Annotated in this window: 55 protein-coding genes, 2 tRNA genes, 1 pseudogene and 2 other annotated features (2 of these 60 running past the window's edge); of the genes and pseudogenes, 4 read left to right on the top strand and 54 right to left on the bottom strand. The window is 46.6% G+C overall.

The window, feature by feature from the left end; translation table 11 throughout:
* From BR63_RS02400 to BR63_RS02240, 33 genes are all read right to left on the bottom strand, one after another.
* Positions 1–381, bottom strand: the 5' portion of a protein-coding gene (locus tag BR63_RS02400) for a potassium channel family protein (RefSeq protein ID WP_034422757.1). 273 nt of this gene lie to the left of the window's left edge; the window shows 381 of its 654 coding nt (coding positions 1–381); its start codon is at positions 379–381; its stop codon lies beyond the left edge, outside the window.
* A 9-nt stretch (positions 382–390) separates the two neighbouring features.
* On the bottom strand, positions 391–1,722 hold the full coding sequence (locus tag BR63_RS02395; RefSeq protein ID WP_034422756.1) for a TrkH family potassium uptake protein: 1,332 nt from the start codon (positions 1,720–1,722) through the stop codon (positions 391–393).
* 125 nt (positions 1,723–1,847) lie between these two features.
* The gene (gene rplT, locus BR63_RS02390) at positions 1,848–2,201 is read right to left on the bottom strand and encodes a 50S ribosomal protein L20 (RefSeq protein WP_034422754.1); all 354 of its coding nucleotides are present in this window, start codon (positions 2,199–2,201) and stop codon (positions 1,848–1,850) included.
* Positions 2,202–2,231: 30 nt separating this feature from the next.
* Positions 2,232–2,429 (bottom strand): 50S ribosomal protein L35, encoded by a 198-nt coding sequence (rpmI, locus tag BR63_RS02385; RefSeq protein ID WP_034422753.1) that lies wholly within the window; start codon positions 2,427–2,429, stop codon positions 2,232–2,234.
* Between the two features lie 21 nt (positions 2,430–2,450).
* Positions 2,451–2,984, bottom strand: coding sequence for a translation initiation factor IF-3 (gene infC, locus BR63_RS02380; protein ID WP_051965812.1), 534 nt, complete (start codon positions 2,982–2,984; stop codon positions 2,451–2,453).
* Positions 2,985–2,988: 4 nt separating this feature from the next.
* Positions 2,989–3,111: a sequence feature (ribosomal protein L20 leader region), on the bottom strand.
* Positions 3,112–3,162: 51 nt separating this feature from the next.
* Entirely contained in the window at positions 3,163–5,067 is a 1,905-nt protein-coding gene (gene thrS, locus BR63_RS02375) for a threonine--tRNA ligase (protein WP_034422750.1), read from the bottom strand.
* Positions 5,068–5,303: 236 nt separating this feature from the next.
* Positions 5,304–5,521, bottom strand: a binding site (T-box leader).
* 73 nt (positions 5,522–5,594) lie between these two features.
* The gene (locus BR63_RS02370; protein WP_051965810.1) at positions 5,595–6,287 is read right to left on the bottom strand and encodes a DUF445 domain-containing protein; all 693 of its coding nucleotides are present in this window, start codon (positions 6,285–6,287) and stop codon (positions 5,595–5,597) included.
* Positions 6,288–6,554: 267 nt separating this feature from the next.
* Positions 6,555–7,595, bottom strand: a complete 1,041-nt coding sequence (gene ftsZ / locus BR63_RS02365; RefSeq protein WP_034422748.1) for a cell division protein FtsZ — start codon at positions 7,593–7,595, stop codon at positions 6,555–6,557.
* 117 nt (positions 7,596–7,712) lie between these two features.
* Positions 7,713–8,489: a cell division protein FtsQ/DivIB gene (locus BR63_RS02360; protein ID WP_034422746.1), complete on the bottom strand. Its 777-nt coding sequence runs from the start codon at positions 8,487–8,489 to the stop codon at positions 7,713–7,715.
* Between the two features lie 106 nt (positions 8,490–8,595).
* A complete protein-coding gene (murA, locus tag BR63_RS02355) occupies positions 8,596–9,882 on the bottom strand; it encodes a UDP-N-acetylglucosamine 1-carboxyvinyltransferase (protein ID WP_034422744.1) in 1,287 nt (428 codons plus the stop codon).
* 20 nt (positions 9,883–9,902) lie between these two features.
* A complete protein-coding gene (gene murB, locus BR63_RS02350) occupies positions 9,903–10,808 on the bottom strand; it encodes a UDP-N-acetylmuramate dehydrogenase (RefSeq protein ID WP_034422742.1) in 906 nt (301 codons plus the stop codon).
* 10 nt (positions 10,809–10,818) lie between these two features.
* Positions 10,819–12,213, bottom strand: coding sequence for a UDP-N-acetylmuramate--L-alanine ligase (gene murC, locus BR63_RS02345; RefSeq protein WP_153802094.1), 1,395 nt, complete (start codon positions 12,211–12,213; stop codon positions 10,819–10,821).
* Between the two features lie 454 nt (positions 12,214–12,667).
* Positions 12,668–13,780: an undecaprenyldiphospho-muramoylpentapeptide beta-N-acetylglucosaminyltransferase gene (gene murG, locus BR63_RS02340; RefSeq protein WP_034422741.1), complete on the bottom strand. Its 1,113-nt coding sequence runs from the start codon at positions 13,778–13,780 to the stop codon at positions 12,668–12,670.
* Positions 13,781–13,899: 119 nt separating this feature from the next.
* Positions 13,900–14,997, bottom strand: coding sequence for a putative lipid II flippase FtsW (gene ftsW, locus BR63_RS02335; RefSeq protein WP_034422739.1), 1,098 nt, complete (start codon positions 14,995–14,997; stop codon positions 13,900–13,902).
* 192 nt (positions 14,998–15,189) lie between these two features.
* Positions 15,190–16,557, bottom strand: coding sequence for a UDP-N-acetylmuramoyl-L-alanine--D-glutamate ligase (murD, locus tag BR63_RS02330; protein ID WP_034422738.1), 1,368 nt, complete (start codon positions 16,555–16,557; stop codon positions 15,190–15,192).
* 126 nt (positions 16,558–16,683) lie between these two features.
* The gene (gene mraY, locus BR63_RS02325; protein WP_207724791.1) at positions 16,684–17,622 is read right to left on the bottom strand and encodes a phospho-N-acetylmuramoyl-pentapeptide-transferase; all 939 of its coding nucleotides are present in this window, start codon (positions 17,620–17,622) and stop codon (positions 16,684–16,686) included.
* A gap of 67 nt (positions 17,623–17,689) precedes the next feature.
* Complete coding sequence (locus tag BR63_RS02320) at positions 17,690–19,096, bottom strand: UDP-N-acetylmuramoyl-tripeptide--D-alanyl-D-alanine ligase (RefSeq protein WP_034422734.1); 1,407 nt, start codon at positions 19,094–19,096, stop codon at positions 17,690–17,692.
* Positions 19,097–19,111: 15 nt separating this feature from the next.
* Positions 19,112–20,608 (bottom strand): UDP-N-acetylmuramoyl-L-alanyl-D-glutamate--2,6-diaminopimelate ligase, encoded by a 1,497-nt coding sequence (locus BR63_RS02315; RefSeq protein ID WP_034422733.1) that lies wholly within the window; start codon positions 20,606–20,608, stop codon positions 19,112–19,114.
* Between the two features lie 386 nt (positions 20,609–20,994).
* Positions 20,995–23,139, bottom strand: coding sequence for a stage V sporulation protein D (locus tag BR63_RS02310; RefSeq protein WP_476718255.1), 2,145 nt, complete (start codon positions 23,137–23,139; stop codon positions 20,995–20,997).
* A 13-nt stretch (positions 23,140–23,152) separates the two neighbouring features.
* Positions 23,153–23,674, bottom strand: coding sequence for a septum formation initiator family protein (locus BR63_RS02305; RefSeq protein WP_034422730.1), 522 nt, complete (start codon positions 23,672–23,674; stop codon positions 23,153–23,155).
* 29 nt (positions 23,675–23,703) lie between these two features.
* Positions 23,704–24,645, bottom strand: coding sequence for a 16S rRNA (cytosine(1402)-N(4))-methyltransferase RsmH (rsmH, locus tag BR63_RS02300; protein ID WP_034422729.1), 942 nt, complete (start codon positions 24,643–24,645; stop codon positions 23,704–23,706).
* A 10-nt stretch (positions 24,646–24,655) separates the two neighbouring features.
* Positions 24,656–25,093 carry a division/cell wall cluster transcriptional repressor MraZ gene (mraZ, locus tag BR63_RS02295; protein WP_034422727.1) on the bottom strand — a complete coding sequence of 146 codons (438 nt, stop codon included), beginning with the start codon at positions 25,091–25,093 and terminating at the stop codon, positions 24,656–24,658.
* Positions 25,094–25,604: 511 nt separating this feature from the next.
* A complete protein-coding gene (gene lpdA, locus BR63_RS02290; RefSeq protein WP_034422725.1) occupies positions 25,605–26,984 on the bottom strand; it encodes a dihydrolipoyl dehydrogenase in 1,380 nt (459 codons plus the stop codon).
* 51 nt (positions 26,985–27,035) lie between these two features.
* A complete protein-coding gene (locus tag BR63_RS02285) occupies positions 27,036–27,578 on the bottom strand; it encodes a COG2426 family protein (protein ID WP_081908177.1) in 543 nt (180 codons plus the stop codon).
* Positions 27,579–27,652: 74 nt separating this feature from the next.
* A complete protein-coding gene (locus BR63_RS02280) occupies positions 27,653–28,582 on the bottom strand; it encodes a M28 family metallopeptidase (RefSeq protein ID WP_051965808.1) in 930 nt (309 codons plus the stop codon).
* 292 nt (positions 28,583–28,874) lie between these two features.
* A complete protein-coding gene (locus tag BR63_RS02275; RefSeq protein WP_034422723.1) occupies positions 28,875–30,110 on the bottom strand; it encodes an electron transfer flavoprotein subunit alpha in 1,236 nt (411 codons plus the stop codon).
* Positions 30,111–30,121: 11 nt separating this feature from the next.
* The gene (locus BR63_RS02270; RefSeq protein ID WP_034422721.1) at positions 30,122–30,910 is read right to left on the bottom strand and encodes an electron transfer flavoprotein subunit beta/FixA family protein; all 789 of its coding nucleotides are present in this window, start codon (positions 30,908–30,910) and stop codon (positions 30,122–30,124) included.
* Positions 30,911–30,924: 14 nt separating this feature from the next.
* On the bottom strand, positions 30,925–32,064 hold the full coding sequence (locus BR63_RS02265; RefSeq protein WP_034422720.1) for an acyl-CoA dehydrogenase: 1,140 nt from the start codon (positions 32,062–32,064) through the stop codon (positions 30,925–30,927).
* Positions 32,065–32,346: 282 nt separating this feature from the next.
* On the bottom strand, positions 32,347–33,306 hold the full coding sequence (locus tag BR63_RS02260) for an ATP-binding protein (RefSeq protein WP_034422719.1): 960 nt from the start codon (positions 33,304–33,306) through the stop codon (positions 32,347–32,349).
* A gap of 13 nt (positions 33,307–33,319) precedes the next feature.
* Positions 33,320–34,258, bottom strand: a complete 939-nt coding sequence (locus BR63_RS02255) for a DnaD domain-containing protein (RefSeq protein ID WP_034422717.1) — start codon at positions 34,256–34,258, stop codon at positions 33,320–33,322.
* Positions 34,259–34,518: 260 nt separating this feature from the next.
* Positions 34,519–35,331 (bottom strand): Asp23/Gls24 family envelope stress response protein, encoded by an 813-nt coding sequence (locus BR63_RS02250; RefSeq protein WP_034422715.1) that lies wholly within the window; start codon positions 35,329–35,331, stop codon positions 34,519–34,521.
* 60 nt (positions 35,332–35,391) lie between these two features.
* Positions 35,392–36,090, bottom strand: a complete 699-nt coding sequence (gene sfsA / locus BR63_RS02245) for a DNA/RNA nuclease SfsA (RefSeq protein WP_034422713.1) — start codon at positions 36,088–36,090, stop codon at positions 35,392–35,394.
* Positions 36,091–36,200: 110 nt separating this feature from the next.
* Positions 36,201–36,602: a Fur family transcriptional regulator gene (locus BR63_RS02240; protein WP_034422711.1), complete on the bottom strand. Its 402-nt coding sequence runs from the start codon at positions 36,600–36,602 to the stop codon at positions 36,201–36,203.
* A 160-nt stretch (positions 36,603–36,762) separates the two neighbouring features.
* Between BR63_RS02240 and BR63_RS02235 the strand changes: the two genes are divergently transcribed.
* Positions 36,763–37,839 (top strand): M42 family metallopeptidase, encoded by a 1,077-nt coding sequence (locus BR63_RS02235; RefSeq protein ID WP_034422709.1) that lies wholly within the window; start codon positions 36,763–36,765, stop codon positions 37,837–37,839.
* 113 nt (positions 37,840–37,952) lie between these two features.
* On the opposite strand, the gene BR63_RS02230 is transcribed toward BR63_RS02235, so the two are convergent.
* The 8 genes from BR63_RS02230 to BR63_RS02190 all read right to left on the bottom strand — a co-directional run bounded on the left by BR63_RS02230 (position 37,953) and on the right by BR63_RS02190 (position 44,899).
* Complete coding sequence (locus BR63_RS02230; protein WP_153802093.1) at positions 37,953–38,102, bottom strand: hypothetical protein; 150 nt, start codon at positions 38,100–38,102, stop codon at positions 37,953–37,955.
* A 15-nt stretch (positions 38,103–38,117) separates the two neighbouring features.
* The gene (locus tag BR63_RS02225) at positions 38,118–39,188 is read right to left on the bottom strand and encodes a sodium ion-translocating decarboxylase subunit beta (protein WP_051965818.1); all 1,071 of its coding nucleotides are present in this window, start codon (positions 39,186–39,188) and stop codon (positions 38,118–38,120) included.
* 938 nt (positions 39,189–40,126) lie between these two features.
* Positions 40,127–41,584, bottom strand: a complete 1,458-nt coding sequence (locus tag BR63_RS02215; RefSeq protein WP_243269974.1) for a transposase — start codon at positions 41,582–41,584, stop codon at positions 40,127–40,129.
* Between the two features lie 690 nt (positions 41,585–42,274).
* The gene (locus BR63_RS02210; RefSeq protein ID WP_153802118.1) at positions 42,275–42,499 is read right to left on the bottom strand and encodes a hypothetical protein; all 225 of its coding nucleotides are present in this window, start codon (positions 42,497–42,499) and stop codon (positions 42,275–42,277) included.
* A 73-nt stretch (positions 42,500–42,572) separates the two neighbouring features.
* A complete protein-coding gene (locus BR63_RS02205; protein ID WP_034423426.1) occupies positions 42,573–42,776 on the bottom strand; it encodes a hypothetical protein in 204 nt (67 codons plus the stop codon).
* A gap of 157 nt (positions 42,777–42,933) precedes the next feature.
* Positions 42,934–43,533 carry a tryptophan transporter gene (locus BR63_RS02200; RefSeq protein ID WP_034423424.1) on the bottom strand — a complete coding sequence of 200 codons (600 nt, stop codon included), beginning with the start codon at positions 43,531–43,533 and terminating at the stop codon, positions 42,934–42,936.
* A gap of 161 nt (positions 43,534–43,694) precedes the next feature.
* Positions 43,695–44,036 (bottom strand): YlbF/YmcA family competence regulator, encoded by a 342-nt coding sequence (locus tag BR63_RS02195; RefSeq protein ID WP_034423422.1) that lies wholly within the window; start codon positions 44,034–44,036, stop codon positions 43,695–43,697.
* 218 nt (positions 44,037–44,254) lie between these two features.
* Complete coding sequence (locus BR63_RS02190) at positions 44,255–44,899, bottom strand: LysE family transporter (RefSeq protein ID WP_034423420.1); 645 nt, start codon at positions 44,897–44,899, stop codon at positions 44,255–44,257.
* Between the two features lie 174 nt (positions 44,900–45,073).
* On the opposite strand from BR63_RS02190, the gene BR63_RS19710 reads away from it, so the two are divergent.
* Positions 45,074–45,205, top strand: a complete 132-nt coding sequence (locus BR63_RS19710; RefSeq protein ID WP_276568945.1) for a hypothetical protein — start codon at positions 45,074–45,076, stop codon at positions 45,203–45,205.
* Between the two features lie 43 nt (positions 45,206–45,248).
* Here BR63_RS19710 and kamB read toward each other — a convergent pair whose 3' ends face one another.
* The 11 genes and pseudogenes from kamB to BR63_RS02135 all read right to left on the bottom strand — a co-directional run bounded on the left by kamB (position 45,249) and on the right by BR63_RS02135 (position 54,834).
* Positions 45,249–46,265 (bottom strand): lysine 5,6-aminomutase reactivase subunit KamB, encoded by a 1,017-nt coding sequence (gene kamB / locus BR63_RS02185; protein ID WP_051965929.1) that lies wholly within the window; start codon positions 46,263–46,265, stop codon positions 45,249–45,251.
* 182 nt (positions 46,266–46,447) lie between these two features.
* Positions 46,448–48,277, bottom strand: a complete 1,830-nt coding sequence (locus BR63_RS02180) for a cobalamin B12-binding domain-containing protein (protein WP_034423418.1) — start codon at positions 48,275–48,277, stop codon at positions 46,448–46,450.
* On the bottom strand, positions 48,261–48,518 hold the full coding sequence (locus BR63_RS02175) for a hypothetical protein (protein WP_034423416.1): 258 nt from the start codon (positions 48,516–48,518) through the stop codon (positions 48,261–48,263). Before BR63_RS02175 ends, BR63_RS02180 begins: the two co-directional genes overlap by 17 nt.
* Positions 48,519–48,833: 315 nt before the next feature.
* The gene (locus BR63_RS02170; protein WP_153802117.1) at positions 48,834–50,129 is read right to left on the bottom strand and encodes an FAD-dependent oxidoreductase; all 1,296 of its coding nucleotides are present in this window, start codon (positions 50,127–50,129) and stop codon (positions 48,834–48,836) included.
* A gap of 16 nt (positions 50,130–50,145) precedes the next feature.
* On the bottom strand, positions 50,146–51,609 hold the full coding sequence (locus tag BR63_RS02165) for a hypothetical protein (protein ID WP_034423412.1): 1,464 nt from the start codon (positions 51,607–51,609) through the stop codon (positions 50,146–50,148).
* Positions 51,610–51,624: 15 nt separating this feature from the next.
* The gene (locus BR63_RS02160; RefSeq protein WP_034423410.1) at positions 51,625–52,083 is read right to left on the bottom strand and encodes a RidA family protein; all 459 of its coding nucleotides are present in this window, start codon (positions 52,081–52,083) and stop codon (positions 51,625–51,627) included.
* Between the two features lie 160 nt (positions 52,084–52,243).
* Positions 52,244–52,690 carry a DUF6917 domain-containing protein gene (locus tag BR63_RS02155; RefSeq protein ID WP_243270053.1) on the bottom strand — a complete coding sequence of 149 codons (447 nt, stop codon included), beginning with the start codon at positions 52,688–52,690 and terminating at the stop codon, positions 52,244–52,246.
* An 89-nt stretch (positions 52,691–52,779) separates the two neighbouring features.
* On the bottom strand, positions 52,780–52,908 hold the full coding sequence (locus BR63_RS19430) for a group II intron maturase-specific domain-containing protein (protein ID WP_243270098.1): 129 nt from the start codon (positions 52,906–52,908) through the stop codon (positions 52,780–52,782).
* 327 nt (positions 52,909–53,235) lie between these two features.
* On the bottom strand, positions 53,236–54,123 hold the full coding sequence (gene ytxC, locus BR63_RS02145) for a putative sporulation protein YtxC (RefSeq protein WP_051965928.1): 888 nt from the start codon (positions 54,121–54,123) through the stop codon (positions 53,236–53,238).
* Between the two features lie 164 nt (positions 54,124–54,287).
* Positions 54,288–54,455 (bottom strand): annotated as a pseudogene (locus BR63_RS02140) (DDE-type integrase/transposase/recombinase); the annotation flags it as partial.
* Positions 54,456–54,757: 302 nt separating this feature from the next.
* Positions 54,758–54,834: transfer RNA gene (locus BR63_RS02135), tRNA-Val, on the bottom strand.
* 232 nt (positions 54,835–55,066) lie between these two features.
* Between BR63_RS02135 and BR63_RS02130 the strand changes: the two genes are divergently transcribed.
* Both BR63_RS02130 and BR63_RS02125 read left to right on the top strand, forming a co-directional pair.
* A tRNA-His gene (locus BR63_RS02130) sits at positions 55,067–55,140 on the top strand.
* A 148-nt stretch (positions 55,141–55,288) separates the two neighbouring features.
* A complete protein-coding gene (locus tag BR63_RS02125) occupies positions 55,289–56,521 on the top strand; it encodes a hypothetical protein (RefSeq protein WP_034423408.1) in 1,233 nt (410 codons plus the stop codon).
* Between the two features lie 366 nt (positions 56,522–56,887).
* Here BR63_RS02125 and BR63_RS02120 read toward each other — a convergent pair whose 3' ends face one another.
* Both BR63_RS02120 and BR63_RS02115 read right to left on the bottom strand, forming a co-directional pair.
* Positions 56,888–57,118, bottom strand: coding sequence for a MerR family transcriptional regulator (locus tag BR63_RS02120; protein WP_034423406.1), 231 nt, complete (start codon positions 57,116–57,118; stop codon positions 56,888–56,890).
* 324 nt (positions 57,119–57,442) lie between these two features.
* Positions 57,443–57,671: the final stretch of a PhoH family protein gene (locus tag BR63_RS02115; protein WP_051965925.1), read on the bottom strand. The gene runs 608 nt beyond the window's last position; 229 of the gene's 837 nt are visible here — the last part of the coding sequence; its start codon lies off the right edge, out of view; the stop codon is at positions 57,443–57,445.

Here is a 57,671-nt window from a genome sequence, read left to right as displayed (position 1 = left end):
CCTGACCCCCATATCCTCTTCGGGATAAATAATCTTATCCGCCCCGATTTTCAAAAGCACTTTACCATGGAGACTGCTTTGGGCCCTGGCAATCACCTGTTTTACGCCCATTTCCTTCAACATCACCGTCACCAGTATATTGGCCTGTATATCGTGTTCGCCTATAGCCACTATTACTGTATCAAAATTTCGTAAGCCCAGGGCTTTCAGGGCTTCTTCCTCCATGGCATCAATCTGTACCGCGTGGGTTACGAAGCTGGCTATAGCATTTACTCTTTCTTCATTATAATCGATGGCTAATACCTCATATCCCCTTTCAGCCAAGCCCTTAGCCACATTGGCGCCGAAACGGCCTAAACCGATTACTGCGAACTGCTTCATACAAACCTCCTAACCCACAATGATTTTTTCCTCAGGCATCCGGATGGTCGTCTTCGTTTTCCTCAGGACAATAGCATAAGCTACAGTCATCGGACCTACCCTGCCCGTAAACATCATCAAAGTAAGCAGCAGTTTACCGGCGGGCGTTAATTGTGAAGTAATACCTGTTGATAAACCTACGGTAGCAAAAGCTGATACCGTTTCGAAGAGGACTGGTTCCAACGGTTTGTTTTCTATGGCTAAGAGCATAATAGCCACAACAATCACTAACAACACTCCCACCACCATCACAGACAAAGATTTGAAAATCGTATCGGTGGGCAGTCGCCTGTTAAAGACGGGGGTATCTTCCCGTCCTAAAATCCTGTAATACACGGTTAAAACAATGGTAATAAATGTAGTGGTTTTAATACCGCCTCCTGTTGATCCTGGTGAAGCACCGATAAACATGAGAATCATCATGAGAAATAAAGTAGGGGATCTTAGTTGGCCAATCATCACACTGTTAAAACCGGCTGTCCGGGGTACTACCCCTTGAAACAAAGACGCCAACAGCCGTTCGTGGAAAGGAAGATTTTTTAGCGTATCAGGATTCTCCTTTTCCAGCACGTACACACCAGCGGCCCCCACTACCAGTAAACATGCAGTTACGACCAGGACCAGTTTGGTGTGCAGGGAATACTCCCGCCATTTAAAGCCGTTATTGTAAATATCGGCAATAACAGTGAAGCCTAACCCCCCTGTAATAATCAAAAACATAATGACCAGATTAACCAACCAGTCTCCTCTAAACCTGACCATACTGGTGGTAAACAAATCAAAACCTGCATTGTTAAAGGCGGAGATAGCATGAAACAAACCGTAATAAAGTGCTTGACCCCAACCGTAAAGGGGCGCCCAGTACAGGGTCAGGACAAGGGCGGCCAGGCCTTCGGTCAAAAAGGTAAAAATGATGATGTATTTTGTTAGCTTAACCACACCTTCCAGGTCTACTTTGTTTAAGGCTTCCTGCATAATCAATCGCTCCCGCAGATTGATTCTTTTTCCCAGAGCCAAAGCAAAAAGGGTAGTTATGGTCATAAACCCCAGTCCGCCGATTTGTATCATAAATAAGATAACCAGCTGTCCAAAAAGGTTAAAATATGTACCCGTATCCACAACCACCAGCCCTGTAACAGCTGTAGCGGACGTCGCAGTAAAAAGTGCATCGATCAGGGATAAACCGATACCACTCCGGCTGGCTAAAGGCAGTGCCAGCAGTATTGTGCCTGTACCAATAATGAAAATAAAACCCAGTGAAATAATTTGCGGCGGCGTCAATTCCAGTGTCTTGTTTTTCATAACATCAACCTTTTCTGTGGTGCTTCTCTATGGTTTATTCAATAGTTTATCTAAATTGGTCAGGAAGTATTAAACAAATAAAGCTCCTGTCCTAATGGATGGACAGAAGCCTTATTTGTTTATTTTTATAAATTTTCCTTAGCTACGGCTACCAGCTTGTTGAAAGCATTCAGGTCATTGACAGCCATATCGGCCAGGATTTTTCTGTTAATTTCTATTCCGGCTTTTTTCAAACCGTTGATAAACCGGCTGTAAGACATGCCGCTCATACGGGTAGCTGCATTAATCCTGGCGATCCACAGTTTGCGGAAATCGCCTTTACGCTTCCTGCGGTGGGCATAAGCATAGGCCAGAGCTTTCATGACCTGTTCATGGGCTGGCCTGTACAGCTTAGACTTGGCCCCACGGTAACCTTTAGCCAATTTTAAAATCTTTTTATGTCTACGACGGGTGGTAAAACCACCTTTTACCCTTGGCATATTCTAAACCTCCTTGTGTTTGCGCAATTTTTACTTGTAAGGGATTAGTTTTATCACTCTCTGGGCGTCGGCAGCGCTCATAATGGCTGCTTTTCTCAGATTGCGCTTTCTTTTTGCACTCTTTTTGGTCAGGATATGACTTTTAAAAGCATGATTTCTTTTAATTTTACCTGTACCAGTAACTTTAAAACGCTTGGCTGCCCCACGATGGGTTTTCATTTTTGGCATGGATCAAGGTCCTCCTCTCTGTTAGTTCTGTTTCGGCGACAAGATCATTGTCATGTTTTTGCCTTCTAGTTTGGGGTCCTTTTCTACATTAGCCAGATCTTTGACATAAGCTGCCACACGTAAGAGCAATTCTCTGCCCAGCTCTGGATGAGAGAGTTCTCTGCCCCTAAACATAATGGTAACCTTTACTTTATCTCCATCTTCAAGGAAGCGTACCGCATTTCTCGCTTTTACCTCAAAGTCATGGTCTTCAATATTAGGACGAAGTTTGACTTCTTTCACATTGATGACATGCTGTTTTTTGCGGGCTTCTCGCTCACGCTTACTCTGTTCATACTTGTATTTACCATAGTCCATGATTTTGCAGACCGGTGGCTTGGCATTAGGCGCCACCTCCACCAGGTCCAAACCGCTTTCAGCCGCAATCCGGAGAGCTTCTCTGGGGGACATGATGCCCAATTGTTCGCCGGTGTCGCTTACTAAGCGAACTTCTTTCGTTCTTATCTCCTCATTAACCCGCAGTTCTTCTTTACTAATAATTCTCCACCTCCAAATTTAATTAACACAAAAAAGGCGAATGCATACACATCCGCCTCAATAAAATCAATACCCAAAGACTCTATTGGTAACCTTACGTACACCTGGTAGTAAGGTGAGAAGCGGACGGCCTCTGCTTAAAGATATATTGTAATTCTTAAACATTATATCAGCTCTTGGTGGGTAATGTCAAGAGTTAGACTCTGGTGGCAATTTCCTGAATAAGGTCTTTCTTAAATGTTTCATAATCCACGGTCCCCTGGTCACCCTGACCTCTTTTCCGGACGGCCACCGTGTTATTTTCCATCTCCTTATCTCCCACTACCAGCATATACGGTACTTTTTCCAGTTGGGCTTCTCTAATCTTGTAACCGATTTTCTCGTTACGGTCATCCAGTTCAACCCGGACATTAGCCTTAAAGAGATCGTCCGCCAATTTTTTGGCATAAAGGGCATGACGTTCCGTAATGGGTAAGACCTTGACCTGGACAGGCGCCAGCCACGTTGGGAAAGCGCCGGCATAATGCTCCGTTAAAATACCGATAAACCGTTCAATACTGCCAAAAGCGGTGCGGTGAACCATAACAGGGCGGTGTTTTTGTCCATCCTCACCTACATAAGTGAGAGCAAACTTTTCCGGGAGCTGGAAGTCCAACTGGATGGTGCCGCACTGCCAGGTGCGACCGATGGAGTCCCGCAAATGGAAATCGATCTTAGGACCATAAAAGGCCCCGTCACCGGGATTTATTTTATAAGACATCCCCTTTTCTTTTAAGGCCTGTTCTAAAGCATGAGTGGCGATCTCCCACATTTCATCAGAGCCCATGGCCTTTTCAGGCTTGGTCGATAACTCAACATGATACTGGAAGCCAAAAAGCCGGTAAATGGTATCAACCAGATCAATAACCCCTTTTACTTCACTGGTAATCTGGCTGGGGAGCATGAAGATATGGGCATCATCCTGGGTAAAGCTGCGCACCCTCATGAGGCCATGTAAAGCGCCGGACAATTCATGACGATGCACTAAACCCAATTCTCCCATACGGATGGGAAAATCCCGGTAACTGTGCAAATCGGAATTATAGATGAGCATGGCCCCGGGACAGTTCATAGGCTTAATGGCAAAATCCTCTTCATCAATCACTGTTGTATACATATTTTCTTTATAGTGATACCAGTGCCCCGAACGTTCCCACAACTGGCGGGTTAAAATGATGGGTGTCTTTACCTCTTGATAACCCCACTTGCGGTGTAATTCCCGCCAGTAGTTTTCCAGTTCATTACGGATAACCATTCCTTTGGGGAAGAAGAAGGGAAACCCGGGTCCCTCATCCATGATGGCAAAGAGTTTTAATTCCTGGCCCAGTTTACGGTGGTCGCGCTTTTTAGCCTCTTCGATTCTGAAGAGATATTCGTCGAGCTCGGCCTTTTTGGCAAAAGAAGTACCGTAAATCCTCTGCAGCATCTTATTCTTTTCACTACCCCGCCAGTAAGCTCCGGCCAGGCTTAATAGTTTAAGAGCCTTGATTTTACCGGTACTGGATACGTGGGGACCGGCACAAAGGTCCACAAAATCTCCCTGTTTATACAGGGTAATAGGGGTGTCCTCCGGTAAATCCTGAATCAATTCAACCTTATATTTTTCACCTTTATCCTCAAACAACTTGATGGCTTCTTCCCTGCTGATCTCCTGTCTTTCCAGAGGTAAATCTTCTTTGACGATGTTCTCCATTTCTTTCTCAATCTTGGCCAGGTCATCGGGCGTAAAGGTATGCTCCGAGTCAAAATCGTAATAAAAACCATCGGCAATGGCGGGACCAATACCCAGCTTGGTTCCGGGGAAAAGTCGCTGTACGGCCTGGGCTAAGATGTGCGATGAGGTATGACGGAAAGCGTTCTTAGCTTCCACATCTTCAAAGGTCAATATCTCCAGTGTCCCATCTTCTTCTACTTTGTAAGACAGGTCAACGACACTGTTGTTAAATTTCCCTACCAGGGCATTCCTGGCCAACCCTTTACTGATGTCCTCGGCAATTTCACCGATGCTTATTCCCGCCTGGTATTCCCGGACTGAACCGTCTTTTAGTGTAACTTTTACCATTTTATCTTCCCTCCCAAGATATATTTGTGGACATTCCTGTCCTCAGAGAACTACCTTCACTTCAGCAGGTGTGTCCCCTTTCCTTTTAAAAAATCGAGTAAAGTAAAGCCGAAGTAATTTGCTTCGGCTTTATCCTTCTCACAGAATCGTACGTACGGGCCTCGTATACGGCTCCTGGGTTCTTTCAACCCATCGGCTCAGTAAACATGCCGGACGAACAATAAAACCCCGTCCCATACAGGGACGAGGTTAACCCGCGGTTCCACCCTTTTAGAAGAAGGTCTTCTTCCACTCTTTACCCGTTAACGCCGGACTACGTTTTCTCCTACTGCATAGTTTCGGAGAAAAAGCTCACAGGTGGTCTTTCGAAAACCTTCCTGGCGGTACTTGCAGCCTGGGGTACCACCTCTCTGGAGGAGACATTGCCGAAAGTTGTCCTGTTCACAGCTGTTATCATGATATTATTAAATTGTCACTGTAATAATGGTAATTATAATTTAGCTATTTAACCATGTCAATATTTATAGTTAGCGGATAAAGACGGCCAGCAGCCCTTGAGCAATGCCGATAATAAAACCTAAAATCCCACCAATTATCTCAATGTGTTTTAATTCTTCTTTAGCCAGCCTGGTAACCATCTCTTCCAGCTTGTTTAAATCCAGGGCCAAAATTTTATCTTCCACAATCTGCTTGATTTCTCTGGCAATATCCGACTCATCCTTAATAATATTCTGCAAGTTATCAAAAAAACTTATTACCTCCGCCCGGAAAGATTTACCGATGTATTCCAGGGTAGCAATCTTGATGTTTCTGGGTATAAAAGGAGGGATTTTCATCAGTACCCTTTCCTGGACATGACTGGCTACTTTACCGGCAATCCGCTCTTTAATTTCCGGGCGGGCAAGGCTTAAAGCAATATCGTTTCCCGTAAGTAAATCGGTACTGACAACATCACCGATAGCTACGGCAATATCCCTTTGTCGTTTGGGAATAAGTCCCTGGATTTTCCAGCCTATCAGAGGAACAACATAAGCCCGCCGAGGGCGAAAAAGCAGTTTAAGGGCTGCCACATTGGTCAGCCAGCCAATTAAAGCGCCAACCATTCCCATCAATAATATGAAGGCTATCTCTTTCATTTTTTCACCCGTGAAAAAAGTTTTCCCTGACAAAATAACAGAGATTCGGAAAATAAGCAAGTCTACAAATAATAGTAAAGACATGGAGCCCTCCGGTACTGCCCTTTACACTAAAATTGGTAAGCATCAAAATTAAAATCGAGTAAGGTAAAGCCGAAGTAATTTGCTTCGGCTTTATCCTTCTCACAGAACCGTACGTACGGGCCTCGTATACAGCTCCTGGGTTTCGTTCAACCCATCGGCTCAGTAAACATGCCGGACGAACAATAAATCTCCAGGCTGTTCCTGGAGATTCTATCCATATATATTGGCAACTGGACACTGATCAAAGGTCACAGGCGCAACGCACCTCTATTTTCTTCTCAAGAAAGGCGGGATATAGAGTTCATCGGGGAATGGTTTTACATCCATACCCATGAGAGGCTCCTGCTGTTTATGCTTTTGGTCAAAGCCCGTGGCAATAACGGTGACCCTTACTTCTTCCTTCATATTCTCATCAATAACGGCTCCGAAGATGATGTTAGCCTCAGGGTCAGCCGCCTGGGCAATAATTTCCGCGGCTTCATTAACTTCAAATAAACCTAAGCCGGGTCCACCTGTGATATTTAAGAGCACGCCCCGGGCACCCTCAATGGAAGTTTCCAAAAGGGGACTGGATATGGCGGCCCTGGCCGCAACAGCAGCACGGTTCTCGCCGGAAGAACTCCCGATACCCATAAGCGCGGTACCTGTCTCCTGCATGATGGTTTTCACATCGGCAAAGTCCAAGTTGATCAATCCTGGAACGGCAATAAGGTCAGAGATACCCTGCACACCCTGCCGCAGGACGTCATCGGCAATACGGAAGGCATCATTAATCGAGGTGTTCTTGTCCACCACCTGGAGCAGCTTTTCGTTGGGGATGACAATTAAGGTATCCACTTTGGCCTTGAGATTAGCAGTGCCTGTCTCTGCCTGACTGGAACGTTTACGTCCCTCAAAGGCAAAGGGCTTTGTTACTACGCCTACCGTTAAGGCTCCCATCTCTTTGGCGATTTGGGCCACAATGGGAGCCGCCCCCGTACCGGTGCCCCCTCCCATTCCAGCCGTAACAAAAACCATATCGGCACCTTTTAAGGCTGCCACTATCTCATCACGGCTTTCCTCGGCCGCTTTTTGTCCAATTTCCGGGTTTGCACCAGCCCCCAGCCCTCTGGTAAGCTTGGTACCGATTTGGATTTTATGTTCTGCTTTAGACAGATACAAGGCCTGGGCGTCAGTGTTGACAGCAATAAATTCTACACCTTTTAGGCCGCTTTCAATCATGCGGTTAACGGCATTGCTTCCTCCTCCACCCACACCGATTACTTTTATTTGCGCAAACTGGTGAATATCCATCTCGAACTCTAGCATCAGACCTTTTCCCCTTTCTTATATCTGCAACTCTCGTTAGTTTAACACATAATCATGAGTATCTTAATGTTTATTCCACAAGTAAAGGAATTTTCCCTTTTTTTAGGACATGATTTTTTATTTTTTTCTTTTGATTACGGGTGCAGTGTTATAACGTAAATCAATGTATTCTACTGTCTGGTTGTTAATAATGGCTCCGTTCTGTAAGAGCAGTTCCTCGATGATTTTTACCTTTCTTTCCATCTCTTCGGGTTCGCCGAAACGAATTTCCACACCCTGCAAGGTTTTAAGGGTAATGGTCTGGGGGGATGGAGCAATAATTTCCGTAACGTTTTCCTTTAATACTTTGTCCATCATTTGGATGAGACGGAGGGCTGCACTTAATCCTGGCTTCGAAAGCCGTGATCCGGGTCCTAAGTTGTTTTCCAAGGGAACACCGCTCACCACCGGCAGGTGCAGGTCCTTAAAATCCTGTACCTTTTTTATGTAAACACCTTCATCATCTATCTGGAGAAAGCCATCGGGACTGACCACAAGGGCAATAGGTGTCCTTTCTGTTATCTGAAGCAGCAAAGTACTGGGAAGCCGTCGCTTGACCTCAACTTTCTTAACACTGGGAAGCATCTGAATCTTATTGCTAACTGCCTTGGTATCTATCTTAAAAAGGTTGACACCTGGGGCCAACCCACTTTGCTCTACGATTGTCTCTTTAGAAACAGCATTGTTCCCTCTTACCTCTATTTGCTGCAAAGCATAAAAAGCTGAATTCAAAAAGTAATAGCCAGATAAAATGGCCAAAAATAATAAAAAAAGCCACAAACCTAAAACGGGCGCGGCGTTTCTTTTTTTCCTACGCGGATGACCTTGGTTGTGAGGATGTAAAACTTGTCTCACTTTGTCCTCTCCTACCTCTGGATGATTCGACATTATTATAGCAAAAAGTCCCTACTTGTCCAAGGTATGGTTAAAAGAGAAAAGGCAAAGCCTTTATCCCTCTTCTTCACTTTTCTTTCCGGTTGTGGGGTCCCTTGCTGTCACCGTTTACTCTCAGGATTTGAGCCCCTAACCCCCTTAGTTTGAATTCAAACCTTTCATATCCCCTGTCTATATGGTAAACCTTTTCCAAAACTGTGGCACCATGGGCAGCCAGACCGGCAATCACCAGGGCAGCCCCTGCACGCAGGTCTGATGCTTCCACATGGGCTCCTGTCAACCGTTGCACACCTTTGACAATGGCAATCCTGCTTTCCACGTGGATGTCAGCACCCATACGACGCAGTTCATCAACATGTTTAAAACGGTTTTCAAAAATGGTTTCGGAAACGATACTGGTGCCTTCCGAAATGGCCATCAAAGCCATGATCTGCGCCTGCATATCGGTGGGAAAACCGGGATAGGGCATTGTTTTATAATCCACACCCCTGGTAGGACCTTGATAAAAGACCCGGACGCAATCGCCCTTTTCTTCTATCCCCACACCTGCTTCTTTCAGCTTGGCAATGACAGCTTCAATATGCTCGGGAATTACGTTTTCAAGGCAAACATCTCCGCGGCTGATGGCTGCGGCTACCATAAAAGTTCCCGCTTCGATACGGTCCGGTATAATGGTATGTTCGGTAGAACCTAATTCTCGAACTCCTTGAATCTTGATGATGTCTGTGCCGGCACCTCTGATTTTAGCTCCCATACCGTTTAGAAAATTTTGCAGGTCCACAATTTCCGGTTCCCTGGCAGCGTTTCTTATGATCGTGACACCATCAGCTAAAACTGCAGCCATCATGAGATTCTCCGTAGCCCCTACGCTGGGAAAATCCAAGTAGATCTCGCTTCCCGTGAGTTTAGTGACCTGGGCCTCGATATAGCCATACTTTTCGGTTACTTTAGCGCCCATGATTTTCATTCCCCGCAAATGCTGGTCCATGGGTCGGGAACCTATGGAGCAGCCGCCCGGATAAGCTAACTTCACCTGCTTAAAACGGGAAAGCAGAGGCCCCATAACCAGATTAGATGCCCGCATCATCCGCGTTAATTTTTCGGGAACTTCCAATGTGCTTATCCGCGAAGCATTCACCACCATAGTATTACCCGTAAATTCTACGTGGGCGCCCAGGCACTCCAGAACCTCTTTCATGACAAAGACATCACTCAGCCTGGGAACTTCATGAATGGTACAAACCCCCTTAGACAGGAGACAGGCGGGTAAGATGGTCAAGACTGCATTTTTGGCACCGCTTACACGCACAGTTCCTGACAACCTGTTCCCGCCGACAATTACATACTTTTCCATTATCTTTCACCCCCAGATGCCTAAATTCCTAAGAAGATCACTTCAGTTTCCAGGGTTATCGAAAATTTTTCCTGAACTGTTCTTTGCACCTCCTCAATTAACTGGATAATATCCGCGGCTTTGGCTTTGCCTAAATTCACAATAAAATTAGCATGTTTTTCCGAAATTTGGGCATCCCCTACGCGCCAGCCCTTAGCCCCCGCAGCCTCAATCAAGCGCCCCGCCGAGTCCCCCGGAGGATTTTTAAACACGCTTCCCGCATTGGGAAGGTGGAGAGGCTGTTTGGCCTCACGTTCCCGCAAATATTTCTCCATAGAGTTTTTCATCTGCCCAGGGTCACCGGGCTGTAAAGTTAAATTCACTTCCACCACAAGTTCTTTTTTATTTTTTAAAATACTGCTCCGGTAATTAAACTTTAGTGCGTCTTTAGCATATATTTTAAACCTTCCCTCTTCAGTGAGCGTGGTTACCCGGGAAACCACCTGACTCAAGGAGGAGCCGTGGGCTCCTGCATTCATGATGACCGCTCCTCCTAAAGTTCCCGGGATACCTGCGGCAAACTCCAGTCCAGCCAGGCTTTTTTTATAAGCCTCCTGAGACAAAAAAGGCAAGGATACACCTGCCCCTGCGGTGACCCGCATCCCATCCCAGACTATTGTTTTTAGCTTTTTTGTTTTGATAACTACACCCTTGAGTCCCCGGTCGGACACCAGCACATTGGAACCGGAACCAAGAAGCGTAACAGGAATCTGGTATGTAGAACTTATTCTCAAAATTACAGCACAGTCCTCCGGTGATTCCGGCAGGCACATGATTTCCGCCGGACCGCCTACACGCCAGGTCGTATGTTTACTTAGGGGTTCATTCATGCGAATCTCAAAATGGCCTGCTTCTTTTAGCTTTTGGTAAAGCTCTCCTGTATCCATCGTTATCTCCTCAAGCTTTTGCTGTCTCTTTTTCCTTCAAGGCCCGGACCAGTTCCTGGCCCACGGTCCAGATGTTCCCCGCTCCCAGGGTTAAGACCAGGTCACCTGGCTGTACAATCTCTAGCAGTCTTTTCGTAATATCATTTTTATCCGCTATGTATTCCAAGGTCTGGTAGGTCTGCGCCCTGATCTGCTCGGCGATAAGCTGAGCGCTGACGCCTGGAATAGGCTTTTCCCCGGCGGGATAGATTTCGTTAAGAATCAGTATATCGGAATCTGTGAAAGCCGTACCGAACTCATGGGCCAAAAGCTGGGTCCGGGTAAAACGATGGGGCTGGAAGACAGCCACCACACGCTTAGGTCTGGTGGTCCTGGCCGCCGCCAAGGTTGCTTTTATTTCCGTGGGATGATGGGCATAGTCATCTACTACCTGAATGTCGTTGACCCGGCCAACATGTTGAAACCGTCTCTGTACCCCGTGGAAAGACTGGAGACCATTCACGATCTCTTGAAAGGTAAGCCCGCAGTTAATACCCACGGCTACTGTCGCTAAGGCATTCAAGACATTATGTTTCCCGGGTACGTTGAGGAATATTTCTCCCAGGGCCTTTCCCTGCTGCAGCACTGTGGCGCTGGTAGTTATCCCATCCAAATTAATATTTACGGCGGTAAAGTGAGCCTCTGGAGTAAACCCGTAGGTAATGATTTGGGTTTCTCCCTTAAGCTGGGGAATCATTTTGGAGAGCACTGGGTCATCGAGGCAAAGTACGGAAAAGCCCTCTTTGGGTGTCCGGATGATAAATTCCCGGAAGGCTTTTTGAATGTTTTCCCGTGTACCGTAGTAATCCAAATGGTCATCTTCCACATTGGTAACCACGGTAATGGTTGGTTTCAGTTTTAAAAAAGAACCATCGGACTCATCCGCTTCGGCCACCAGGTATTTTCCGGTGCCTAATTTGGCATTTCCACCTATATCGTTCAGTTCACCCCCCACCACCACGGTGGGGTCATAACCATTTTTCTCAAATATGAGGGAGATCATGGAAGTCGTTGTTGTTTTTCCATGGGCTCCCGCTACGGCTATGCCTTTTTGCAAATCCATCAGATGTCCCAGCATTTCCGCCCTCTGTATGACTGGGATCCCTAATCGTTGTGCTTTCACCACCTCTGGATTATCTTTGGGTACGGCGGAAGATACCACAACTGTGTCTACTCTTTTGTCTAAATTATTCTCCTGGTGTCCCCGGTAAATAGAGGCACCCATGCTTTCTAACCTTTTAGTGACCTCTGAACTGCTTAAATCAGAACCTGAAACTTTATATCCTAGTTCCAACAAGACCTTAGCTATACCACTCATTCCGGCGCCACCGATGCCAATAAAGTGCATCCATTGCTTATCCGTCACTGGTTTTCATCCCCTTCCGTGTTTCCTTGTGCTGTCTGATAAAAAAGCCGCTTCACGGCTTTCGCTCTCCGCTACCCGCTTCCCGCTACCCGGAAAAATATTTCCCGTACGGGAATTGGGGATAGGGAAAAAGAATAAAAAACGCTTGTGCGGCTTCGTGAACCGTTAACTGTTAACCGTTAAAAAAATAAAACGCCCTACCCACTCGTAGTTTACTATATATGCAGGATCCTAATAAGGTGTTACAGAGGCAGACATTCTTATACCTTAAGCTTGTCCCCCCCTGGAAGTTACTCGCTGCCCGTTACCCGGGCCAGTTACTAGTTACTAGTTATTAGTTACTAGTGGTTTTTCAGGTGTCGGAAATCGGATAGCGGAAATCGTTAACCGGTCACCGGGTACTGGTCACTGAATTCGGGCGTCAGGAGACTGGGAGCGGGGATCGCACCCAAGATTATACTAAGCTTCTAATTACCTGTAATATCTTCTCGGTTGCGTCAGGTTTTCCTGCGTTTTTGCTGGCCACGGCCATTTGCTTTCTCCTGTTTTCAGCAAAAAGAATTCCTTGAACAGATTTTAGGAGTATTTGTCCCGTGAGAGCCTTATCTAAAATCATTTCCGCAGCACCTGCATGGACCAGGGCCCTGGCATTGTATTCCTGGTGGTTTTCCGCAGCAAAAGGGTAAGGTATTAAAACGGCCGGTACTCCTTTGGCCGTCATCTCCGCCAGGAAAGTAGCCCCCGCCCTGGTGACACACAAGTCGGCACAGGCCAGGGCATACTCCATTTGGGAAAGATAGGGTCTTATAGTAATATTTCCACAATTCGCCAGGTCTATACCTGCCGCGGCCAGGTCTCTCTTGAATTCCTCGTAACCGCTTTGGCCGGTGATATGGATAACCTGAACCCTGGAGTCGGAGGCTAACCTCTTTAACACATACACAAAAGCCTGATTAATACTTTTGGCCCCCCTGGACCCTCCTACTCCCAGGAGCGTCAGCTTATGGGGGGAAAAGTTAAAATACTTCAAGCCTTCTTCCCGTGTAGTCTGTAAAATCACGGGCCTCACGGGCAGCCCCGTGAGATTTAGTTTGCTCTTCACCTTGGGCGGAAAAGCTTTCTCCGATTCGGGAAAGGTGAGAAGAATTCTTTCCACCCAGCGGGACAAAAATTTATTGGTTAACCCCGGCAGGGCATTCTGCTCATGGATGACAGTGGGGATACCTTGCCTGGCGGCAGACCATACTACGGGGAGGCAAACATACCCTCCCGTCCCTATCACTATCTGCGGCGAAAACTCACGAATGATGCGGGCGGCCTGGCGTGTCCCCAGTAACGCTTTCCAGCCTGCTTTGAAGACTTGAAACGACAGCTGGCGCCGCCAGCCTTCCACATCCACTGTTTTAAAAGCCAGTCCTGTTTCCGGGACGATCTTGCTTTCTAAACCTTCTTTCGTCCCCACAAAAAGGATTTCCGTTTTGGGCCATTCTTTTAAAATGGCCTGACCGATGGCAATAGCCGGATAAATATGACCACCCGTACCCCCGCCCGTTAAAATGACACGCATGTAGCTCACTCCGTTCGAGTTGGTAGTTGTTAGTCACTATACCACCTAATATAATATGCTAACAACTACCAACTATCAACTAACAACTAAATTAAAAAGCCCAGGGCCTAAGCCCTGGTTCATGGACTGTTGCTGTAGCGTGAGATATTTAAGAGAATACCGATCCCCACCATGGAGAATAAGAGTGAGGAACCACCGTAACTGATAAAGGGTAAACTGATCCCTGTTACGGGCAAAAGCCCTGTGACTACGCCCATATTCATAAAGGCCTGGGACACAATCATCGTCGTGATCCCCACCGCTAAGAAACTGCCAAAAGCATCGGGGCAGGTCAGGGCAATCCTGTATCCCCGCCAGGCCAGGAGGAAAAAGAGCAGGATAACAAAAAAGGCACCGACAAAGCCCAGTTCTTCTCCCAGAATAGCAAAAATGAAGTCTGTGTGCTGCTCAGGCAAAAAATCCAGTTTTTGCCTGCTGTTACCTAAGCCCATACCAAATAAACCACCGGAACCCAGGGCATAAAGAGAGTTGACGGTTTGATACCCTTCCTTGGAGGCGTGAGCCCAGGGATCTAAATAGCCTATAATACGGTTTAAACGGTAAGGTTCCTGGATAATCAGGGCGGCTACCCCCACTACACCGCAGAAACCTAAGAATAACAAATGAGCCCAGCGTGTCCCGGCAGCAAAAAGCATGACTACTGTGGTTCCGGCGATGGCCACGGTGGTGCCCAGGTCAGGCTCCAGCATAATCAAACCACCTACCAGGCCGATTAATAAAAGGTAGGGACCAAGCCCCAGCATGAAGTTTTTAATCCGAGGCCCAATTCTGCTCAATCCTTTGGCCACGAACATAACCATACAGAGTTTCATAATTTCCGAGGGCTGAAGGTTGGTAAAGCCCAAGTTAATCCAGCGCCGGGAACCTTTGACCTCTACGCCCACGTGGGGAATGAGTACAAGAACCAGCAGAATAAGTGTCACGACAAAAGCCAGATTGATCAATGGTTTTAAGCGAAAATAATCGATTTTCATCATAATAATCATGGCGATAACACCGATAATTCCCCAGGTCATCTGCTTCCGCACATAAAAATAGGGATCCTTTTCCAGCGTATCGTAATAACTGGCACTGAAAACCATGATAATCCCCAGGGCCAAAAGCAGCATAACGGTAAAAAATATGATGATGTCCGGCGAGCCCTTCTTAAAACCCATAGCAATCCTCCCACTCCTGTCTTCGGAGCATTACTTTCAGACGCTTACCGTTTACCGATATCCGCTATCGGATAGTGCTTAATTAGTAATAGGCTTTTCAGTTAGCGCTTACCCGGTTTCCTTCACTGGTCACCGGACTTTGATCGCCAATGTTTAGCTAAGCGGAGGTCGGAAAGCGGATGTCGGAAGTCGTTAGTCGTTTTTCGCCAGCTCATGCACTAATTCTTTAAACACTTCTCCCCGGTGTTCATAACTTCTAAACATGTCAAAACTGGCACAAGCCGGTGAAAGTAAAACGATATCGCCTTGATTTGCCAAATCCCGGGCTTTATATACTGCATCTTTAAAAGTTTCCACCCGGTAATAGTTGTAGTAACCGGTTTTCTTCACGGCTTCCTCAATCTCGCCCGCAGCCTGGCCCACCAGGACAAGGGCTTTGACTCTATCTTTGATCATTTCCGCAAAGGAGGTAAAATCACTGCCCTTGCTTTTTCCCCCCGCTATCAAAATGATAGGGTCGGGATAGGCCTCCAGCGCTTTAATAGAGGCATCGGGATTTGTCCCCTTGGAGTCATTGATGTATCTCACGCCATCAATGTTTAAAACCGGTTCTAGCCTGTGAGGCACCCCCGGGAAGGTACGCAGGCTCCTCTCCAGGCTTTCCGCGGAAACTCCCATGAGCCACCCTGCCCCCACTGCTGCCAGAGCATTTTCCAGGTTGTGACTGCCTTTGATGAAGATTTCTTCCGGTTTGATTACCGGTACAGTCTTACCCTCAAGTTTTACCACCAGGTAGCCGTTTTCCACACAGATACCCTCTTCTAAGATATGCTTGCGGCTGAAGAATAGAACTTTCGCCTTGGCTAGACCCGCCAAAGCCCGGGTCTCCCGGTCATCCCCGTTAAGAATGAGCCAGTCCTTTTCATCCTGGCGGGCAAATATCTTGGCCTTAGCTTTGATGTAGCCTTCTAAGGAGCCGTGCCAGTCGATGTGGTCGGGTGTGATGTTTAAAATCAGGGAGATAAAAGGTTTAAAGGATTCTGTGGTTTCCAATTGAAAACTGGAGGCTTCCAGGATTGCCACATCCTGAGGTTGAAGCTGTTCGGCTTCGCTGATAAAAGGAACGCCGATGTTTCCCCCCACAAAAGTCTTAAAACCGGCATCTTCCATGATCTGCCCAATGAGAGCAGTAGTGGTAGTTTTCCCGTTGGTCCCTGTCACCACAACCATTGGCGCTTTAGTAAAGCGGGAGGCCAGTTCCATTTCACTCCATACCGGGATGTTCCTCTCCCTGGCTTCAGCCACAGGGGGAATGGTCAGGGGTACACCGGGGCTCACGATCACCAAATCCGGCTGCAATCCGGCAATATCCCCATGGGCTCCCAATAAGAGTGTTATACCCATCTTCTCCAGGTTATGTAAACTTCTTTCCTCTAAATTTTCCCGGGTCTTAATATCATTTAAATAGACACGGGACCCGTGGGATGCCAGAAACTGGGCGGCAGCCATACCGCTCTTACCGGCCCCGATGACCACAACGACTTTTCCTTTTACTTCCATACCACAATCTCCTTTTTTAATACTCGCGATCAGAGTCCAGTGTCCAGTGTCCGGTTAATTCACTGGTCACAGGTCACGGGTCACTGGTCACTGATTTCGGTCACTGGTCACTCAATGAATCCTGCTTTAAAGCACCATGGCTACTGCTATACTTGCAAAAAGCGCCGCTCCTGTCCAGAAGACCAGGACAACGCTCTGTTCAGACCAGCCCGATAGTTCAAAGTGATGATGTAAGGGACTCATACGAAAGACCCTCTTACCCGTAAGCCTAAAGGATATGACCTGGATAATCACGGAGAGGGTTTCTAAAACGTAAATCCCTCCCAGTAAGGGGAGAAGAAGCTCTGTCTTCGTAACCACCGCCAAAGCGCCAATGGCTCCGCCTAAAGCCAGGGATCCCGTGTCGCCCATGAACACCCGGGCCGGGTGGATATTAAAAAAGAGAAATCCCAGACACGTTCCTACCAGGGCTCCGCTAAATACGCTCAAATCTACTAAACCCCAGGCTTCTGTAATCAACAGGTAAGCCAGGGCGGAAAACAGTGTAACACCCGCCGCCAGGCCGTCCAATCCATCGGTCAGGTTTACGGCATTACTGGCGCTTACCACCACAAAGATGGCAAAAGGGATATATAACCAGCTCAGAGAGAAGCTTAAAGCAGTGCCGGGAATGAGGACTTCTGTTCCTCTCCCCAGGTTCACCATGGCTGCATAAGCCAGAAGACCGGCTAAAATGATTTGCCCTAAAAGCTTTTCCCTGGCTTTTAATCCCAGGGGCCTTTTCATTACAACCTTAATAAAATCATCTAAAAAACCGATGATACCAAAACCTAAGGTTACCAAAAGCATAATGGCGATCTCTGTGGTAAGGCCGCGGACCAGGAGGGTTCCCAGGGTTAAACTCAGAAAAAACATGATACCGCCCATGGTTGGGGTACCGGCTTTTTGTAAGTGCCCTTTAGGTCCATCCGTACGTATATGCTGTCCAAATTTAAGCCGTCGTAAAAAAGGAATTAAGAGAGGGCCACTTACCAGACAGGTGGCACTCGCAATGATACCTGCCATCAAAACGTCCTGCACAAAAATAACCTCCTCGAGATCTAACCCCCATCGCCCACACAGAGCGCTTACATTACTGAAGGGCCTGGCCTTCCAGGATACCTGCCACTATTTCCTCCATTCTGACAGCCCGGGAGCCTTTGATTAAAACAACATCACCTGTTTTTAATATATCCCTTAAGTAGGATAATGCTTCGGCGTTATTCTGGCAAGTCTTTATTTTATCCGGGTTCATCCCCGCCTCTTGAGCCCCCCGGGCGATCATGGAACCCAGGGAACCTACGGTAATAAGATATGCAACGTCCAACTCATTTGCCCTATGGCCTACCCGGAGATGTCCTTCTTCCGCATAATCACCTAATTCATACATATCCCCCAGTACGGCGATGGCCCGGCCATTTCCCGCGGCAGATTTTAATACTTCTAAAGCGGCTGCCATAGAACTGGGATTGGCATTATAAGCGTCGTTAATTACCTGTATGCCTTTTTCTGGAATATTGATAAATTCTAAACGCATATGGCTTAACCTGGTATTTTCCAGGCCCTCTTTAATTTCCTGCCAGGAAAGACCTAACTGCCGGGCAATGCCCGCGGCAGCCAGGGAATTAAGTACATTGTGCTTGCCGGGAACAGGCAGAGTCACATCTACGCCGGGCCCTTCCTGGGTATGAATCGTAAACTTAATACCGTCTTTACCCAGGTTCTCCATACTATCCCCCCAGATATGACAGGCAGGATCAAGCCCGTACCATAAGAGCGGGCTCCTGACATTGGTTAGCCACGGCTTAAGAATCTCTTTATCATCAATGTTCAGCATCATTCCCCCCTGGGCGGGAATGTGGGATATGAGCTCCGCTTTGGCCTGGGCAATTTTCTCCTGGGTACCCAAAAGTTCCTGATGGGTATGACCGATATTTGTAATAATACCGTGGGTAGGCTCACTGATGCAGCAAAGAAAATCTATCTCCCCCAAACCACGCATGCCCATTTCAATCACCATAGCCCAGTGGGACGGCTCAAGGGATAAAATGGTAAGGGGTAAACCTAATTCATTATTATAATTTCCTGCTGTTTTCAGCACTTCCCCCTTTTGTGCCAGGACAGAAGCCACCATATCTTTGGTGGTTGTCTTACCTGTGCTTCCGGTAACGCCCACAACCGGCCCGTCAAAAGCCTTGCGCACATGTACGGCTAACTGCTGCAGTGCTTTTACCGTATTTTCCACCTGGATCAGGGGAAATTCAGGATCGTTGAAATCTCTCGGCCGGTAATTCACAACGGCACCTGCCGCACCTTGCTCCCTGGCCTGGGCAAGAAAGTTGTGTCCGTCCACCTTTTCCCCTTTCAGGGCAAAAAACAACTCACCTTGCTTTAATTTTCGTGTATCAATACTGGCTCCCCTGGGTTCTACGGACTGGTTACCGCCCAGGGGCACCCCCTTTACTATCTTAGCGATTTTCGCCAAGGATAATCCATACATCCCTCAAGCCTCCCTTTATTTCTTTGCGCCCCATCCTTTAGCCCTTAATGCCTCTCGTGCCACCTCACGATCATCAAAAGGAAATACTTCCTTACCAATAATCTGGTAATCTTCATGGCCTTTGCCGGCAATGACGATTACATCTTTGGTCCGGGCTTCACCAATGGCCTGGTAGATGGCTTCTCTACGGTCAGGGATTTCCAGGAATTCACCGGGTTGCACCACTTTTAAAATCCCGGGCACGATATCATCAATAATGGCCTGGGGATCTTCCGTGCGGGGATTGTCGGAGGTAACAATACATAAATCTGAAAGCCTGGCGGCTACCTCACCCATAATGGGTCGTTTCGTCCTGTCCCTGTCTCCACCGCAGCCAAAAACAGTTAATATACGTCCTTCCGCAAATTCCCGGGCCGTCTGCAGGCAGTTTTCCAGGCTGTCAGGTGTATGGGAATAATCAACAATAACTGTGAAATTTTGTCCCTCATCCACAGTCTCAAAACGCCCGGGAATACCCGGTATTCTCTCTAAACTGGCGATAATCTGTGTGATGGGAATCCCCTCCACCAAACCTACGGCAATGGCGGCCAAAGAGTTATACACATTAAAGATTCCTGTCAGCCTTAATTTTACCGGAAGCCGCTGGTCGGTATAACGTAGGAAATAACTTACCCCCTGGGCAGTTACTTTAACCTCCTCAGCCGTCACATCGGCCGGTGTTTTGACACCGTAGGTAATGACCGGCGATCTGGACATTTCCATCAAAAAACCTGCCTGGGGGTCATCATGGTTAATGATCGCAAACTTTCGTCTCTCCTTCTGGGATTTAACCCCCAAACCACTAAAAAGTTTACCTTTGGCTTCCAGGTATTTTTCCATGGAACCGTGAAAATCCAAATGATCCTGGGTAAGATTGGTAAAGACAGCCACATCATACTCGGTACCACGGACCCGGTGAAGTTCCAGGGCATGGGAACTGACTTCCATCACCACATAACTTACGCCTTTATTCAGCATCTCCCTGAATAACTTTTGTAAATCCGGTGCTTCCGGCGTGGTGTGATGAACAGGTATGATTTCCTCGCCGATCCGGTTATGGATGGTACCGATTAAACCTACCTTTTCCCCGGCATCCGATAAAACAGCCCTGATTAAATTGGTGGTGGTGGTTTTCCCGTTTGTCCCGGTGACACCGATGACGTTCATACTTCTGCTGGGGAAACCATAGAGAGCGCTGCTTAAATCGGCCATGGCTTTACGGGTATCCGCCACCAACACCCAGGGATACTCGTCGGACCGGTATGCCTCATCCTGTATCATCACGGACGCTGCTCCCTTTTTAAGAGCATCGCCGATAAATTTGTGCCCATCGACTTTAAAACCGGGAACGGCCACAAAGAGAGAGCCGGGTCCGGCCTCCCGGGAGTCGTAGCTAATATCTGTAATTTCACCTTTGCTTTCTCCCCCCTGGGCTAAAACCTCTGTATATTTGATAAGATCCGTTAACTTCACAGTTCAACACCCCTCTCTGGTAAATTATTCCTACAAGTCTAGTATTACCCGCCGTGCCGTAACGTAAGCAGCAACTGATCTACGCTTCCCGCTTCCCGATATTCGACGTCTTTTTTTGCGAATACGGCTTCGCCTCCCGATATCCGATATCCGATTTCCGTGTTTAGTTGCTTCCTAGTCCACATTCTAGTACAGCATTGTCGGAATTCGGCAGTCGGAGAACGGAAGTCGGTAATCGGTAGTCGGATAACAGAAGTCGTTAGCAGTGACGGTTCGGAGTGGATGTTTTTCGCTAAAAGAAAGACCGCTCTTAGCGGCAAGTTTTCTACTAAGTTGAATATCATAAAAATCGGAAGTCGGAAAACGGTAAGCGGAAAGCGTACAGGTTACGGTCCCGCAGGTACAATGGTTGTTTGAGATTGGGGCTCCATCACCACAGTGATGGTGCTGCCTATGGCAATTTGCATTCCCGGTTCAGGTTCCTGGCGAATCACGACCCCGCTCCCTTGAACTTCCAGGTTAAAGTTTAACAGCTTAACAATTTCTTTGGCCTCCGCCAGATTCTTCCCCGTTAAATCGGGCACCGCCACGGTTTCCGGCTGGCCTTGGTGCGCCGGCACACTGGTATAGAGAATTACCTTCCCGCCCTCCGGTAGCTCGCTGCCTGGCAGCGGAAGCTGGGCCTTGACCTTGGTCCCATCGCCGTAGATATCAAGTTTTAACTTTAATTTTTCCAGGGAGTTGCGGGCCTCCTTGATCTCCATCCCCGTCAAATTGGGAACACGTACTGTTTTCTGGTTATTTTGGGTTAATTTTTCCGGTTCCACCTGGACGGGAACTTGCAGGTAACGCAACGTATCCCGCACAATATTCTTGAAGACAGGGGCAGCCACCTGACCACCGTAATAGATACCTTGCGGAGAATCCACAATGACTAAAACCACTACACGGGGGTCATTTACCGGGGCCACGCCCATAAAAGAACCGATAAACTCGGTGCTGGAATACCCGCCTCCGGGGATAATCTTTTGCGCTGTTCCTGTTTTACCGCCGGCTCTATACCCTTCGATATAAGCGTTTTTGCCGGTACCCTGGCTCACCACTGTTTCCAGTATTTCCAGGAGCATACGGGAAGTTTCCGGGGAAATAACCTGCCTGACTTTTTCAGGTTCAATGGTCTTAACCAGGTTGCCATCTTTATCTCGAATCTCTTTAACAAGCTGAGGTTTCATAAGCCAGCCGTCATTGGAGATAGCGGCAAAGGCTGTAATTAACTGAATAGGTGTTACGGCATTGGCCTGCCCTATGGACATGGTAGCCAGGTCTATATCCTTGGCCCGTTCTTTGGGAACAAGAATACCTGTAGCCTCTCCGGGCAGCTCAATATTGGTCTTCTTCCCAAACCCAAAGCCATACAGGTAACGATAAAAAACATCTTTACCTTCTCTTAGTCCTACTGTAACAAAGACTGGGTTACAGGAATTCTGTACCCCTTCCACAAAACTCTGACTGCCGTGGGGGCGTCCCCTCCGCCAGCAGTTGACCGTTTCTTTTCCCACTTTAATAAATCCCGGGTCATAAAACCTGTCCGTCGGTTTTACCACACCTTCGTCCAAGGCCCCGGCGGCTGTAACTGTCTTAAAGGTTGAACCCGGTTCATAGGCATCGGAAATAAGAAAATTTCGCCAGACAGAGGCATCGTATTCTTTGTATTTATTAGGTTCAAAAGCAGGCCGCGCCGCCATGGCCAGGATGCGCCCGGTTTTGGGGTCCATGACAATAGCCCCTGCCCTCTTCGGATTTCTCAATTTCATAGTGGCATCCAGTTCCCGCTCCACGATGTACTGGATGGTTTCATCAATAGTCAGGTAGATACTGTTACCGTCCTGGGGCGGGACATATTTGTGCAGGGCATCGGGGATCTCCTGGCCTTTGGCATCGTATTCCACCATAATCGTGCCCGGCATACCGCTCAAAATTTTGTCGTAAGTGATTTCGATACCGTTCAGCCCCTGATTGTCAATACCGGCAAATCCCAGGACATGGGCGGCCAGCGGTCCCTTAGGGTAAAACCTTTCAGGCTCTTCCACAAAGTTGATTCCTTCCAAATTCAAAGCTTTTAAGGCCTTGGCCTTCTCATCGGGAACATGACGCTGGATCCAGACAAAAGCCTGGCGCTTGGTAATCAATTCTTTGACCTTGGCCTGGTCCATGCCCAGTATCTGGGATATCTTGGCAGCTGTTTCGTCGACTTTGTTGGCTTTTCTCACCTGGGCAGGTATGGCATAAAAAGAATCTGTACTAACACTAATAGCTAAGGGTTTTCCCTTAGCATCATAAATAACCCCTCTTTTCGCTTTAACCTCCACATTGCGGAAACGCGCATCAAAGGCTTTTTGCTGTAATTCTTGCCCCATGATAAACTGCACCCAAATCAGGCGTAAGGACAAGATAAACAGAAGGCTCATGGAACCCAAGAATATAATGCCAATCCTTTTACGGATGGTGACTGTACTGGACAACTTCCTCACTCCATATGCTGTCTTACCCTTTTCCTATTCCAGCCTTCTCTGATATGACCTTTGTAATGGCCGTAATGATACCGTCCTGAGAAGTATTTGCGGGATTTTGAGCGGGCATTTCTCTTACTGTCTGGGAAGCCGGTACTGACGTATTGGTGGTAGTGGCTTTGATGGCCAGATACTCTACTCCGGGATTCTTAATCATACCCATCTGAGTAGTAGCTACTTTCTCAATACGATCCAGAGACTTAAGCCTTGCTATCTCTAATTTTAACTTTTCATTCTGCACTTGCATAGCCGCAATATCCTTTTTACCCTGACTTATTTGCCAGTTGAGATGGGCTATCCGTGCTTTCAGATAGGTGTAGGACAGACCGGTGAAAAACATGATACCAATAAGAGAAATCCCCAAAACTACAACTAAGAGGGGAGAAGGACGTTTTTTAATCCTGACTTTTGTTTGTTTCTGTTGCTCAAATTTTTCCCGGTAATAAGGCTGGTAAGCATAATCAGATCCGACAGCCCGTTTGGTCGCTAGTATCAAGGGTATTCACCTTCTCTCTCCTTTAGAACTTATGAAAGCTTCTCCACCACCCGTAATTTTGCACTGCGTGCCCGGGGGTTGTCTCTTAGTTCTCTTTCACCGGGTAAAACCGGTTTGCCGGTAAGAATTTTCACTTTAGGTTTGTTATTACACACACAGACAGGCAGCTCTTTGGGACAGATACAACCCCTGGCCAATTCTTTGAAAGTATCTTTGGTAATCCTATCCTCCAGGGAATGAAAAGTGATGACGGCCATTCTTCCCCCAGGCTTAAGCCGCTCTATTCCCCCGGCAAAAGCCCCGGGGAGGATGTCCAGTTCCCTGTTGACAGCTATCCGTAAAGCCTGAAAAGTACGTTTAGCGGGATGAGGCCCTTCACGCCTGGCCCCACTGGGTATGGCCTTTTTGATAACCTCTACCAGCTCCCCGGTGGTTTCTAGCGGCTTTATCTCCCGTTCCTTGACAATGAATTGCGCGATCCGTCTAGCCCAGCGTTCTTCCCCGTACTCTTTAATAATTTCACTTAACTCCTCCAGGGAAGCCTTATTCACCAGGTCATAGGCACTGCCCGGTTTCGTTCTGTCCATCCGCATATCCAGAGGGGCATCATGTTGATAACTGAAGCCCCGTTCTGCTTCGTCCAACTGGTACGAGGACACGCCCAGGTCATAGAGAATACCATCTACGCCGTCTACGGCTATTTCCCGGAGCACCTCCTGGAGATGGACAAAGTTGCGGTGGACAATGATAAAAGTATCTTTACCAAAGGGTTCCAATTTTTTTTCAGCCGCTTTGATGGCGTCCAGGTCCTGGTCCAGAGCAATTAATTTTCCCCCCGGCAGGATTCTTTTGAGAATTTCACTGCTGTGCCCCCCTCCCCCCAGGGTACAGTCCACTATGATCTTGCCGGGGAGCGGGGCCAAGTAATCCAGTACCTCCTGGAGAAGAACGGGTGTGTGTTGAAAGTTCATTTATTTCACCTCAAAATCCCAGATCCAAATCCACCATCTTCTCCGCCAACTCTTCATAACTCTTTTCTGTTTCACTGCTATAGCCTTCCCAGGCTTCCTTGCTCCATATTTCCAGGCGGGTACCTACACCGATAATCACCACGTCTTTATTAAGACCGGCGTATTCCCGTAAATTGGCACTAATGAGCACACGCCCCTGTTTGTCAACCTCGCATTCGGTAGCTCCCGCAAAGAAAAAACGGGCAAAGGCACGGGCATCTTTATTGGTAAAAGGTAAATTCTTGAGTTTTTCCTCTAATAACTTCCATTCGGTAAGGGGGTAAACAAACAGACAACCATCCAATCCCTTGGTGGTCATAAACCTGTCTCCCAGAGCTTCACGCAGCTTGGCAGGCATGATGAGCCTACCTTTTTCATCAATGGAGTGCTGGTATTCACCTGTGAACAAGTTGTCTCACCCCACATTACCACCACTTTTACCCACAATCAACCACTTTTCACCACTTCATACCACTATATTCTACCCTGGGATAAAATTTCCTTCTCTTTTTCCCGGGGAAACAGAATTTTTTTTACCCCCTCAAACTGTTTTTCCAACATGGACGGATTTGAGTTGTTAAAAATTTGTTAAAGATAAAGGTGTTTACCAGAAATAACTTTACCCCATCCCCAGCACACGTTTACCGTCAGTATTGGTATCTGCAGTAATTGTGAACTTTACTCCTCTATGGAAGTAGTTACTAGTTATTAGTTACTAGTGAATAGAAAGTCAAGATAAAAACCTATTAGCAAAAACTCAATAGTAGCTCACAAAAATAGAAAGGCGATTGAAACCCCAAGTACAATCTAGGGAATTCAATCGCCTAATTTGTGCTATAAATGACTTTTTAAGTGCCTCAATTTATAAAATTAGGTGTTTCCTACTAAGAACTAGTAACTAGTAACTAGCAACTGGCAACTCACGAGAAGTGCAGCGCTTTCCCAAAAACGCTGTGGGCACTTTCCAGCACGGCCTCGGCCAGGGAAGGATGGGCATGTATAGTGTGGCTGATCTGTTCGGTGGTAATCCCCCAGCGAAGGGCAAGGGTCAGCTCTGCCACCAGTTCTGAGGCCTGCGGGCCCAAAAGATGGGCTCCCAGGATTCTACCGTTTTCGCCGGCGATGATTTTCACCACACCCTGGGCTTCTCCCAGGGTCAAAGCCCTGCCGTTGGCCGTAAAGGGAAACTTGCCTACCTTATAGGTCAGCCCCTGTTCTTTTGCTTCTTCCTCAGTGAGCCCCACATAAGCCACTTCTGGGCTTATGTAAACTGCGGCAGGCACCGCCGAGTAATCCATGGCCTGTCTCTTACCGAAGATATTCTCTACAGCTGTTTCAGCCTCAGCAGTTGCCACATGGGCAAGCATCGGTGATTTTACGATATCTCCAATAGCATATACACCAGGAAGATTAGTCTCCAGATAAGGGTTAACCTTGACAAACCTTCCTTCCAATTCCAATCCCAAAGCTTTTGTCTCTACCCCGGACAAAGAGGGAATCCGCCCTGTAGCCACTAACACCTTTTCCGCAGTCAGGGTCTCCACGCCTTTACTTCCTTCCAGGATAAGAGCCAACATGTTATCCTGTTTTTTAATTTCTAACAGCTTAGTAGATACCTTTATATCCAGGCCACTTTTTTTAAGAACAGGCATTAAACGGCGAACAATTTCCACGTCTACACCCGGCAGGACACACGGTAATAATTCTACCACCGTAACTTTACTGCCCAAAGTCTGAAAGATATTGGCAAACTCCAGACCTATTACTCCTCCGCCGATGATCACTAAGGAAGAAGGAAGTTCTTTTAGATCCAGAGCCTCTTTACTGGTCATTACCCCCGGCAGGTCCAGGCCAGGAATAGGCAGTGAGGCAGGTACAGACCCGGTAGCTAAAATTAAACAATCATTCTCTACTTCTTCCCGGGAACCGTCTGCCAACTGTACTGAGACGAGACGAGGGTTCACCACTGTTCCTCGTCCCCGGAGGACATGGACCTTTTGTTTCGCCATGAGCTGTTGGATCCCGCCCACCAGGGTTTCCACCACCTGGTTTTTCCTGGCCACGATAGCTTGGAGGTTAGGCCTATGGGCCGTACATTCCAGGCCAAAATCGGCGACTTCCTGGATCGCCCTCCAGCGGTGGGCACTCTCCACCCACACTTTTGTGGGTATACATCCCCAGTTCAGGCAAGTGCCGCCCAGACGTTCTTTTTCTATGAGCGTGACCTTAGCCCCTTTCTGAGCAGCCCGCAAGGCAGCAGCATAACCTGCCGGTCCTGCCCCCAGTACAGTGATTCTCATACGACAACCCCCTATCTCATTTATAACTTTTATAACTCCTCTTCATATTAATTATTCTTTTTTCTTTCTTTTCCTGTACAGTAAATAGATAAAACCCAGGAGCAAAAGCAGGCCTGCCAGATACTCCATGTCATATAAAAAATCCGCGATTTTCACCAGTCCCAGGCTAGCCGTGGTCACAGCCAGGCCGGCCAGGATCACCCCTCCGCTTAAAGCCCAGAAGGTGTAAAAGGGTTTGATCCCTAAGAGCCAGGCCAGGATGGCTCCCGACCAGGCCCCCGTCCCCGGTAAAGGCACTGCTACAAAGAGCAAAAGCCCCAGGGCTCCGTATTTTTGTACTCCACTACCTTTCTGCCGGGTCCTTGTTAATACCTTCTGGAAAAAGTTATCCAGGACAGGATACCGGCGCAACCTGCGGCTCAAGGGTTCCAAAAGGCAAATAAGGGGGATGATGGGCAAAAGGTTACCGAAGACTCCCAGGGTCAAAGCCCTGAGGGGCGACATACCCATAGCCAGGGCCAAAGGTATGGTAGCCCGGAGTTCAGTTACCGGCAGAGCCGATAACAGGATAATCTGCCAGTCTGTAGTAGACATCTCTCTTTCTCCGCTTTCGTTAGATGTTCATAAAAAAATTATATAAACAATAGCTAAAATAATGCCTGGGAGACTTAAGATACCAGGCCCTTTTTTAAGGGTATCAGTAGTCTCCCCAGGGGAGACTTATTAATGATTTCCATCGTATCCATAGGCGTGTGGTTTTTTTCCAGCCAGCGGGGAGAAAGCAGGGTGAAGGCAGCAATACCTTTTTTGGCAAAAGGTAAATGATCACTGCTGTGTTTTTCCGTCTTTTCCCAGTGAATCTTCCAGCCTTCCCGCTCAAACTCGCCTAAAATCCCTTTGCTAATCTCATTCTCTCCCCCCGGCCAACCTAAAAGCACCTGATCCTCTCCAAGGTTACCAAGACTGTCCAGGTTTACCACACACTTAATTTTTTCCAGGGGTATGGTAGGGTTTTCGCTGAAGAAACTCGAGCCTAAAAGCCCCTTTTCCTCCGCACCCCAAAAAGCAAAAAGAATGGTATAAGGGGGGACTTGTCCCTTGAGGCTGTTTACCAGTTCCATGACAAGGGCTACCCCCGAGGCATTGTCATTGGCCCCAGGATAAAGCTTGCCTTCGACGGTACCCAAATGATCATAATGGGCACTCACCACAATCACGTCTTCTTTTTTACCGGGTAAAACTCCAAGAACATTTTCACTGATGTTACTTTCTTTGCCGCTTACCTGCCGGAAAGTCATGCGGTTTTCCATCAACACAGGTTCATATTTACCGATAGGAAATGACTGAAAAAATGTTTCTCCATCACCTCCAGGCTTTAGTCCGGCCTTTTTTAGAAAACGGGCCAGGTACAAAGCTGCCTGTGCCTCTCCCTGAGTTCCTCCCTGCCGGCCCGTAAACTTTTTATGGGTTAAGTCTTCTATGTATTGCCCTATCCTGTCCTCAGACGTGGAGCTTTCAAATTTTAGCTGAGGCGTTTGCTGACGGGCACAAGCCGTACACAACAAAAAACAGCAAAATAAGATAAGGAATTTTCTCAAGGCAATGCTCCTTCATTATTAGTTGATAGTTGTTAGTTGGTAGTTGATAGTATATAGTATTAAGTTCGCAGTTCGCAGTGGGCAGTTCGCAGAATAGACCGGGTACCAAATCGGCTTTGCCTCCTGATGTCCGATCTCAACATCCTGTTGCTAATCTCAATTATACTTTTTTACACGCCAAAAAGAAAACCCCCATGCCGTAAAAGCATGAAGGTTCTACTGAACTATTCCGGTTCCCCAAGCGTTACTGGTCACCGGACACCGGTCACTGGTCACTGGTCACGGTTCTTAATTACTCCTGTGCGGCAGCACTTTCCACCTGGCAGCTTAGATCTGGTTTTCCTTCCTCAGCCAGAGCTTCTATCAGGAGGGGTACTACCTGGTGCAAGTCGCCAACGATGCCGTAATCGGCCACTTTAAAGATCGGTGCATTAGGGTTCTTATTGATGGCCACAATGAGCCCTGAATTTTGCATACCCGCTACGTGCTGAATGGCGCCGGAAATGCCGCAGGCAATATACAGCTTGGGATGAACGGTTTTGCCCGTCTGTCCCACTTGATAGGAGGCGGGTACCCAGCCCGCATCTACGGCACCGCGGGAGGCCGCTACCACGCCGCCCAGCTTTTGGGCCAGCTCTTCCAGTACAGCAAAGCCTTCCTGGCTGCCAACACCGCGCCCGCCGGAAACTATAATCTGGGCCTCTTCCAGGTTCACTACTCTGCCGGCCTCTTTCACCACCTCCAGGATGCGAGTACGTACGTTCACCTGATCCTTTTGGTAGGGAGTTCTGATGATTTTTCCGGTACGGCAGCTATCGGGTATTAGCTTTTTCATGACACCGGGCCGCACTGTAGCCATCTGGGGACGGTTTTGGGCACAGAGAATGGTAGCCATCAGGTTACCCCCAAAAGCAGGACGAGTCTGCTGGAGCAGCCTTTGCTCCAGGTCTATGTCCAGTTCCGTACAGTCGGCGGTAAGACCGGTTCCGATGCGCCCTGCCAGGCGCGGTGCCAGGTCCCTGCCGATATTGGTGGCCCCGATGAGCATAATCTCCGGCCTATACTTTTTAATCAGTTCAGCCAGTACCGCCGTGTAGCTCTCTGTACGGTAGTTTTTCAGTTCCGTGTCTTCCACAAGATGCACGATATCTGCCCCATAAGCAAAAAGTTCAGGAACTTTGCTCTCCACCTGATCCCCCATCAGTACCGCCGCCAGCTCTACTCCCAGAGTTTCCGCCAGCCGCTTGCCTTCTCCCAGGAGCTCCAGGGTGATGTTCATAACCTGCCCGTCTCTTTGCTCCGCAAAAACCCAGACTCCCCGGTAATCTTCCGGAGAGACCTCTTCTGTTTTAGCCCTTTCCGTCCTGGTGATAGCCTCTACAGGACAAACTTCCACACAGGCGCCGCACTCTGTACATTTATCATTGATCTTGGCTACGCCGTCTACCATTTCAATGGCCCCAAAAGGGCAGGCGCTGACACAAGCTTCACAGCCTATACACTTAGTTGGCTCGATTATTACTGTCATCTTGCTACCTCCTACAACACATGTTTGGCCAGCAGTTCCTGCCGGAGAACCTGTACAGCTTCTTTGGCCGTTCCTTTGATGATGACCCCCGCTTCCTTGGCTTTAGGCGCAAAGGAGCGTTTAACCTGGGTGGGCGAACCTTTCAGCCCCAGTTTTTCAGGGTTGCCGCCTATGGTTTCCGCTGTCCAGGTTTCTACTTCTTTCTCGTCAAAGGCGGCCACAATGCCGTAAGCCGAGGGATAACGGGGGGTATTTAATTCCTTTACCGCGGTCAAAAGCACCGGCAACTGGGCTTCCACCACCTCGTAACCATCCTCCAAAGCCCGCTCTACCACGACTTTATCTTTTTCCACAGCCAGGATTTTCTTTACATAGGTCACCTGAGGGATATCCAGGTGTTCAGCTAATTCGGGACCTACCTGGGCTGTATCGCCGTCAATGGCCTGGCGGCCGCAGAAGATGATGTCAAACTGGCCGATCTTTTTCACGGCCTGAGCCAAAGTATAGGATGTGGCCCAGGTGTCAGCCCCGGCAAAGGCTCTGTCGGTCAGGAGGATGGCTCTGTCAGCCCCCATGGCCAGGGCCTCCCGCAAGGCATAATCAGCCTGAGGGGGTCCCATGGTCAACAAAGTAATACTGGCTCCCTTTTCTTCTTTCAACTGCAGGGCCGCTTCCAGGGCATTTTTGTCATCGGGGTTGATGATACTGGGCACCCCTTCCCTGATCATGGTTCCTGTCTTGGAGTCTATCTTCACCTCATTGGTATTGGGTACTTGCTTTAGGCAGACAATGATCTTCATGTTCAATTCCTCCACTATTTCAGGGTGTTTCCGGCAATAACCATGCGCTGGACTTCGGAAGTCCCTTCATATATCTCGGTGATTTTGGCATCACGCATGAGGCGCTCCACTTTGTACTCCTTCATGTAGCCGTAGCCGCCATGGATTTGTACTGCCTTCACCGTATGTTTCATGGCCGCTTCCGATGCAAAGAGTTTAGCCATGGCCGCTTCTTTCGAGAAAGGCTTCTTCTTATCTTTGAGGACAGCGGCACGATACACCAGAAAACGGGCCGCGTCTATGTCCGTGGCCATATCGGCAATCATCCACTGGATGGCCTGGAAATTGGACAAAGGCTTGTTAAACTGCTGGCGTTCTTTCGTATAGCGAACACATTCGTCGAGGGCAGCCTGGGCAATGCCCAAGGCCTGGGCGGCTATCCCAATACGGCCGCCATCCAGGGTCTGCATGGCTATCTTGAAACCGTCCCCTTCCTTACCCAGCAAGTTTTCTTTAGGGATGCGGCAGTCCTGGAAAATCAATTCCGTAGTGCTGGAAGCCCGGATCCCCATTTTGTGTTCTTTAGGACCGAAGGTAAAACCAGGGGTCCCTTTTTCTACAATAAAGGCACTGATTCCTTTGAGCCCTTTAGCGGGATCGGTCATGGCAAAGACAATATAGACATCGGCACAGCCGCCATTGGTAATAAAGATTTTGGTACCGTTCAGGATATAGGCATCACCATCCAATACCGCTGCGGTCTGCTGGCCTGCTGCATCTGTACCCGCGTTAGGCTCTGTTAAACCAAAAGCACCCAAAAGTTCTCCCTTAGCCATGGGAACCAGGTACTTTTCTTTTTGCTGGGGTGTGCCAAACTGGTAGATAGGATGGCAGCCCAAAGAGACATGGGCGGAAAGAATGACCCCTGTGGCTGCACAGGCCCGGGATATTTCCTCCACAGCCATGATGTAGGTCAGGGTATCGGCGCCTGCTCCCCCGTATTCCTTAGTAAAAGGTAAACCCAAAAAACCCAGCTTCCCCATTTTTTTCACAGTATCCCAGGGAAATTCGCCATTTTCATCAATTTCAAAGGCTTTAGGCGCTACTTCCTTTTCGGCAAATTCCTGAAACAATGTTCTGAACATCTCCTGCTTTTTCGTTAATTCAAAATCCATTTCCTATCCTCCTTGGTTCGTGATTGTGTTCACTTTCTCTATTTACGTTAATTCTACACATTTTGCCCTATTTTGACAATAATAATGCCTCCTTTTTGCTTGGTGTTATGTTTCTTATGCAATTCTCATGCCAATTCTTCAAAAATATTATGAAACAACCAAAGAAGCCGGAGAATCCCAGGTTTGCGGGATTTCCGGCTCATCACAGTTTAATTGGATCTGTCCGGCTATGTAGCCAACAATTATTCGTCTTGTCCAAAAAAATAGACACATTTTCTATGATTATGGACTTGCTTTTTGCTTTACCATCTTACGGATACGGATACTGTCTCCGGTAAATTTCAGGACTTCAGCGGTTCCCATAATCCTGTCGCTGATCCGGTCCTCGTAGATGGCCCCAATATCATTAGGGCTAAGGTTAGAACTAATGACCCAGGATAAATTATGATTAATCCGTTCATCCAAAAGCAAAAGCAGCTGTTCACGGGCAAAATCCGTAAGGTTTTCCGCCCCCAGGTCATCCATGATTAAAAGCTCCACCCGGTAGAGGGATTCCAAACCTTGCCCCGTGTACAAATCGTTTTTATCCAGCTTAAACTTATGTTCTCTTAAAAGATCCAATAGCCTGCCGACTTTCATATAGACTACACCGACTCCCGCCTGCAGGGCGTAATTGGCTATGGCGCTGCACAAATGGGTTTTACCCGTGCCTACCGCCCCGTAAAGCAGGAGATTGCCCGCCGGCTGCCGGCAGCTGATTTTCTCGGCAAAGTTCAGCGCCTTTTCCAGGATACCCTTATAATGTTCCGCATCTTCATACCATTGCAGGGAAAAATTAGCGAATGTCTGGTTCACCTGGACCGGTGATAAACCGCTAACCTGCCAGCGTCTGCTGGCTTCCTCCCGTAAGAGGCACTGGCACTTCTTACCCAGCTCTACGTAGCCCGTATCCTGGCAGGCAGGACAATCCCACCAGATTTCATAAATATTATCGGGAAGGTTATATTCCCTGAGTAGTTTCTTCTTCTCCCAGGCTAAAGCCTCCTGGGCCTTGGTCAACTCTTCCCTGCCCATGCCCAGTTTGCCTTTACCCATCTCCAGGAGAGCCAGTTCCAAAGCAAACTGGGAAAAAAGGGTATCTATTTCTTGCAAACGGGGGTATTTTTCATGCAAAAGCCTTAGCCTGGTTTCCCATTCAGCTATTTTTTTTTGTCTTTTCAATCCATATGTGGAAAGGGCCATATTCTTCACCCGCCTAATCTAAGCCCAGCATTTTCTCCAAATCCCTTTTATCCGCACGGCTGTAGCGTTTACCATCACTTGCTGATTTTCTTTTCGTTTGTTGTTTCTGGTCAAATTCCGTGAGTGCCAGTTCCGCACTTTTCAGGTCTTTTACTCCTTTTTCCCGCCAGTTCTGGAGGACACCGTCTATGTAGCTGAAACTTGGATTGTTGGTACGTACGGTCTCTGCCGCCGCCCGCATAATCACTTCGTGGCTAAAACCCCACTGGCGGTGCCATTTGAGGTACATCTCCTTTTGGGGTTTGGTAACCCCGCCATACTGGCCGATACATTTTTTTACTTCCGTCACCTTGTACTGCATCCAATCAAGTTCATTCATGTAAGTAATCAGATCGTTAACAGTGTAAATCCCGCTTTCATAAACCCGTTTGGCCACCGGTTGATAAGCCTGGACCTGGGTCAAGCCCCTTTCAAAGCAGAGTTGCAGGAAAATAAGGATGAACTCGGTGGACCAGCCGTATTTGAGATTAAACTCCTGGATAACCTGTTTTTCTCTGAGATTAAGGGTCAGGTTTCCCCTGGTATGGTCCAGCCATTTTAATATTCTACCATAATCAAAACCGCTCTGCTCTTTAGAAATAACAGAATCTTTCGCTGGCAAATTTTCCTCCCAGGCTTGATAAAGTTTATGCCAAAGAGGGAGAAAAGAAATGGTGCGCTTCTCTCCTTGTCCCTGCCACTGGGCCCAGCCTTCGGAAAGACTCCATTTAATCCACCTGTCCTGAGCTAATTCCTCAGGGGTAAGGGACTGTTGCATCCGTGTTAAAGCCAGAACGAGGTATCCCAGATTCTCTGCAGTTAAATTTAAACTCTGCAAGTTTTCCATAAGCCGGAGGGGTATGGTAATTTGTCCACCTTCCAAGAGCCATTGACTGAAGGCAATATCATTCAAGCGAGTCCCCCCTTCTTCCAATAGTGACCAGAGCCCAGTGTCCGGAGTCCGGTTTATTAACTGGTCACTGGTCACCGGTCACCGGTCACTGATCCTGGTCACCGGTCACCGGTCACCGATCACTGATCCTGGTCACTGGTCACCGTTCACCGAAATCTGCGAACTACCAACTAATTAAAAATCCCTAGGCTAAGATGATTATACCAGACCAGCTTTCCCAGGGGAATGTGACGTTCCTTTTCGAATACAGGTGATACTCATTAAACATCTAAAGATTTTATGACGATGTGCACACCATAGACAATGAGACCTGTGAGGTTTTCTAAATTATTTTGTACATACTTCTGAGCATTTCTGGCTATATCTGGCAGGAAGCCTCCATAACGGGCCGTAATTTCCAGGCGCACCGTCACGCCCTCTTCCCGCATCTCCACGTTGACTTTATTGACCTGGGTAACGCCCTGGGTTTGCAGCACAACATAGGTGGTAATTTGGGCAACCACATGTTCCGTAATGATTAATTTACCCATGAGGCTAAACTTGGGTCTGATGATGGATTTTTCTCCTATTTTCCGCCGGGGCTCGTTCTTTTTACTAAAAAAATATTTCAGAGGATCCACAAGGTAACCGGGAAAATCCCTTTTTACTTCAATGGTAGGAACAGGTATGACATGCATACCGTGGTTTTCCCGCAGTTCCTTAGCCAGCTTCATTTCCCTCTCTGTGGCGATATCCTCAATTTTGATAATTTTACTGGGCCGCGGGATTTCCAGGGCATCGGTAATCTTTTCCACCATGCGGGCAGAAGTCCCCAAAACCAGAACCCGTTCGGGATTTTCCTCCAAGAGACGCTGGCGAACTTGTTGGGCATGCTCCTTATCCAAAAATATTGCCCGCTTCACGGCCTGCATAGCTGTGGCTTCACGTTTGGCCGATTGACCGGCCAGCTTAAGCCCATCTTTTATGAGAAGCCCATCGTCAATCACTGTATCAATCCCGTGCTCATAGGCAACAACCATGGCCCGGTGGCTTTTTCCCGTACCACTGGGACCTACTAAAGCATAGACCTCCAACCAGATTCACCCCCACCATTTCTGTGACTAATTTTAACATAAATAGACTCGTCTCTACAATTATTTGCCGGTTACCGGTATTTCCTGTCCTAAAGAGATTCCTTTTTCTTGCACATCGCACAAAAAAGCGTAAACCTCCACGCCTTCCCGGATACATTCCTCGAGAGCGCGACTAAAATCAGGGTCCCGTTCCCGGTGAGGAGCAAAACTGGTGGCGTCATTTCGTAGAACCAGGAATAAAACCACAGCCCGTAAACCCTGTCTTTTTAAGGCTTTTAGCTCCACCAGATGACGTGTACCCCGTTTTGTTACGGCATCGGGAAACTTGGCTATATGATCTTCTACCAGGTTAACAGATTTTGTCTCCAGCCAGATACTCCCCCGGGAATCCTCCAGGTAAAAATCGAAACGACTTAATCCCCAGGCCGCTTCCCGCTTAATCAAAGTAACATCCCAGAGAGGTTTTATTTTATTCTTACCCAGGGCCGCCACCACCAGGTCATTCGGCAACCGTGAATCAATAGAGATCAATTTCCCCTCTTTTTCTACCAGCAGTAAGTCGTAGGCCGTCTTTCTATGGGGGTTGGTCTCGTCTTTTTGCAACCGGACAGGAGTTCCCGGAAGCAAAAGCTCCTTCAGCCTGCCAGAGTTAGGCACATGGGCCAGGGCTTCCTTTCCGTCTACCTCCACCAGAGCCGTAAAGCGGTTGAGTCTTTCTTTTAATATTCCCTTGATGAAAGGTGGAAATTGAATGTCCATTTTTTCTCCTTTTCTATTTTCCTCTATTCCTGCATTTACCCTGCTTCAAATTAATAATCAGAAAGGCAGAAAAACCTGTGAAGAAATTTCACAGGTAACATGAAAAAGAACTAATTCTTAGGTTCACTGGCCTGGCATTCCCGGCAAACGCCATAAAACTCCAGACGGTGGTTATCTATCCGGTGTCCCGAAACCTCGGCGGTTTCTTTTTCTAACTTGTTCTGGATTGGCAAATCCAGGTCAAAGACCCGCCCGCACTGCCGGCATTGAAAATGGTAGTGATTATGAGGATTGCCGTCAAAACGGCTAAAGGTACTGCCATAGTTCAACTCCATAATCTCCCCCATTTCTTTGAGGAGATTTAGATTGCGGTAAACAGTGCCAAGGCTTAAGTCGGGAATCATTTTTTTAGCTTGTTCATAAATCCAGTCGGCAGTAGGATGGGACTTCGTACCGCGCAGGACCTCCAGGATCACTCTTTTCTGCCTGGTCATGCGTTGTGCTTTCTCCATCAACATCACCCTCATAATAATTATTACTATTATTATATCCTAATACCCTCATTTTCTTCAAGAATAAAGTTGGCCTTCTATACATATTTAAGATATAATTTCCATAGAATATTTTGGTAAGAAATTTTGTTACCTTTTGCGGTATCAAGGAGAGGTCATTATGAAACATTTGGAGTTAATCAGAGAATTAACGCTGGCTCATGGTGTGTCCGGCTTTGAAGGAGAAGTAAGAAAACTGATCAAAAAGCACCTGGAAGGACAAGCCCAATTCAGCCAGGATAACTTAGGGAGCTTAATCTGCATGAAGAGAGGCTCCCAGGAATCTCCCAAAATCATGCTTCCCGGCCATATGGACGAGGTGGGGTTCATGGTCAACAGCATCACCAAAAACGGTTACATAAAATTTATACCCCTGGGCGGCTGGTGGGACCATGTGATGCTGGCCCAGAAAGTAATTATCAAAACAAGTAAAGGCGATATCCAGGGCATTATCGGCTCCACCCCGCCCCATCTCATGTCCGCCAAAGAAAGAGAAAAAATCGTAGAAAAGAAGGACATGTTTATCGACGTAGGGGCCAAAGACAGGGAAGAAGCCCAGGAAGTCATGGGCATCCAGCCGGGAGACCCCATTGTTCCCGACACCACCTTCCATGTATTGAACGGTACCAGGATGATCATGGCCAAGGCCCTGGACGACCGTCTGGGCTGCTGCCTTTTTATCGATGTCATCAAAGCCCTCCAGGATATCCCCCATCCCAATACCGTATACGGGGTAGGCACCGTCCAGGAAGAAGTAGGTTTAAGGGGGGCTACCACCACAGCCAACGTCATTGAGCCCGATATCTGCCTCACCATGGAAGTGGCTATCGCCACGGACGTACCGGGACTGGAAAAAGAGGATGCTGAAGTGAAACTGGGTGACGGCCCAGTACTGACCTTGGCCGATGCCTCCATGATCGGCAACAGAAACCTGCGCAGCTTTGTCATCGAGACGGCCAAAAAAGAAAATATCCCCCTCCAGTTCAATACCATGATGGGGGGCGGCACCGACGGGGGAGCCATCCACAAATTCGGTCCCGGCGTACCCGCTGTAGTCTTAGGGATCCCCTCCCGCTACATCCACAGCCACTATGGCGTTTTCCATTACGATGATTACGAAAACATGGTAAAACTCCTCTTAAGCCTTATCAAAGCGCTGGACTCAGGTACCGTGAACAGGATCAAGTTAGGGGAGTAAACCGAAGAGACAACGCCCATGCCGGGCGCACCGCGGAGAAGGCCAGCATTAAATATGCCGGCCTTCGATATTTCCCTTTCTTTAAATTGTTAACATACACTTATCACTTAATTTTATATCAACTTGTTCCAGTCTTGCTCCCCTTTATCTGGGAAAAGAGCCACTAAAACTTTACAAAGAATCATAAAGAGAATAATAACCCCAAACATTACGGGCAAACCAATAGACATCACCTGTAAAGCCTGCGCAACAGTTTCGCTCATTATTTCGTCCCTCCCTTATTTCACGCCCAGCATAGCCCCGACCACAGCCAGAACCACGCCACCCGCAATTATGGAACCAATCTGTCCTGACACGTTGGCACCAATCGCATGCATGATAATAAAGTTATTTCTGTCTTCCTGGAGGGCCATTTTAGCTACTACTCTACCAGCCATGGGGAAGGCTGAAATCCCGGCAGCACCAATCATAGGATTGATTTTTTCTTTGAGGAAGAGATTCATGATCTTGGCCACGATGACACCGCCCGCAGTGTCAAAAATGAAGGCCACCAAACCCATGGCCATTACCATGATGGTCTTTAAATTAAGGAATTCCTCAGCAGTCATGGTTCCACCAATGGTAATACCCAGGAGCAGGGTTACCAGGTTGGCCAGCTCGTTTTGGGCGGCCTGACTAAGACGTTCCACTACGCCACATTCACGGATCAGGTTACCAAACATCAGAAAACCGACAAGGGCTACACTAATAGGAGCGATAATTCCCGCAATTATTGTAACAACTATGGGAAAAAGTATCCTTACGGTTTTAGATACTTTGACCCCCTCTTTATAGGGCATCCTGATCATACGCTCATTCTTTGTCGTTAAAGCTTTAATAACAGGTGGCTGAATGATAGGAACCAGGGACATGTAAGAGTAAGCTGCTACCGATAGCGGCCCAAGCAGTGATCGGGCAAACTTGTTGGCTACGTAAATGGTCGTAGGTCCATCTGCTGCCCCGATGATACCTACAGCGGCAGCTTCATTAAGAGGGAAATTCAACAGAGCAGCGACCACAATAGTGGCAAAGATGCCAAATTGGGCAGCGGCACCAAAAACCATCATCAGAGGATTGCGTATAAGGGGAGTAAAATCAATCATGGCCCCAATGGCAATGAAGATTAAAACAGGAAATAACTCATTTAAAATACCGGCCTTAAGTAAAGTGGTAAGGGGACCATGTTCACCCACTGCTGAGGAAAAAGGAATATTGGATAAAATTGCGCCAAAGCCAATGGGCATAAGTAATAGTGGTTCATAATCCTTTTTGATAGCCAGGTAGATTAACCCAAAGCCTACTAAATACATAACAAGATGTTTCCAGGTAAGGCCAAAAATTCCGATCCATAACTCTTGTAACACTTTATACTCTCCCCGTAATAAAAAGTTCCTCTCTAAAAGACTTAACACTCATAGTTTCGACCCTTTCGAAAATAACCACCTCGTCTAATCAAACTAATTCAATCATGGTCTTCCTTCGTCCGGAATTTTGTATGCACGTATATATCTTACCACGCGTCCAACCATAATACATTACAAAAAATAAGGTGAGAATCTATAGAATTTTAACATTGCACCCAACCCTATCCTGGCTCTGTACATTTTCCCTGCCGCTCCTTAAATATAAGTGGCAAATATGTAAACAAAAAAACGGTCGGAAACGGTATAACCCTTTCCGAGCTTATTCATGAATTATCTTTGCAAAAATCGCAATACTTGTAAGCAGCATTAACATTATTGCAACAAAACTAGAAAATGCCGCCTCAATATTATTGAAAAATCAATGGAGGTGGCATTACGTTGATGCAACAATAGCCCAGGCCAGCTCCGATTTAGTGGCCCTTTCGGCTGACACAAGTACCAGTACAATCATAAGCGCTTTTACTCAGACTATGTACCTGCAGCGGCTTTCCTGTTCATTCTGGATCACCGTAAACACCTTTGAAAAAACCGTATATAACACGGACTATATAAGTGACTATAGATCAGCTTATGTTGCAAAAGGATATACTTATCGACTCAAAGTGATCTCCAAGGCTTATGCGGGCGCAAACGACACCAGGGAAGCAATTTCAGATCCCATTACCATAGAGTAATAAACAGGCGGCTAACCGGGATTTCCGGAAAGCCGCCTGTTTCATTTTATACTGGTCAACATTTTCGTAAATTCCTCATGGGAAAGGCCCTTTGATATAAACGTAACCTTTTCCAATGAACCTGTTTTTTGCAATAGTATTTTACAGTAGTTATGCAGTTTCAGGATAATTTTCCCAATCCCATAACCTAAGTTCCAAAGAATGTGGCCAGAATTTATCAATAAGCCTTGAAAAACGCTGGGTTGCCGTGTCAAAATAGACTTGGATCAACTGCTCGCAACAGCGGATCCGACAACCGGCGTTGAAGAAGTACCTTATCACTTCGCAGAGGGAGGGGGCTTGTTCGGCGCCTTCTTTATTGCACTCCCAAGAGGCATAACAAAGAAGGGTCTTCGCTGTAAACAAGAGCTCCACATGTGCGAAATGAGCTGTTTCAGACTGAGCATAGCAAGATGTTAAACCAAGATTCTGTTTAGCGGTGCGGTAAAAAACTTCTATTCTCCATCGTTTAACATAGGCAGTTGCAGCTTCTTCCGGCGTATCTACGCGATTGCTTATCAGGAGATACGCATCCTTGAAGGTTGCTGGGCATTCTTCCTCCGGAAGAACTATGCTGCCCTCGACAGCCTGCTTCTCATAAGTGGCTGCAATGGCAGCTATGGGTAAAAAACGTTGTCTAGTAATGGGTTTTCCCTTGCGTGTTAAGGTCTCATAGGGCATTTTGATGTAAATGTCCGGAATACTGAGAACCGATTCTTTGCCAAGGACCCGAAGCTGGGAATAAACTTCTCGCAGCAGTTGCTTCGGATTAAGTTTAATGTAGCGTTCCTTTCCTAGTACCGGGTCGTAGATTTTCCTGAATAGCGCTGTGTTACGTTTGGCTTTGGTAACCCAGTCAAAATTTTGACCCATCAGCCAGTTCAGGAACTTTTTACACAAAAACCAGCGATCCATGGCTACCCATAGTCTGGCCTTGTTCAGCTGACGAGCCTCTGCGAGCATCTGTTTAGCAAGATCAAGCTTGCTTTGTTTTTCATTCTCCTGACCGGTTTTAACCCAAAAGCGCCATAACATGGGATATTCAAGACCATTCTTTAAGATAGCCAGGGTCGACACAAGATTAATACACCATACATGGCGCTTATCCGAACTGTCAAAGAGCCAACAGAGAAAGGGGATTTTTTTACCGTGAGGATGCTCAATTTTGGTATCGTCTAAGGCAATGATATCGCCGTCGGTCAGCCTGCTATCCGTATTTTCTTGTAACCTGGCAAATCTGCCCAAAGAGAACCGGAGCCACTGAAAGGGCTTGGAGAGAAACCGGCTGAAGGCACTTTGAGAGATGATTTGCCCGGAAAGCAGTTGTTGTAAAAATGGAGCTTCCGTTGAAAACTTAGCATTTTGATTTGCAGAACTTGAATGATTAACAAGGCCGCAGATGTAGGCAAAAGCCAGGAGCCACGCTGGAATTCCGGAGTGTTTGCGTATTCCGGACTGGGAAAACAGCAGAGACAGGTCAAATAAATCCCAAATTGTCTTGAGTACCGGGATTCCGGCACCTTGACCGTGATCCTTTTTTTCGAAAGTTGGTTTACACAGTTTCTTCATCAGCATCACCCATATCGCTAGAGTGATGGTAGAAAATACCATCCAAAGCGATTATGGGGGCTTTCCGAAAAAGTCAAGCCTTTTTTGTCGAAAATTAGGATCTTTTTTTTAAAAAAATATTTTTGGAGTTATCATTTTCTATTTATTTCCACCAACTGCATAACTCCTGTATTTTATTTAGTGCGATACTATCCGGAATATACCCAGGTTCTCGCAGAATAAAGGATGCATGATCGAGAAAATCCTCAATTTTAGTAAATTCTTCCGTAGTATCAACGGGAACTTTCTGCTCTACAGTGCCTATATTTATAGTCTTTTTAATAATATTGCCTGTTTTGGCCCAGTATTCTTTTATTAAATCACCGGTTGCATGTACTGTACCGCCAGAAGGCGATATAAAGGTCAGCGTCTTGCGAACTGTTATAAGCGGAGTAGCCGCATCAATCCGGCGTTCATCTCGTTATTTAAACGGAAAAGTACAGGTTCCTTAAAGGCCGCAATATCCCGGGCAAACTTATGCAGATACTCGTCATATTTACCGTCCAAAAGATCATACGTAATGCTATGAGCTAATTGCTGGTCAGGCAGCAGGGTCTGTAAAGTATATTCCAGATATCTCCCCTCGTTCCCGGCTTTTTCCAGCCTTTCCCTGGGTAGGATTACCCCATGTTGCTATAGACCAGTAAATACTTAAACAAGTAATCCAGATTTCTGCTCCAGCTCATGAAGAGACCGGTAATCGTCGGGTGCCCAGGGCTCAAAAATACCCCACTGCTGTTTGACGGGAAACTCCTTGTCTAGAAACTCCTGTGCCGCCGGGTTTAGGGGATATTTCCGCTCCTTACCATGAGCTAAGCTGCTGAGTTCTTCTCCCTGAGGGGTAAAAACAGCAAATGAATTCACAATCTCTTTCACACGCCAGGCCAGGCATCGGGATTGCTGGTTTTAATGCGTAAGGAATATACTTCCCGGTTATTGACCTCTTTGTTTATAACAACGTATCATTGGCTATCCTGGAAAGAGTATTTCCGGTCCACCAAAACTCGTGAATCTTTTTGTTCTTAAAGTAGTAACTTTTATTCTTTAGGATAGTGACAGGATCCCGTCCTGTCTTTATAGGAATACTGGAATATTCCCCCTGTGTCGTCAAAAGCAGTAAACCTACAACCGTGCTGATAGCTAGTTTTCCCATGTTCCCTCTCCCTGACTTTTAATGTGCAAGTCCCATTTATACACCATAAGAAATTCATAAAAAAATTTTACACTTCTTTTTTCGAGAGGTTGTGGGTTTTTCCTGCAAAATTAAAGGCCAGGTATTATTATTTACCTGGCCAATTGTACACAAACTATTATTCATTTGAATTTAAGGCTATCTCCTCTTCCCTTTGGGGCCCTGCAATAACCCGCTTGCTCAGGGTTACTAAAGGATACAGCACCATGACCGAAACGGTATTAGCTATAGCCGTGGGTATAACCACCGTGGCATAAAGTACCTTAAAAGGTGCCGGTAACCCTACAATAGCAAGAGCGGCCATCAAAAAGACGAAACCACTGAAAAGGGTCCCCAAAAAGCCAATAATTCCACAGGATAAAAATGTCCCCAGCGATGCTTTTAACCCCAAAAAGGTGAAAGACGTCCTGCCTAACAACTTTTCTAAGGGATTGACTATCAACATCACTAAGACATAAACAAAAAGACTTGTTAAAGGCTTATCAATCAAATTGGGAATTTGCCCTCCTGGGAAAGTAGTAGTCAAGGCAGTGATGATCGCCGTTAAAGCACCGGCTAACATGGTCACTTTAAAGTTACGATGCATCAAAATGATCACAAAAAGCATACCCAGCATCAAATCGGGCTTCATACCTGCTCCATACCCTGGAACAATCAAACGCAAAATATAACCTACAGCCAATAATAAAGCAATCTGTAAAGAATCACGTAAACTCATCTCTTCTAAACTCCTCTCAACTAACTAATCTTTTAATATGGTAAAAATCCAAACGACACTCTACTCGGCTTGCTCTCCTGATCTCACACTCCCTCTCGCTTAGCACTCAATATTAAGTTTTTTTTATTATAATTCAAACAGTTCTAATCTGGCAATACCTTTCATTCATTTTTCGGCAATTCCAGGTCAAGAGCCTCGGCCAGTATTTTTTGGATGTCGGCGAACATCTGGGCTATTTTATACTCAGCCTGGAGAAATTCCCGGACACTGGGGTGATAATTTAAGATCTCCGACATCTTTTCATATTCACGCATTTTCTCCGGTGGTATTTCCTTACCTAGCATCTGCATGGTCTGGATTTCCAACTGCTTTTTGTGGAAATCCTCTAATATTTTTTGGCTTTCCGGATTGCGGCTAATTTTTTCTTTGGCTTCCTTAAACTGCCTGTATTCAGGACTAAACCTCAGGGCTTTCGCCAGCTCATGGGCTTTGTCGTAGACCATTGTTTTACCTCCTTTTTTGAATTAGTTGTTAGTTGATAGTTGGTAGTTGGTAGTGTAAAAGTTCGCAGTTACTTTTTAGTTTAGTGACCGGTGACCTGTGACCAGTAACCAGTTTAATATACCGGATACTGGACACTGGACTCTGGTCACTTACACAGGTGCCGAACTCCGGTCACTGAATCTCAGGTAACTGAAATCGGATGTCGGAAAGTCGTATCTTAAGTACCTAGCAGAAAGTTCTTGCCTGACCAGATGAAATAAATGGCCAGATAGAGTAAGAAAAGGCCGCAGGTGATCAAAATGCCCCGGTATACTTTGTCGCTCAATAATTTTCTGCCGCTGACAACGGCCAGGGAGACGGCAGTATACCAGACAAAATCGGAAAGCACATGACCTGTGAGAAAAACAGCAAGACCGAGAATACCTTTTTGCAAGGCCAGGGTTACATAAGTCACCCCAATGGTGGCCCACCATAAAACCCAGTAGGGGTTGGACAAACTAACGACCGCCCCGGCCAGCACGGGCTGCATCCCTTTCACCTCGCCACCTGCCGCTAACTCCAGGGACACGGCACCCTGCCAGGCTTCCTTCACCATATCCCAGCCCATCCATAAGAGAACAAGCCCACCCACAAGGGCAATGACACCCTTCACGAGAGGGAGAACCAAGACTGCCCCCAAACCAAGGGTCAAGCCAATAACCAGCAGCAGTTCCAAGAACCCATGCCCCATGATCAGTAGAGGTCCCGCACTGATCCCTCGCCGGTAGGATTCATTGATATTGACTGTTAAGAGGGGCCCCGGCATCATGGCACCTGAAAAACCCATAATAAAAGCGGTAATAAATAAGGTGACGAGGGACAATTGCATCCACTTCCTTTTTTCAGTTGATATTGATAAATATTTTAGCAAATCGTTTGCCCATTTTCATTATACTTATTCTTAATTATTTCATTTTACATCACTTACATAGTGAAAAAACTTCATTTATTTCATCACCACCCGGGAATGATAAAAATAAAACGGGAGGTGAAAACGGTGCAGAAACCTATTCCCTACTGGAAAGATCCCCAGTTTCCTCTCTACCTGGAGGATGAATCACCGTCCACAGAGGAAACTGATAACGAACCTAAAGCAGATGAGGACTTAGATGATATACCCATCCTCTAAAACAAAAACGCAGCCCTGAAGCTGCGTTTTTGTTTCTTTGTACTTATTCGAGGCCTAAAGTCGCCCATAAGCGGTCTATACCTTCTTCCACCACATCAACCACAGGCACCTTACATTTTTGCTGGATGCTTTGTTTTAACTCTTCCTTTTCTACATAGGCCGGTTCGTAATCATGGGAGGTATAACGATAACGGGGATAGAAAGGGTTTACGGTGATAGCCAGTAATTTCACCGGCTTTTGCACATAAACAGGTGTACCGCTGTCGGCCAGTCTCGCTATTACTTCGAACATCAGGTCCGGAGCACCGGCCACCAGGACCTTGATAGGATCCGGGAGAACCAGAGCCTTCCCCGGTAAAATATCTTTCCCCAGGTCTAACAAAGCCTGGAAGCTCTTTTCCCCAATAATACCCGTCACTACAATTTCCCTGGTTTCGGAGGTTACGCGCTGTAAAAGTTCTTTCACCATGGCTTCATTAAGAAGGGAGGTAGATACCAGCGTCGCTTTTTCCTTTTCCGGCCAAGGAGGTAAATTCAATATAGCCGACATACAAGAGGTCTCCTCGGCTAATTTCGGAAGATTAGTGGTTCTGGCTGCACCTGTGGCCACAATCAATCCCTGGGTTTCTACCATAGGGGCGATGCGGTTTAATGCACCGTCCACCAGGACCAGGTCACAACCCTGTTCTTTTAGGAGCTTATTGACGATCCTGACTTCCGAGCTCTTGTTGGCCCCGGCAATGACCACGAGACCTGGCTCCTTAACCTCACCGATAACAATTTTGCCCAAAGGCGTCCGGATATCAGTGGTTGCCAGAACCTCAATATCCGCCGAACCCGCGGCGAGACAAGACTGGGCAATAGCCACAACGGTACCTTTTTCCGCCCGGATCCTGGGTTTGGGTAAACCCGTGACATTATCCATGACCTCACCGTCATAGCCGATACTGGTCAGGCCCAGCTTTAGTTTATGGCTGTAGACCTTCTCCATAATGGCCGTAGTCGTCGTCGTTTTACCTGTGTTTTTAGCTGTACCGGCAATCCCAATAATTTTCGACATTTCGCATAAGCCTTCTTTCTGTCTGTTGTTCCCGAAAGGGCATGCTGTATTAATTATGCAAAAAGAAAGCGTATTCCTGCTTGTCCCGTTAAACTTTTATCATGTCATCTTTCATATTCCCGTAATTTTCGGGAAGCGGGTGGCGGGTGACGGGTAACGGGATACATAACCCAAAGCAATGCTTACTTTATAATGACCGTCCCTTTTCCTGCGCGGCCCGGATAGGCACCTTCTTCTTTACTGCCCAGGAGGCCTTCATAGAGAGTTTGAACAAAATCATCCCGTTCAGCTACTTTAGTCAAAACCCTTTTAATACCTTCCACCATCTCCTGGGCCCACTGGTTAGCCCGTTCGGAAGGCCTGATGTCGTCCTGTCCCAGGAAGCGGAAGGCTTCTTCCACACCCCGTAAAGTATCGATTTTAGCCGGTACGCTGATAGGTCCGCCTGCATAGGCCTCATCGGCCGAGGCAATGGAAATTGCTTCAACCTGGAGGGAGCAGGCCAGCATGGCATGAAGAGAGGTGCTTACAGAAGACTGGACCCGGTCTTCTGTCTGGGTCAGGAAGCCAATAGGAGCGCCGGGCCAAATAGGTGCATCCAGAATTTGACGAAGGGCGAAGACTTTGGTGGAATTAAAATCGATATAGTTATCTTCCATGGAACCGCTAATCATACATTCGGGGCAGTAGCAGAAAAGGGGCTGGAGAATGGGGCGTGCCCCCAATTTCAAAGCCAGAGCGGCCACAATGAGCATACCGCTGAAAGCTTTATAGGCGGGGACTCCTGTGAGCTCTTCATTGGTGACGATATCAAAAGGAAGCTTGTACTTGGCAGCATATTTAATGGCATGGAAACCATCGATGGTCATCCTGGCCGGGTCGGTCCCCGCGCCCAGGCTGCCGTAGGCGATGTTTATCTTGGTCAAATCTGCCCCCAGTTTGGCCGCTAAAACTACGGTCTCAGGTGTATTTAGCCCCCGGTGGGCCCGAACCTGCCACAAGGTAGACCTTTCCCGGGCCTGGCTCAAACGATACATGTTTTCCGGTGTAATGACGGTACCGTCTTCAGCATGGGCAACAAACCCCTCTAGAAAGCCCTCGGTCCTGGCTCCCCATGAGGGGTCAAAGTGAACCACCCCGTCAGCTCCCCATGCCTCACTCACTTTAATATGGCCCGTGTCCAGGATAGGACAGCCTGTACCATACTGGTTAAAGACAATGGGCAGTTTCCGGGTATGTTGGATCTTGTTTAGTACCATCCGTTTTTTCGTCCTTTGTACATACCTGTTGTAAGCTTCACTTTCCTCGGGAGTCAACAGTCTCGTTTTAGGATGGATTTTTCCCTCTAGGTAATAAGCTTTGGCCACATCACCGCAGTACTCGGGATATTTATCATAAAATCCTTTATTGCCGGTCCCTTTTAACCACTCCTCTTTGTCCCAGTACTCATCACGCAGCTGGGCCCTGATAACACCCGGCGAACTCTTATCCTCACACCAGGTCATAATCTGAGAAGTAATTTTATCCAAGAGCACGGCTATACCGGCATGTTTAAATTTATAGGAATACCCTGCCGTAAGATCTACTTTTTCTTTTCTCACCTTATTGGCCTCGGGATTATACTCCCGTCCCTCTACGAAAGCCAGGGCTTCTTCAATAGTCGTTCCAGGGCCGAAACCCGCATCAAAGCCTAACTCTGCAGCCAATTCAGAACGAATGGCCATACCGCCTATCCCCACTTTGACTTTTTCCCTTAGTCCGGCGGCGTCCAGTAAGTCTACGAATTTAGCCAGTAATTCGGCCACACCGTAGCCCAGGGTCCGGCTTAAGAGAACTGTGTCAGCCTTTTCTTCCATGATGGCCCGGATAACTTCTTCTACCGGCAAATCCGGCGACAAGAGCACTGCTGTATGCCCGGCTTCCCGGATGGCCCGGTGGATCATCTTCAGGCCGATATCATGGACGGGGTCCAAAGGTGCTAAAAGAACCTTCTTCTTATTTGCTGAATTCATGTTCTGTTTCCCCTCCCTCGCCTAAGAGCCAACCGTAACGGTCACCAGCCCGGTGTAAATAAGCCCTGGCCCTTACCCGCACGCCAGGCCCCATGAATTCAATAAAAACCACATCAATATCTTTAAAGCCTATGTCTTTCATTAATTCCATGATGAGCTTCCTGCCCTCGTCTTCACAGCTGCAAACCAAAAAGGTTTCTACATCGAGAGCATCCATAACCTGTTGTAAAACGGCAGGCATCGCTTCACGTCCTTTCTCATGGCGATTTTCGACTTCTGATTTCCGATATCCGACGTCTTTTTTGGCGAATACGGCTTCGCCTCCCGATATCCGATTTCCGATTTCCGAGTTTAATTGCTTCCTAGTCCATGTTCTAATACAGCATTGTCGGAATTCGCCAGTCGGAGGTCGGCAGTCGGAATTCGGTTCACGGTTAACTGTTAACGGTTCACGTTAAAGATCACTACCAACTAACAACTAACAACTATCAACTACCAACTGAAAAAGGGCAGCCGAAGCTGCCCTTTTTCGGCCTCTTTACGAAAAGAGTGACCTTTAAACCACCTTTTGATTGTAGATACCTGTCATTCCCGCTTTTTCTACCCGGTTTTTGATTTTCTGAACATCCGTCGTATAAAGCCCCAGTTCTTTCATTCTTTCGAAATAAACAGAACCGGAGAAGGTATATTTCTTGGTGATACCTGTTTCCGTTTTCATCTGCTCATTCACATGGGCAATGGCATCGCCAATGGTAAGAGCAATTGGTATTTCCACCAGGTCTTTGCCGGCGGCATAACGGACAGCGTTATGACCTGCCAGGCTGCCGGTAACAATGGCTTCTGTATGTCCTACTAAGAGACCGGCCTTTTCACCCCCGCAGAAAAGATTATCTAACCCTTGAGTTTTCAGGGTATTGTCCCGGGGTGAAAGGGCGAGATACCGTATGGAGTTACCAATACCGCCGGCATAGGGGTCTTCATACCTGGCATTCTCAAAACCGGGAATCTGCCGTAATGTTTCCAGGGGATAGAAAGGTGTCATTAACTTGGCATGGCCCGTATCCAGGAGAATAATATTTTCCGCAAATTCCTTTAAAGCATACTGCTGGCAGGCCTTCGTTTCCAAAGCGCCTTTTTTCTGCAGTTCTGCAGGAATGGGGATTACAGCCACGCCTTTGGTGTTTAATTCCTTTTGAATTTCTTCCGATAAAGAATCCTTGTGAAGTTTACAGGAACCGCTCATGGCCCCTACGGAGCCGTCAGCTTTTTTACCGACAAACTCCTCAACGCCACATTTGGTGGCCAGGGCAATACGGGGACCAAAGGTGGGACAGCGGTAAATACACATGGCACAGCCGTTACCATACTTTAAACAGTTCCCCTGGGGCCCGGCCGTACCTGTAGTCTCAATAAAGACATCTGCGCTGTATTCGTTTTTATCCTGGTCGATAACGGCCACAATTTTCTTTCCGTCCATTTTTACATCGGCAACGCGGCACTGGAGTTTATATTTGACCCCCGCCTGATCCAGTTTGCGTCTTACAGCAGGCTCAATCTTAGCCACATCATAAAGGGTGGCATGCTTGTGTCCGGGAAATTCAATGTTCTTATGTCTTGCCGTTTCGTCAACCGCGTCAAATAACTCGTTTGCTCCCATGGCCCTGGATTCCTCCGTGGCGACAAAACGGCCATTGTTGCGCATAATGCCGCCAACCAGTCCAGTACCAAGGAACATATCCGTACGTTCCAGGACTAATACATCGGCCCCTGCCTTACGAGCGGTGATAGCTGCTGCCGTCCCGGCCCAGCCACCGCCCACCACCACAACTTTAACCATATATATCCCCCTCATTGCTGTTAGTTGTTGGTTAAAGCACGCCCGCATACTTGCAGGTGATTTCAATGAGTCTTACCAGGGCCTGCACACCGTAGCGGGCTACTTCTTCAATGAGATTACCTTTGTTGTCAGTAGTACCTAAGCCGGTAGAAAGATAGATGTTGCCGTCATAGGCCACAGTAGGAATAACACCCATGGCACCCATTCCTGTCTGGAAGATATTGGTTCCGGCATACATATCTTCAATGGAGAAGATAGGAATACCCATTTCACCGTCTTTCCAGGTTCCTTCATAGTTGACTTCTACGGCAGTACCGTTATACGCCTTGGTAATGATGATGCCGTCGCGGAGTTTGGGATCAATCTTGTCAAACTCTTCCTTAACCACGCGATACAAGTCATCAGTGGGTTTGGTCAATACTTCCGGTCTGTCACGTAATACCTTCAAGGCCTGGATCTGGCCGAGAAGAGCTTCTTTACCAGGGTCAAAGGTTACATAAGCAGCTTTACCATAGGAAGCAGTAGTACCGTAACGGTCCCCATGCATACCCATAGCCCTGCGGATAGGTACCATATATTCTTCTTTACCAATGATTAAACCGCTGGTCGGAGAGCCTGTGGCTTTATCCATAGCATAGACAACAATATCGGCACCAGTCTTGGTAGGATTATAACCCACAAAGGGCAATCCCCAGGCATTGTCTACCACGTAAGGCAGGTCATAGGAATGAGCTAATTCGGCAATATATCTGCTTAACAAAGGCTCGCCGCTTTCATCTTTGACACCATAACCGTAACCTGGGGTTGTATAACCTAAGGAAGTAAAACCGGTTAAGTAAGGCGCGTGGATTTCCGCATACTGGGCCAAAATTTCGATAGATTCATCAGGGTCCACACCTGTTAAAAGGGGAACAGGGTGATATTTAATACCATGACATTCGTATTTTGCTCCGGCCAGAGGTACGATTACTGTGTCAAGGTTATTCTGGCGCTTACCATAGAAGCCCAGTTCACCGGCTGTAGAGCCGCGGTCGGCGAAAATATCTTTAAACCGTCCCGGAAAAGGTCTGCCGTAGGCACCCTGATGATGGAGGTGTTTCTCATAAGGAGCAATATACCGTGCCCGGTAGTTGTCGCCTCTTCCCAGCATGGGAGGAGTAAAGAGAGAGTCAAAAGTAACCCAGAGAGCAGCTTCACATGTACTGGTGGGTGCCACATCCCACTCATCGCCATAGACATCTTTGACAATTTCCCGGATTTCATCGACCAGTTTGGCCAGAGGAATAACCTCTTTACTGCCACGTTCGCCAGCCTCCATGATGTCATCTCTCAGGGGTGCAGGACACCCGGAGATAGCACCCGTTAGACCAAATTTTCCTCTGATCTCTGCAGGAATCCCTATTTCATCAGGGATTTTTTTCGCTTCAGCATAGATATTGGGGATATTGGCCTGCAGGTGTTTATACATTTGAAATTTATACTTGAATTTTGCCATTTCAAAGACCTCCTTTTATTTCACCTTAACAATCATTTCCACTTCGACGGTTGCATCCAGGGGCAGTTCATTGACACCTACGGCTGACCTGGCATGCTGCCCGGCATCACCAAAGATTTGGCCGATAAGCTCTGAGGCACCGTTGACTACCTTAGGCTGCATATTAAACCCGGATGCACTGTTGACAAACCCTACAATTTTCACCACACGTTCGATATTATCCAAAGAACCAATCTGAGCCTTGATGACACTTAAACAGTTAAGGGCACAGACTTTAGCTGCCTCATAAGCATCTGCTTCGCTAACACCACCACCTACTTTCCCTTTGTATTTCAATTCTCCATTGACAAAAGGTATTTGCCCGGAAGTGTACACGTATTTATCAATCTTTACAGCCGGGACATATGCAGCAACCGGTTTAGGCGCTTCGGGCATTTCTAGCCCTAACTCCTTTAACTTAGCTTCATACGACATGAATCAATCCCCCTTTAATAAAGTAGTTGATAGTTGGCAGTTGTTAGCTGCACTAGCTACCTGTACTTCTGAAGTCCGACTGGAAAACCACTAGTAACTAGGAACTAATAACTAGTAACTTAACTGCTGTGAACTGCTAGCTAAAGATAGTTTTCCTTGCTTATCCCTGATTATTCTTCTGCCGGCAAATTAATTCCATACCCAGCTCCGCGCCTAACTCCACACCGCTTTTTCTTTCCGGCACTTTTATTACGATATTTAGATGGTTGGGCATATGGGTTTCATCAAAACCGGCAACGGTACCAATGAGTTGATTATGTAAAAACAACTCGTCACCACTGACCATCACTCCGCCAGTTGTTACTTCAAAGAAGCCCAGATAAGCTATTGCCTGTACTTTAACTCCAGGCTTGGCCCCTTCCTCGTCAGTCAAAATCAATTCGTGAATTTCCCCCTTTAAAAGGGCCCGGGAAATAGGTGTGATTAACTGCAGATTTCTTCCTTCCAGCTTGCCCTCCAGGACTACCACCAGGTTCCCTTTAATCTCTGTCTTCTTGGCATAAGGATTGGCTTTGAACATGCCGACCTTATAGGGATCAATTAACAACCCTGTCACCTCGCCTTAATAAGAATTTCAGTTTGGTATTTGATGTAAAAATCGAGTAAGGTAAAGCCGAGCCAGTAATTTGCCCGTCGCTAATGTCTGGCAAGTTTCTTGTATTTGCGTCTTGCCCAACGGACTAGCGCTCGATTCATGTGCCTGAGTACTGAGTACATTTCCGACGTGTAAAAGCGTCCATAGTAGTTGCCCCATCCCCTGAGTATGGATCGAACATCCTGTATAGTTCCTCAAGGGTCTTTGCTATAGCAGTGCGCTACACCATCTGGATAACCCATGGATTGTCGGTGTGCCTGCGGACTGCCTTCATTAGCAATTCGTGGCCAATATTGTCAAACAACCCCTTGATGTCGAATTCCAGCACCCAATCGTATTTCCAACACCGTTGCCGAGTAACTGCAGTGACGCTCTTGCTTACGGGTTGTCTTCCCGCTGCTTAGGTGACAGGGTTTCTTTCAACCCATCGGTCAGTAAACATGCCGGACGAACAATAAAAAGCCCGTGGGGGCTTGATTGATTGGTAAGGATAAGATTTATTTCTCCGGATGCCTACATTTACTGCAGCCACTGCACATCACTACACGATTACTGAAGACATTCTTGATAGTGGTCACGATATCACCTGACACCACACCATTCTCCAAATGCAGGATCACTTCCTTAGGAGCCAGGGTGATAAGGGCACTGATCAGTAAATCCTCATAGTTGATTTCATTATCTAAAAGATCAACCACAAAACCTTCCAAATAATCATTGTTAACCGGTTTATCATTTTCATCGAGTAAATTAAATTTTCCTGTCTGTTTAAAAATTACCTGGATAGTTTTTACTCGGGGCTCCTGGATATCGACAAAATAACGTAAGAGACGGATAAATTCCATATACTCTTTTTCCAGGAGGAATTCATCAACGGCGGAATTTACCACATCCTCTAACTCATTCTGATAATCCTTAAGACGGAAATTAACAAACCCCTCCAGGATTAACTCCTTATGCATATCCAGGTATTCTAAAATTTTGACCATAACCTTTTCTTTTCGTTCATTCTGGTGATAGGAGTTGGAACCAAGGGGGTTTAAAATTTCTTTGGCTTTATTTAAAATGGTCTGTTTTTCTTCTTCATTATAGTAATAGTAGGTGTTGCGCACTATTTTTTTAATAATCCTGCTTTCCCATTCGTTGACAATAATGTCGGCCAGGCAGTTAGCGATATAAAACTTGGTAATATTAAAGACCTCTTCCTCACTGGTACCTGTATTATCTCCTGTTATTTCGCAGCCTAAAAAAGTAAAATTACCCACTTTATTTATATCAATATGAAGAGGTAAACCTTCTCTTTGTAAAAATTCCAACTCGCTGTTTAAGCGGTTAAACAGTACATTAGGGCTGGTATATGTACCGATGGAGATTGGTTCCAGCAAAAATTTCACCCCCTTCATGCCATTATTATATGAGGGAGCTCTTATTATATACGAAGGGTTTTCTGTCAAATTAAACAGAAAAAGGAACCTCCTGGTGCCTTTTTGTTTCTTTTCTTAGAATTACTCATTATTTCATAAAAAGGGATTCTTTGTATTTGCATTTAAAGTCCTTGGGCAGGTTTTTCCTTAATAATTGCCTGTTCAATGGCATCAATGGTTGGCTGTTTTATCATACGACTGTCTAGTGCCCAGCCCACAACCTTTTTGTGAAAGAGGTCTTCTACGGCTGCTAAGTACAGCCAGCCTTCGTCTTTCGGAATATACGTAATGTCGCAGTCATAGTAAGCGCTCCTGTTTACTTTGAGGACCAGGCACATCTTCTTGACGCGAAATTCGGAGCTGTTTTCCTTAATAAACTGATATCTTACTTCGCGCCTCTGCTGAAGATATTTGCCACCTCTTCATTCTACACTCCTCCTGTGAAATGGATTTGTGTCTATGGTAACACATTCCATTTCTTCCAGCATGGTGTTGTATTTGGTGGCCGTTCTTTGTTATTTTATTTCCCGGTTTATTTATCACATTTTCCAAAAATAAAAAAGATAGTGCCTTCACACTATCTTGTAATACTCAATGGTGGGGAGTAATGGACTCGAACCATCGACCCCTTGCATGTCAAGCAAGTACTCTAACCAACTGAGCTAACTCCCCCAATATTTTTTTGTACAAAAGTAATTATATGATGAGATTTCTCTTTTGTCAAATGACTATTATTGGCTACGCAAATATTGTTCCAGACAGCGATATTGGACGAAATGGATTTATTGTTGGTCGTAAACTCCAGATTTCGCCGATTTTTTCCGAAATGAATGGACTCAGTCCAAAAACAACCAATTGAAAATACATTGGTACCTTGATATAATGAGGACAAGCACGTTATAAGGGAGATTGTGGTGTAGAGGTTGCACTCAGGTACGTGGCACCTGAATACGTGGGTTCGATTCCCACCTTTCTCCTCGTGAACGCATCCTCATGTGGATGCGTTATATTTTTCCTTTCTAAAACCCTCTAGTCAGGGTTTATTTTTTTTACCTGTCAGCAGGAATTTTATGGTATTTGTAAAATAATACCAGTAGAACATTTTCTCAGGGAAGGGATGAATTTTTTGAAAAATAGAATCTGTTCTACTATCCTGCTAATCGCCATATCTTTGCTTGCTATGGGAAGGGCCGATGCTTCATCCCCCTGGGTACTTACTCAAGGTGAAAAAATGATAACCGGAACCTATTCGGGTTATGAACTCAACCGGCTTTACCTTACCAATAAGGATAGACGGCAAACACTTATTATGGAAGACGACCCGCTTATAGCAATTATGGGAATATATAGCGGAACCATTGGCCGGTTGGATGATCTCCCTCAAGGAATTACTATAGAAGTATTTATTAATAAAGAAGGTAAAGTGCGTGCCTTGCGCAATCAACAGGACAGCATAAAACAAGCATCAGGTATACCGCTTAAAGCCTGGGGTCATGGAGCTTCTTTAAGTCCTGACGGGCATAAATTTGTCATATACCATTATAAAGATGGGCTAAGTCTTCATGATCTAAAAGATTCCGCCATCTTCTTAAATTTATCACCTTTTTCCCTTTGTGCCTGGAATAAGGATGGACAAAAACTAGCCTACGCTGCCGAAAATGGTCTCTCCATCCTAGAATTAGAAACAAAAAAAATAATTGATATCCCCTTAGGTGTAGAAAACGCTGACCTAACTAAGATTATTACTGGTATTCAATGGAGTCCTCAGGAGGACCGGCTCTTAGTGATTTCTCTCGACGATGTGCCAGACGCAGGCAGTGACCTTTTTACCTTAACTATCCTTGACATCCAAGGAAACATTTTAATACAAAAGCTCATTCCCTGTTTAGGTCCTGTTTTCTGGCTTAGTCAGGATGAAATCTTGATGGTTACTTTTTCCGATATATCCATGACAACGTCAGATATCAAAGCGTGGAATATCAAAACTAATACTTTTAGCAGTATTTTTACACCTGAAAATCTCACCAATCTTACCTATCACCCTTTACAAAACGTCCTAGCCTTTAGTATACGCAACGGAATAAAGGAAGAAATCTTTACATACAATCTTGAGGAAAATAAATTACATAAAAAAATTTCCCTTCTTTCTTCCATCCACAATCTCCAGTGGTCCCAGGATAATACCCTTTTTTTCTGGCAGGAATCAAATAATGCCATCTGTGAATTAACTCAGGATAATCAACTTAAAATACACTTTAACGGCTATCTACCGCAAAATACTGTTGAGGACAAAATCCTTTACTTTTTAACCGAACCCCTGGAAGAAAGCCAGCAGGTATATATGCAAAAAATAAAATAAGTGGTCTTAATAAAATAAGTGGTCTTAATAATCAGTGTAAACAAAAAATTAGGCCGACAACAAGACTAACTATCGGTTCATATCTTTTAAACCTCGCTAGCCTTATGAGTACGTTGTCGACCTATTTCTATTTTTCCCTTTACATTTAAGAGTATGTTAAGTGTAACGGTGTATTTATTACCTGTTGTACCAGCGGTCCGCCAATGACTAAATACCTTTGGTAAGCCAGAGAAAACCCAGATAAATACCAATGACTGCGGAAGAAAAGATCATAAAAAGCGTAATTAATATAATCATCCTTTTAACACTTTCTAAACTTTGCTTTTCTTTATTTTATGTGCCAAAATACAAAAAGTGCCTGAAATTTCAGGCATTTGTTTTTTCATCAACATATACCAGAATGGGCCGCCCTTTACCATATTGCAGATATACCTGGCATCCTTTACATTTTTCGGTGTCGTGGCACGTCCCTCCATGCCGCCCGCCCACTGCCCAACAGGGGAGGGTCTGGTTATGAAACGCCGTACAGTTTTCTTTTTTTTCAGGACTACAGTTCTTAATTTCCCAGCATGGCTTTTTATTCATCCAGTAAGCCATCTTACCCCTCCCTCTCATTTGTATTCACTAAAGTTAATGTCATTATATTCGAAATAAACTGAATCTGCCATCTCCTAATTCTGGCTGAAAATGCAAAAAAAAGCCGGTGAAACCGGTCTCTATTTTATAAAAGTATTTAAAACCCAATTAACCAATGCCGCTAAAATGCTGATGCTTACGATTAAGAATATCCAATCGTTCCTTTTTTGTTTATCCATCTCATGTACCTCCCGGTATTAAGCATAGCAGGTCAGGGTAATAATCACAAGTCAAACAAAAAAGTTGGCGTGGTAATCACCACCCCACAACTTTTGTAAGTTTTAGCTAAAGCCTTCTCGCCCCTTCTGCGGCCAACTCCGATCTTTCACATTCTTCATCATTTAAGGTGACCTGATAACAGAGACTGCTTCCTTTCATTTTTTCCGAAGCATAGCATAAACCATTGCTCCGGGCATCCAAAAAAGGATGGTCACTCTGTTCAGGATCATCCAGGAGAACAATCTTAGTACCATTACCCGCCCGGGTAATTAATCCTTTGACCTGTATGGGTTTC

Source organism: Thermanaerosceptrum fracticalcis, assembly GCF_000746025.2.
Taxonomy (GTDB): domain Bacteria; phylum Bacillota; class Peptococcia; order DRI-13; family DRI-13; genus Thermanaerosceptrum; species Thermanaerosceptrum fracticalcis.
Note: the sequence above shows the minus strand (reverse complement) of the source record. Positions and strands in the feature narration are given on the sequence as shown.

Bases quoted from the DNA above. Each gene is read 5' to 3' on its own strand.
- mraY (WP_207724791.1), bottom strand. From the start codon at position 17,622: ATGGCAGGTATCATTGCGAGTGCCACCTGTCTGGTAAGTGGCCCTCTC.
- ftsW (WP_034422739.1), bottom strand. From the start codon at position 14,997: ATGGGTTTTAAGAAGGGCTCGCCGGACATCATCATATTTTTTACCGTT.
- BR63_RS02320 (WP_034422734.1), bottom strand. From the start codon at position 19,096: ATGTATGGATTATCCTTGGCGAAAATCGCTAAGATAGTAAAGGGGGTG.
- BR63_RS02175 (WP_034423416.1), bottom strand. From the start codon at position 48,518: ATGCCTGCCGTTTTACAACAGGTTATGGATGCTCTCGATGTAGAAACC.
- kamB (WP_051965929.1), bottom strand. From the start codon at position 46,265: ATGTCGAAAATTATTGGGATTGCCGGTACAGCTAAAAACACAGGTAAA.
- BR63_RS02235 (WP_034422709.1), top strand. From the start codon at position 36,763: ATGAAACATTTGGAGTTAATCAGAGAATTAACGCTGGCTCATGGTGTG.
- BR63_RS02285 (WP_081908177.1), bottom strand. From the start codon at position 27,578: ATGTCTACTACAGACTGGCAGATTATCCTGTTATCGGCTCTGCCGGTA.
- rpmI (WP_034422753.1), bottom strand. From the start codon at position 2,429: ATGCCAAAAATGAAAACCCATCGTGGGGCAGCCAAGCGTTTTAAAGTT.
- murG (WP_034422741.1), bottom strand. From the start codon at position 13,780: ATGCGTGTCATTTTAACGGGCGGGGGTACGGGTGGTCATATTTATCCG.
- BR63_RS02120 (WP_034423406.1), bottom strand. From the start codon at position 57,118: ATGGCTTACTGGATGAATAAAAAGCCATGCTGGGAAATTAAGAACTGT.
- BR63_RS02260 (WP_034422719.1), bottom strand. From the start codon at position 33,306: ATGGCCCTTTCCACATATGGATTGAAAAGACAAAAAAAAATAGCTGAA.
- BR63_RS02195 (WP_034423422.1), bottom strand. From the start codon at position 44,036: ATGGTCTACGACAAAGCCCATGAGCTGGCGAAAGCCCTGAGGTTTAGT.
- BR63_RS02395 (WP_034422756.1), bottom strand. From the start codon at position 1,722: ATGAAAAACAAGACACTGGAATTGACGCCGCCGCAAATTATTTCACTG.
- sfsA (WP_034422713.1), bottom strand. From the start codon at position 36,090: ATGGACATTCAATTTCCACCTTTCATCAAGGGAATATTAAAAGAAAGA.
- BR63_RS02275 (WP_034422723.1), bottom strand. From the start codon at position 30,110: ATGACAGTAATAATCGAGCCAACTAAGTGTATAGGCTGTGAAGCTTGT.
- murA (WP_034422744.1), bottom strand. From the start codon at position 9,882: ATGGAAAAGTATGTAATTGTCGGCGGGAACAGGTTGTCAGGAACTGTG.
- BR63_RS02170 (WP_153802117.1), bottom strand. From the start codon at position 50,129: ATGAGGGGGATATATATGGTTAAAGTTGTGGTGGTGGGCGGTGGCTGG.
- BR63_RS02205 (WP_034423426.1), bottom strand. From the start codon at position 42,776: ATGGGAAAACTAGCTATCAGCACGGTTGTAGGTTTACTGCTTTTGACG.
- BR63_RS02160 (WP_034423410.1), bottom strand. From the start codon at position 52,083: ATGTCGTATGAAGCTAAGTTAAAGGAGTTAGGGCTAGAAATGCCCGAA.
- BR63_RS02200 (WP_034423424.1), bottom strand. From the start codon at position 43,533: ATGAGTTTACGTGATTCTTTACAGATTGCTTTATTATTGGCTGTAGGT.
- BR63_RS02240 (WP_034422711.1), bottom strand. From the start codon at position 36,602: ATGGAGAAAGCACAACGCATGACCAGGCAGAAAAGAGTGATCCTGGAG.
- ftsZ (WP_034422748.1), bottom strand. From the start codon at position 7,595: ATGCTAGAGTTCGAGATGGATATTCACCAGTTTGCGCAAATAAAAGTA.
- BR63_RS02165 (WP_034423412.1), bottom strand. From the start codon at position 51,609: ATGGCAAAATTCAAGTATAAATTTCAAATGTATAAACACCTGCAGGCC.
- BR63_RS02180 (WP_034423418.1), bottom strand. From the start codon at position 48,277: ATGAATTCAGCAAATAAGAAGAAGGTTCTTTTAGCACCTTTGGACCCC.
- BR63_RS02370 (WP_051965810.1), bottom strand. From the start codon at position 6,287: ATGTCTTTACTATTATTTGTAGACTTGCTTATTTTCCGAATCTCTGTT.
- BR63_RS02230 (WP_153802093.1), bottom strand. From the start codon at position 38,102: ATGAGCGAAACTGTTGCGCAGGCTTTACAGGTGATGTCTATTGGTTTG.
- BR63_RS02270 (WP_034422721.1), bottom strand. From the start codon at position 30,910: ATGAAGATCATTGTCTGCCTAAAGCAAGTACCCAATACCAATGAGGTG.
- murD (WP_034422738.1), bottom strand. From the start codon at position 16,557: ATGGAAGTAAAAGGAAAAGTCGTTGTGGTCATCGGGGCCGGTAAGAGC.
- lpdA (WP_034422725.1), bottom strand. From the start codon at position 26,984: ATGAGAATCACTGTACTGGGGGCAGGACCGGCAGGTTATGCTGCTGCC.
- BR63_RS02225 (WP_051965818.1), bottom strand. From the start codon at position 39,188: ATGTATTTAGTAGGCTTTGGGTTAATCTACCTGGCTATCAAAAAGGAT.
- murB (WP_034422742.1), bottom strand. From the start codon at position 10,808: ATGGATACAGGAGAGCTTTACCAAAAGCTAAAAGAAGCAGGCCATTTT.
- rsmH (WP_034422729.1), bottom strand. From the start codon at position 24,645: ATGAACTTTCAACACACACCCGTTCTTCTCCAGGAGGTACTGGATTAC.
- BR63_RS02215 (WP_243269974.1), bottom strand. From the start codon at position 41,584: ATGAAGAAACTGTGTAAACCAACTTTCGAAAAAAAGGATCACGGTCAA.
- BR63_RS02265 (WP_034422720.1), bottom strand. From the start codon at position 32,064: ATGGATTTTGAATTAACGAAAAAGCAGGAGATGTTCAGAACATTGTTT.
- thrS (WP_034422750.1), bottom strand. From the start codon at position 5,067: ATGGTAAAAGTTACACTAAAAGACGGTTCAGTCCGGGAATACCAGGCG.
- rplT (WP_034422754.1), bottom strand. From the start codon at position 2,201: ATGCCAAGGGTAAAAGGTGGTTTTACCACCCGTCGTAGACATAAAAAG.